Origin of the sequence: Shouchella sp. JSM 1781072 (assembly GCF_041949915.1) — a bacterium.
Classification (GTDB): Bacteria; Bacillota; Bacilli; order Bacillales; family Bacillaceae_D; genus Shouchella.
The window spans coordinates 626,480-684,150 of sequence record NZ_JBHFQE010000002.1; the positions used below are offsets into that span (position 1 = coordinate 626,480).

Here is a 57,671-nt window from a genome sequence, read left to right on the forward strand (position 1 = left end):
ATGAATCAGTACCACGCCTCCTATCCAGACGTGACTTTTTCAATAAGAGAAGGCGATACTTATGCGGTTGGCGAGCTTGTAAAGTCAAAAGAAGTCGATATCGGACTTGTACGCTTACCCATTGACCTCCATTTATTCAATACCGTTCATTTAACACGAGAACCGTTTGTTGTCGCCATGTCTGAATCCTTTGCTATTGGCAAAGACAAATCGATTACGTTGGATGAGCTTTCCTCTATCCCTTTGTTGCTGCTACACCGCATTAGCGGAGCAGGACAGTATGAGTTGGTGCTTCAAGCATTTAAAGAAAAAGAAATTCAACCAACCATCTTATGCGAATGTCCTGATGTGACCATTCTTCTTTCTCTCGTTTCAAATGGGATGGGCGCGACCATTGTTCCTGCGTCAACATTACACGCCTTTCACACCCCACATATTCGGACGTTTGACATTGATCAAACAGCGATTTTGGCAGAGTCTGCTCTTATCTGGCTTAAAGATCGCTATCTTTCCAAAGCCGCTATGCACTTTATTGAATTGTTCGCAACTTCTAAACCCGAGAAAGTAATTTAGTAGTTGCGCTCAAAATCATATATGATATCATATACCAAATGATTCGATTAAAGGAGGAGATAAACTTGTCTATACAATCAGCAAGACAGCGGGGTATTGAACTTTACCCAATCCCTAAAGAAATTGCGCCAAATCAAGCTTACGACAATCCCATTACTGGTTCAATTTACGGCATTTTATTAAATGAACGAACATCCTTCGAACAACAAGTGGAAACATTCCATTCAAAGCCGTATGATTCACCACCAGAGGCGCCGATTCTTTATATAAAACCGGAGAATACAAAAGCTGGTCACCTTGAATCTGTCTATTTACCTGAAAGTGAAAAGCATGTCCAAGTAGGCGGTACACTGGGAGTCATAATTGGAAAAACCGCTACTAACGTATCAGCAGAGCACACGCTTGAATATGTAAGCGGATACACAATCGTGAACGATCTCTCCCTACCTCACGATTCTTTTTTTAGACCAGCAGTAAAGTATCGCGCTTTAGATCGATTTAATCCAGCAGGACCGTGGATTGTTTCAAAACAAACCATCCCGAACCCAAACAGTGTGACGATTGTTACAAAAATTAACGATACCGTTGTCGATGAGTGGCATACAAGCAGCCTAATACGTTCAGTTGAGACATTGATTCAAGATGTGACGGATTTTATGACCCTGTCAGAAGGAGACTGTTTACTCGTCGGTACCAAAATCGATCTTCCGCAAGCATCTGTAGACGATACAGTTTCTATTATGATCGAAGAAATCGGTACGCTCACGACAACAATTGCGCGAGAAACGGAGGAAGCATAATGAAAACTGCACGTGTTGCTGCAAATGGTGTCGTCCAAGAAGCGATTGTAAAAAACGGAAAGCTTCACCTTCATAACGGGCAAATCGTTCATGAACAAGATGTCCAATTCCTTCCCCCTGTTGAGCCTGGCACGGTTTTTGTTCTTGGCTTAAATTACGCAGATCATGCAGGAGAGCTATCGTTCAAAGCGCCTGAAGAACCACTTGTGTTTTTAAAAGGACCACATACGTTTGTTGGCCATAATGCACTCACCTATCGTCCTGATTCAGCAGACCATATGCACTATGAATGTGAACTAGCTGTTGTGCTTGGCAAAACAGGCAAACACATTAAACAAGAAGATGCGTACGATTACGTAAAGGGATACACCGTTGCAAACGATTACGCGATTCGAGACTATTTGGAAAACTACTACCGTCCTAATTTAAGAGTGAAAAATCGGGATATGTGCACCCCTATTGGTCCATATTTAGTGGATAAAGATGATGTTAAGAACCCCATGAACTTAACGCTAAAAACTTTTGTAAATGGTCAACTTACTCAAGAAGGTCATACTAAAGATATGATTTTTGATATCCCATTTTTAATTGAGTATTTAAGTTCTTTTATGACACTTCGGGAAAATGACATCATCCTGACCGGGACACCAAAAGGACTTGCGAAGGTATACGCAGGTGATGAAGTTGTAACAGAAGTCGAACAGATTGGTAGACTTGTGAACACAATTGCCGGAGATAAAACTTTTCATCGAAATGAGGCGACAACACATGCCACATCTCATCGTTGAATACACGGCTAATTTAGCGGAGGTCATCGACACAGACATCTTGCTGCCTAAACTTCATGACGTCCTTTTGGCAAAACCTACTCTTTTTCCGATTGGTGGTATCCGCTCTAGAGCGATTCCGTTGCACGCTTATTATGTGGCCGACGGTTCCGAAACGAGTGACGCTTTCGTCCACCTTACATTTAAAATTGGAGCTGGCCGTTCCCAGGAAGAGAAAGAAACAACTTGCCAAGAACTCTTTACGGTATTAACCGATCATTTCGCCAGTGAGTGGAGTAAGCGTGGCATTGCTCTTTCCCTTGAACTAGCGGAATTTGGCGAAGCGGGCACATTAAAGAAAAACAACATTCATGCCCGTTTTAAATAAGAACCAATCCCATAGGGAGGACTTTTTATGAAAAAAAGCTGGTTTGTTCTATCCTCTGCTTCCTTGCTATTCATTGGTGGGTGCGCCACATTCACAGCGAGCGACGAGGTGGAAACCTATTTAATGTTTTCGCATTTCTTCCCTCCTAATCACGAACAAGAAACCGTTGTTGTACAATCCTTTATTGAAGATATCGCTGAGCAAACAGATGGCGACATTCGCATTCGCTCGTTTCCCGGAGGATCTCTTGCGGCACCTGACACCCAATACGATGCGACAGCTACAGGCGCTGTCGACCTTGGTTTAAGTGTTCACAGCTATACACCAGGTCAGTTTCCCCTTTCATCCGTAATGGAACTACCGTTTATGAGTGAAAGTGGATCAGAAGGATCACGGATTCTTTGGCAGTTGTACGAGGAATTCCCTGAAATTCAAGCTGAATATGGAGAAGTGATTCCGCTTTGGCTTTATACATCAGAACCTGGACAGATTTATACAGTTGGTCAACCAATTGAAAGGATGGAAGATTTAGAAGGGTTGCGGATACGCTCTCCCTCTCCAGAAGTGAACGCGTGGTTATCCGCTCTTGGCGCCACACCAGTATCCATGTCGATGAATGAATCCTATGAAGCACTTGATCGGGGCGTCGTGGATGGCATTGTTGGCCCTTGGCACACTTTACTTGACTACAGTCTTTATGAAGTCATCGACTACGCAACCGTTGGCGATTTTTATATGAGCACTTTTTACACCGTTATGAGCGAAAATAGCTGGTCGTCATTAAATGAAGACCAGCAGAATATTTTTAACGAGACCACTGGAGAGCGGATGTCTCTTACTGCTGGTGAGAATTTTGACAAACGTGCACAAGAAGCACAGGTAGCCGCGCAAGATGCGGATGTGATCATTTACGAATTGCCTGAAGATGAGTTAACCCGCTGGCGAACACATATTGACCCAGTCTTTGATCAATGGATCGATCGCATGGAACATCAGGGCCTTCCTGGTCGTCAAGTTTATGAACGCGCGCTTGAGCTGAGTGATGAGGAGGAGATAGACTCGTGAACTTCTTTCGTACAATCGATACCTACCTTCATAAACTCGTTCGGATTCTTCACGGAATTTCTAATATAGCAGTCTGCGTTATGATTCTATGTATCACGATTGATGTGGTCGGTCGATTCTTTTTTAATCAACCACTGGTTGGTGCTTTCGAAATGACTGAGCTCGGGCTCGCCATCGTTGTGTTCTTTTCTTTATCGATGACACATCTCTATGATGAGCACATTTCCATTGATTTTGCAGTCGTTCGGTTACCTGAAAAACTTCAACATATGCTAAAAGCCTTTGTAGAAAGTGCCCTCTTTTTTGTTCTTGTGCTCATGATCTATCAAACTCTATCTTATGGGATGAGACTCTATGAACGAGGTACGACAACAAGTGACTTACTGCTACCAATCTATCCTTTTCTATATTGTATTGCCTTTGCCGCATTGATTTTCTCCCTACTGGTTCTTTCTAACATATGCAAATCAATTCGACAGGCGGTGAGGTCATCATGAGTCCAGAATTAATCGGGCTACTTGCGATGATTGCGTTATTAATTCTGTTTTTACTCCTTATGCCTGTAGCTGTTGCCTTGCTCGTTGTAGGCGTATTTGGCATTGCCGCTATACGGGATTGGAATGCATCTTTTGCTCAGCTAGCAATCTCGCCATTTAATACAGCCACATCCTTTTCCCTTAGCGTCATTCCATTGTTTATCTTTATGGGGATGATTTTATCAAACAGTGGGTTTGGACAAGACCTTTATCGTGCAGTCGATGCTTGGATCGGAAAAATGCGTGGTGGATTAGCGATGACTACTATTGGGACAAGCGCACTATTCTCCTGTATCTCCGGATCGGTTAACGCAACAACGGCGACAATGGCACGCATCTGTTTACCAGAAATGCGTAAATACAACTATGACCCTGGTTTATCAACCGCATGCGTTGCGGCAGGGGGAACTCTCGGAATTCTAATTCCACCTAGTGTCATTTTAATTTTATATGGAGTTTTAACAATGGAAACCGTTGGGAGCCTCCTGATTGCCGGCATCGTACCCGGCATCTTACAAATCTTTTTGTTCATGGCGACCGTGTATCTATTGGTTCGGAGAAACCCAGCATTAGCACCTATTGGAGAAGCAAAGCCTTTTTCTGTAAAACTCCGTTCATTGGGAATGGTCTGGCCCTTTGCAGCATTGTTTTTACTGAGCATTGGCGGCATCTACATCGGAATCTTTACGCCGACTGAAGCAGGGGCCATTGGAGCCTTTGGCGCATTTGTCATTGCGTTGTTTACAAAACGATTAAGCTGGTCCCATTTCACATCGGCTTTAAGTGATACGACTAGACTCACCGCGATGATTTTCTTTATTTTAATTGGCGCGGATGTGTTCAGCAAAATGCTTGCCATGAGCGGTATTCCCACTGCGCTCACATCCTATGTAGGTGGATTAGACCTCTCCCCATACGTCATTTTGATTTTTATCTTAATCGCTTATTTTATTCTAGGTTTATTTTTAGAAGGAATCGCTATTTTCGTTTTGACCTTACCTGTCACCTACCCATTGATTATTGAACTCGGATTTGACGGTGTTTGGTTTGGTGTTATTATGATTCTCGTTATGAATATTGGCCTTGTTACACCACCTCTTGGGATTAGTGTTTACATTATTAGTGGTGTGGCAAAAGACATTCCCATTCAAAAAATTTTTCGTGCGATGGTTCCTATGATTATTGCAATGCTCGTATGTGTTGTGCTTCTCGTTATGTTCCCGCAACTTGCTACGTGGTTGCCAGAACTCATGCGTGGTTCATAGAATTGAAGTGGAACATCCCCCTCTCCAATAACGACTGACATCGTGCAAACGTTTGGAGGGGGTTTTAAATTATCCCTATGCACCCTCCTCCTTATTGAGAAAACCATTATACATTTGAAAAGAACTTGCTCTCTTCAGTTCATTTGCTTTCACGTCAAGAATCTATTCATCATCTCTCCTCCACCCCTTTATTATCAATCTTCATTTACATTAGAGATTACACTACTCATCTATCCTTCTACCAATCTCATTTAAAAACAACCATTCTCAATTAAAAAGAAAGCGCTTACCACATGATCAAGACTGCACCTTGTAAAAACAAACAAAATTCTGTTAAATTTTTATCGAAAAATCCTAAATATAAACAATCTGTGACGTTTAATAAATCTAGTAGAAAGGCATTGACAAAAACAGTTCTTTATTCGATAATCAATACATAATTAGAATTAATATAATTTAAGCATTCACGCTTAAGTTGATTAATAGGAGGAATTGTTCATGTCACTTATCGGTAAACAAGTACAACCATTCACTGCACAAGCATACAAAAACGGAGAATTCGTAGAAGTAACAGACGAATCAATGAAAGGTCAATGGAGCGTTGTTTGTTTCTATCCAGCTGACTTCAGCTTCGTATGCCCAACAGAATTAGAAGATCTTCAAAACCAATACGAAGAATTAAAATCTCTAGGTACAGAAGTATACTCGGTTTCTACAGATACACACTTCGTACACAAAGGTTGGCACGATAGCTCTGAAAAAATTGGTAAAATCACGTACACAATGATCGGTGATCCATCACAAGCGATCTCTCGTGATTTCCAAGTATTAAACGAAGCTTCTGGTCTTGCAGATCGTGGAACATTTATTCTAGATCCAGATGGCGTAATTCAAGCGGTTGAAATCAACGCTGACGGAATTGGCCGTGACGCGAGCACACTTGTAAACAAAATTAAAGCAGCACAATATGTACGTAACAACCCAGGCGAAGTATGTCCAGCTAAATGGGAAGAAGGTACAGAAACACTTACACCAAGCCTTGATCTAGTAGGTAAAATCTAAGGAGTGTTAGAAAGATGGCTCTTGCAGCAGAGATTAAGACACAATTAAACCAGTACATGGCGTTACTGGAAAATGACATTGTTATTAAAGTACATGCTGGCGACGATGATGTTTCAAAAGAAATGATCGAGCTTCTCGATGAATTGTCAGCCATGTCTACAAAAATTACGCTTGAAAAAGCAGCTCTGCCAAGAACGCCAAGCTTTAGTGTAAACCGTGTTGGAGAGGACACCGGCGTCGTATTCGCCGGTGTTCCTTTAGGTCATGAGTTTACATCGCTTGTTTTGGCGTTGCTTCAGGTGAGCGGCAGACCCCCTAAAGTCGATCAATCAGTTATTGATCAGATCAAAGGGATTGAAGGCGAGCATCATTTCGAATCATACATTAGCTTGTCTTGTCACAACTGTCCAGATGTTGTCCAAGCGCTAAATATGATGAGTGTGCTGAACCCGAACATTACGCACACGATGATCGATGGTGCCGCATTTAAACAAGAAGTAGAAGAGAAAGAAATCATGGCTGTTCCAACCGTTTTCATGAACGGTCAACCATTTGGTAGCGGCCGTATGACAACAGAAGAAATGATTGCAAAAATGGGCGTAAGCGTTGATGCAGATGAGCTAACAAGCAAAGACCCATTTGATGTTCTTGTTGTCGGTGGTGGTCCTGCTGGTTCTAGTGCGGCGATTTACGCAGCTCGTAAAGGCATTCGTACCGGTGTTGTAGCAGAACGCTTTGGCGGACAAGTGCTCGACACATTAAGCATCGAAAACTTTATTAGTGTGCCATCTACGGAAGGTCCAAAGCTCGCGGCTAGTTTAGAAGAACACGTAAAAACCTATGATGTTGATGTCATGAATCTTCAAACGGCGAAACGCCTAGAAAAGAAAGATTTGTTTGAAGTGACGCTTGAAAACGATGCGATTTTAAAGGCAAAGACCGTGATTCTATCAACAGGTGCTCGTTGGAGAAACGTGAACGTACCTGGTGAACAAGAATACAAAAACAAAGGTGTGGCGTACTGCCCTCACTGTGATGGTCCTCTTTTTGAAGGAAAAGACGTTGCGGTTATCGGTGGAGGAAACTCCGGGATCGAAGCAGCCATTGACCTAGCAGGGATTGTGAATCACGTGACGGTACTTGAGTTTGCTTCTGAATTGAAAGCAGACAATGTGTTACAAGACCGCGCAAATAGCTTGCCAAACGTAACAATTATTACAAATGCTCAAACAACAGAAATTACAGGTGACTCTCATGTAAACGGCATTTCATACAAAAACCGTGAAACGGAAGACATCCACCATGTTGCTCTACAAGGTGTATTCGTGCAAATTGGTCTCGTGCCTAACACAGAGTGGTTAGACGAAACCGTTGAACGTACTCGCATGGGCGAAATTGTTGTCGATAAGCACGGATCTACCAATATCCCTGGACTGTTTGCGGCAGGAGACTGCACAGACAGCGCGTACAACCAAATCATTATTTCCATGGGCTCAGGCGCAACTGCATCACTTGGTGCGTTTGACTATATGATCCGAAATTAATAAAAAGAGCGACATCCTTTATCATTCTGGATGTCGCTTTTCTATTATAACGTCAAACTTTCTTTGAATGCGCGATTATGGATGAGAAAATCTCTTACACTTTGAGCTTTCTCATATAATTTCTCATCGCCTGTAAGCTGTGCTGCTTCGACAAGCCAGTCGTAGCCTGCCCGGATCGGAATCTGTTGCTCAAAATGAATTTTTGATAAAAGAAACAACACATCTCGAAACGTGTAGTCTGTCAAAATAGTAGCAAATGTTGCTGGCAATTCCTTCTCTAGTTCTACATCAGGCGTCGACAATGTCAATTGATTGATCATTTGCGAAGGCTGGTACTCTTCTTCATTTCGAAAAATGTCTTTTGGATGAAATGGACCATCAAAAGAAAAGTCTAAACATAAGAAAATTCTCGAGTTATTTGAAAAATTTGCAGCTGCATGAATGAGTGCTGCATCGAGATGCCATACTTCCCCTTTCCTCATATTGAACACTTTTTCTTGATCTGAATGTAAGGCATCCTCGTTTGTTTCGAGCGGTACAAATACACGGTAGTACTGTTCAACAGGCTTATCCAGTTCTACAAAGTCACGATGCGGAATGACCATACCATCTATAAGGTTCCGTGTGCGCACCATGATTAGGTTATCAAAACGAAAATGTGTGCTCACAAGTTCTTGAATATACGATAAAGCGTTCCCATACTCTGTAAGTTTTACGTCAGTGCCATGGTCTTGAAACAACGTATCTCCCTTGTCTTCAGATGCATTCCACAAAGAGCAATTTTGCCATATTCCTGAACTAAAGACATCATACTCCTCTTTCATCAACGGAAATGCCTTGTGAATATCTAAATCTTTTCTTAGCCGGTCTTCATTTAGCTGAATTGAACCAATAATCGTCGACGCCATTCTTCATCCTCCTCTTTAAATTGTTGATCCCCCATCAATCACTAATGCATGTCCCGTTATACTTTGCGTGCTTTTAGAAGCTAAATAAAAAGCAACATCAGCAATTTCTTCAGGTTGAATCATGCGCTTCTGTGGAATGGATGGATAAATAACTTTTTCGAGTACCGCCGATTTCTCCACCTTGTTCTGTGTAGCAATATCTTCTAATTGATTCCGCAACAATGGGGTATCGACAACTCCCGGAGCAATACTATTGACCGTTATACCGTTTTCCGCCACTTCTAGAGCGACCGTTTTTGTTAAGCCAACAATGCCATGTTTAGCGGAAACATAGCCTGCTTTCCAAGGGACTCCTTGCAACCCGTTCATCGAAGCTACATTAATAATTCGACCGCTGGACTGCTCTTTCATAATAGGTACAGCATGTTTCATTGTCGTAAAAGGTGCTAAGACCATAACATCTAGCATCTCTCTAAAGATATGCGTAGGAAATTCTTCAATGGAATGAACTTGTTGGAAGCCAGCATTGTTAATAAGAACATCTAATTGATGGTGATTTGTGATTATCTCATCGAACATTGTTTTTACATCTTGCTCATTTGTCACGTCAAGAGCAAACGAATAAACAAGAGTCTCTAATTCATTGACTAAGCGTTCTAGCATGTCTGGCTGTTTATCTACTAAAAGTAATGTATCTCCATCTTGCGCAAAACGTTTTGCCATCGCCTTCCCGATTCCGCTTGCAGCTCCTGTTATCATGATTGTCCGATTCATTCTAAACCTCCTTTAAATCGTTGTGTTTCTATACCCTTAAAGGCAGCTTTTTTTAAAAATTTGCTTATGATGAGACGTTACATGCTTTTCAGGGCAAGATACGTGCTTCAAGATATCAAGCCACTAAAACGGACGAATTTTTGATATAATGTGAGAAGAACGATCAATTACACCATTGGAATGAGTTGATTCATCTATGACACTTCTCATCATTATCTTTTTTGCAGTTTTTATTGGGGCTTTTATACAAGGGGCCACTGGTCTAGGACTAGGTCTCGTGATTACTGCCATTCTTCCCTTTTTCCTTACCGTAAAAGAAACCACGTTGCTCGTCTTATCTCTCTTAATCATTTCCGGCTTAACCGTTACGATTAAATACTACAAACACTTAAAATGGAAAGACATTCTTGGTTTTTTAGCAGTTGTCCTTATTGGTCGCTTCGCTGCATTTTTTATTCTATCTGCATATGGAGACATGGATTTTCTGAAAATATGGCTCGGTGTCGTTCTTTTACTAATTGTCGTTTACCAGCTCGTAAGCGCTAAAAAAATGAAGTCTCTCGGTGAATTAACTCAAAGAAAAAAGCGTATGCTGCAAGTTAGTTTAGGATTTTCTTCTGGATTAATTGGCGGCGTTTTCGGATTAGGAGGACCTTTTCTCGTCATTTATTTCTTACTCTTCTACCCAACGCATAAATTCGCTTATATTGTTAGCGTTCAAGCCGTCACAACTGTTGCCAGTCTTTTTTCTATATCTGTTCATGCACTAAATGGAGATTTCTATCCCACCTTTCTTACATATTTCCTCGTTGGAGTTGCCGCTGTAGTGTTAGGAACAAATTTAGGCTTGCGTTTGTTTGAAAACATTAATGTCAAACTCGTTAAACGAGTTACCATTGTCCTTATTACACTGTCCGCTATTAATATCATCTTGTTTGCTTAGCTAAAAAAAACACTTACGAGAAAGCTCGGTGTTGAGCTCTTCGTAAGTGTTTTGTTTATTTTTTCGTTGCACCACTTTTATTCGCCATGTCATTTAACACGTCACGATCCCACTCTGTTAAATCATATTCGGAAATGATTCGCATGATGTGGTCGACATAAACAGGATCTGTTGCATACCCTCCATCCATTAGCGCTCGTATAAATGCTTCCGGGTCCGTACGACCAAATGCATCGTCATAAAAGTCCACTTCATGTAAGAAATCGCCATAACCACTAACAGATTCTTGCCATGTTTGGAAAACTCGGAACGGTTCATTGGCACGAACCGCTTCCTCTCCATCCCAGTATTCATGGGTAGAAAAACAGCGAACCTCACCAGTCCAAACCGGATCATTGATGGCAACAGGTGTGGAACCTTCTTTTGGGCATTCGGAGTTTCTTGCTTTTAATCCAAAGAAGTTATTTGCTTCATTTGCAATTTGCGAGCGTCCATTATCACTCTCATGCGCCGCTTGCGCTGCAGCAACCGATGGTAAAATCCTATGACTTTCCCACAGTTTGATGATCTCACCTTTGATCATTTCTAAAAAAGCTTCTCTCGTGTCAGACAATGTTTTCTCCTCCTCATTGTATGAATGCTAAATTCCTTCTCCATTCGTTTTCAAGGGGGATGCTTGAGCTACGTCATCGTTCTATAAACCCTTACCTTTTTCCCTTATTTATGAAACAAAAAATAACCTCCAAAAATGGAGGTTATTCGACATTAGGTTGTTTCATCCCATATAGGTGCAAGCTCACTCGCAGACTGAATCGCCACGACCATACTTTTTTCATCGGCAATGTTCTTTCCAGCAATATCAAAAGCAGTACCGTGATCAACAGACGTACGAATGATGCCGCCTTTTAACCCAACGGTAATATTGACACCTTCTTCAATTCCCATTACTTTAATCGGCGCATGACCTTGATCGTGGTAACACGCAACAACGATATCAAAATCGCCGCGTCCTGCTCGGAAGAAAAGCGTGTCGGCTGGATATGGACCTTCAACATGGATACCTTCTGCTTGCGCTCGTTGGATACCAGGAAGTAACTTTTCTTCTTCTTCCCCATTTCCAAACAGGCCATTTTCCCCCGCATGAGGGTTAATGCCGCAAACCGCTACTCTCGGGCTTTCAATGCCAGCGTTTTTCAACGTCTCATGGGCCAATTTCACAACGGTATAAGTCCGCTCTGGTGTGATACTTTCAATCGCTTTAATTAATCCAACGTGAGTGGTTAAGTGAATCACACGCAAATTTGGCGTTGTGAGCATCATCGAGTAATCTTCTGTGTTTGTTAACGTAGCAAGAATCTCCGTATGACCCGGATAAAGGTGCCCGCCTTTGTGGAGTGCTTCTTTATTAAGTGGAGCTGTACATATCGAATTGATTTTGTGCTCTTGCGCAAGTGAAACAGCTTTTGCAAGATACTGATACGCCGCATCTCCAACGACAGCTGCCACTTCTCCGAATGCTGTGTCTTCTGGCAATAAATTTAGATCAATGATGTCAATTGTGCCAGGACTGAACTCAGCTTGCTCAGGTTCACTCACGATCTTTAGCCTAGCAGAAACACCTGTAATGCGAATCGCTTTTTCAATGATTTTCGCATCCCCGATTACAAGAGGACGGCATTCCTCGTACACAGCGCTACGACTAAGTGCTTTGACAATAATTTCTGGTCCAATTCCTGCTGCATCACCCATTGTAATCCCAACGATTGGCTTTACGTTATTCATTTTTTCTCACCCTTTAACTTATCAATTGAATCAATTAAAACATGCTCTTTTCCAAATCCACCTGCTTTTGTTATGGCGAACAGGCCTTTTACACCTATAAACGTGGAGATTGGTACGCCTACTTCAAGCTCATCGTATAGTTGGAATCCCGTCACTCGCCAGTGCTCACAAATTTTCTTCGCGGTATCTCCGCCGGTCATGACCACGCCTTGAAAGAGTTTTGCTTTTAGTAGTCTTGCTGAAATCTCGCCCATCATGTGAACAATTTCGCTACTCGTTTCCGAATACGTGTATCCATGCAAGTTGCCGACCCGACGCGCATGTTCAATATCGCTTTTCTCTCCTGCTGAGTAAAGAACAACGTCATGGCCTTCAAACGCTAACTTTTTCGCTGTACAGTAAACACGTTCAATTTCGGTTTGTCGAGTCTTATCATCCGAAACTGCTTTATAAGATGCGACTTCAATCGCTTCTATTTTTTTATTCTCTAGCAGTTGATGTAGCTGCTTTCGCGATTGAACATTCACGCTACCTACTACCGTTAAAATCGCTTTTTTTCGATCTGTGATTTGGAAATCAATTGCTTTTTTTTCTAAGCCATAATGTGCTGGTAAATGATTCGCTAATCCAGCCGAGCCAACGAGTCCCACTTTAAAAGGCGTACGTTTTACTTCTTTTAATAGAAGTTGAAGGTCTTTATCCGTTTCTGAATCTATCACAATATAAACCGTTTGATCTTCCTTAAACTGATTTAATTTGTCGTGAAACAAACTGGAATCACGTAATTCTGATGTTGTGATGAGACCAACTTCTGTACGTAGTTGTTCGCCTAATAGTGTTGGCAAATGAGATTCTAACACCGGAGTAACTGGGTCATTCGCAATTTCTGTTTCGGATAATTTTCTTCCGTTTAAATAATGGTGTCCGTCAACCACCGTTCGCCCATTTGTTGGATAGCCCGGAGCGACAATAATAAAGTCCTGCTTGTACTCTTTTTGAAGACCAAGTAATTCAGCACCCACATTGCCACGCATGGTCGAATCAATTTTTTTGTATATGGTTGTGACCCCTTGTTTCAATAAAAATTTCGTCACGCTCGACACAGCTGCTTCTGCTTCATGCGAACGAATGGCGCGACTATCTGTATCAAACACAACTGCATCGTTATCCCCAAGATAACGCTTATCTTCTTTAAAAAAGACCGCTGTCTTTAAGCCATACTTCGCTAATTGAACGCCGCTATCGTTAGCTCCTGTTAAGTCGTCAGCGATGATTGCTAAATTCATAGTTCCTCTCCTTCAACGATCCCCTACATGGTTGCGTTTATTTCATTTATAGGCTTACCTGTTTTCTTTTCCAGTCGCCGTGCTAAAATCCCAATAAAGATCGGGAGTAATATAGCGGTGGTCACGACACTTGCCGCAACTTGCACCGTAGCAATTTCAGCCATTGGCATAAAAGATGCATTCGCTGTTGCAATCGCCATTGGTGTGCCAACTGCATTTCCTGCTGTAGATCCTTCTGCTGATCCGACAATTGGATTCCAGCCGATCCATTTAAACACAAAATAGCCAATTCCACCAGTAAGTAAGACTGTTAATACACCTAATAAGATTCCACTAATGCCACCTTGAATAATGGCTGTAAAGTTAATACCCATACCGAGTGAAAACGCAAAGAACGGTACAAGCTTGTCGCTACCTTTATATAAAAAGTCACCCATATCTTTATCAATGTTTCCAATTGCAATTCCAATTAATAACGGAAGCAATACAGCGACAAAGTCAATTGGTGAGAACATCCCTTGCGCGAAACCCATCGTCCCAAAGATTGCTAACGCTACCATTGTTAAAAATGGACCATCACTTAATGCCAAAAATGGATAGGCCGCTTTATCGTCTTCTTTTCCATACTGACCTGCCAAAGCTATATAAAGTCCGCCATTCGAATTCGTCATTGCGGCAATAATTGCAATAGGCGCTAATCCTAGAAATAAACCATTTGAATCTGCAAGAATAATCGCAAGTAACCCAACTCCTGCGCCAATCCCCCATTTAAATGAAAGCAACGTTAATCCTTTTTTCACTGATGTTCCAGCTGTTTTAAAGGTAATTTGCGTTCCTGCTATTAATAAAAATAAGGCAATAAGCGCACTTGAACTGTTTACGAATAAAGCCTCCGTGAAGCCCCCAATTCTTAATGCATTCGGAAAAAATGTATTGATTGTTGCTGCTAACAGTAGTGGCACAACCATCATGCCCCCTGGCACTCGGTCCAAAAAAGCTTTGATTTTCATAATGTTTCTCCCCCTCATATTGAAACGCTTTCACTTATAAGTTACTTGAATCATAAAAGATAACGATCAATAATGCAACACTTTTTATTCAATAAATCTACAATAATAATAAATTGTTTAATAATGCAACACATTAGATAGAAAGAAAAACCTAAAGACCTTACTCTTTAAGTTTTCTCCATAATGTGGCCCGATTAATCCCTAATCGCTTTGCTGCCTGGGTTTGATTTTGGTTTTCTTCTTTTAACACTTGTTCAATAATCGCTTTCTCCATCTCTTTTAACGTTCCTTGAATGGGGAAATCATTCTTTTCATCATGCGTCCGTTCAGTAGCTTGGACGAGCGCTTCTTTACTTAATAAATAGTCTCTTTCATCTAATGTCGCTTTTTTTACAAGCTGACGTAAACTCTTAATGTGATGTTTGTACGAAATCCCTTCTAAATAATGAAGGGCATCTTCAGCGATTCTCACTGGTCTTGTCCCATATTTTTGATGATAGTCTGATAAAAAATATGTAGCTAAATCGCTAATATCTTCCACTCGATCTGCTAATCTCGGTAAGTGGACATGTCTCATCTTTAATTCTTCCAGTCGCTCTTCGTCCCATTTTTCCTCGCTATGCACAATTAAACGGTTTCCATGTTGTTCGCTTTTTGATACACAGACGGATACGAGATCTTCATGTTTAGCAGGATGAACATTTTCTACTACAATCGTTTTCGGGTCGACTGTCCAAATGCGATCGATCTCTGCTAATTCAAACACTTCAGCATCAATGATGAGGTATAAGTCATCCCTATTTTCAAGAACATGAAGTTGCTTAGACAAAAAGCTTTTCCCTGTGCCTTTTTCACCAGTTAACAAAAGATGCGAGTTTTCCCGAAAAAGATGTTGCAACATCCGAAATCGATTTGCTGAAGAAACCGTTGAAAGCGCAATAGGCTCCTTATTTAAGACTGATTTTTCAATGACCCCTGTTATATTTAGCCCGTGCTTTAACCAGTTGAATGTATAAACTTTGTAATGGCCATCAATCAGTTGACCTTTTACTTGAATTCGTCCTATGTCTTTTGTGTACGTTTCTTTTACTTCTTTTTTTATTGCTAAACTTGTATGAAGCAACGCCCACTCAGAAGAGTCTAATGGGTCGTGAAAATCTTCAAAGTGTTTATAAATAAATGCATCATCTTCATCAAACATAACAATATTTCGATATTCATCAATTAGTAACGTTTTCATCACTTTATTGATCGTTGTTTGCTGGGAAATGGTGCGCAACAAATGAATGGCTTCTTCTATGGATCGCGCAACGGATTCTTTTCCAGATTGCAGCAACATTCCTTTTAATCCTACTTCTTGAGATGTATTCACTGTAATAACATCCCCTAAGACGTGATTATAACCCGCTTGTTTTAGCTTTATTAACAAAGGCGCTACTTCACTAGCTGCGTTTACTGTATAGACGTTAATTGGTAAATTTAATAATTTTATGATGGATGAAGCGCCAGCTGTAATATTTTGAAAGCCTACTACGGCTGTCTTTTCATTTAATTTGCTTGCCAGTGTTAGTGACCGTGTCAAGTCGTAGCCAGAAAGCTGAATATCAATGACCGGTACAGATACAGCTTTCTTAATTAACTTCGCCGTCCCGCCTCGACTAATGATAAGATCGACACCTTCCCCTTCTTTTGTCAGTGCCGTTTCAACACCCTTCTTTAAATCTCCAACCGAATGCGTAATGGCAACGGATGGAAAAAGCGGGATACAGTCGCTAAGAACTGGTACCATCGCAGAATAAGGTGCAACAATATGAATATGGAACAAGGTCAATCCGCTCCTTAATCTGTATCAATTTTTATTACTATTGAATCACACTCACTTTAGAATTGATAGGTCACATCTCTCCAAAAAGCGATTTACGATAACTTATGCAGGTTTTTTAAGGATAAACGTAACAAAACGTACAAAATCTAAAAACAATGTTGAATCTAGACGAACATTCGTATATATTAAGAAATTGGTGAATCAACGCACATTTTAGTTGAACTATAGAATTGAGGTTTGTTTTATATGAAACAAGTTTCTGAATTAAGGTCTTATTCTTTAATCATTCTAGGCACATTTATTGTTGCACTAGCTTTTAACCTATTTATGCTTCCAGCTAGCCTAGCTGCTGGTGGGGTAAGCGGGATTAGCATTATTTTAAACGATATGTACGGATTTACGCCTGCAATCGTCCAATTAGTTATTAACGTACCGCTGTTTTTTGTCGGTTACGCTATTCTTGGAAAAAGTTTTAGCGCCAAAACATTAGTTGGCACGTTTATTTTACCTGTGTTTATTTGGTTAACGTCTTTTAAAACGTTTTCTGTTACAGATCCTTTCCTTGCATCCGTTTACGGTGGCATTCTTTTCGGCGTTGGTCTTGGACTCGTATTTAAAGGGAATGGTTCTACTGGCGGAACAACGATTATTAGTCAAATCATGAGAAAGTACTTTAACGTTTCAAGTGGATTTGCGCAGCTCATCATTGATGGGGTTATTGTTGTAGCAGCTATGATTGTGTTTAATTTAGAACTCGCACTTTATGCAATGGTCGCACTATTCATCGGCAGTAAAGTCATTGATTTTGTCCTATTACGGTCGACCAATTCAAAACTTGTCTTAATCATTACAGAACATGACCAGTTTGTAACCGATATGATCTATAACGAAATTGATCGAGGCGTAACAAAAGTTTGGTCTGAAGGAGGCTATTCAAAAACGAGAAAATCGTTATTGTTTACCGTCGTCGACCAAGCAGAAGCCGTCTATTTAAAAGAATTAATCCAAGCGCAAGATGCGAATTCTTTCGTCGTCTTTCTAAGTGCATCTGAAATTATCGGGAAAGGCTTCTCCTTGCCAAAAAGTTAACTCCTACACACCTTTTTCCACAATGGACAAAGGTGTTTTTGTTAGTGGAGAGAATGTATCTAGTAATAATCCTTTTTCACTTCCATAAGATGGGGTATTACAGTTCTTAAACACTGAAAAGGAGGGCTAGCATGATGTCTAAATTTAAAGACTCACTTGTTCCTGTTACAGCTTTTGTGATGTTTGCAACTTTTTTTGACCCAACACCTACTTCAGCTGCAGAAGATTTCACACATAATCATTCGTTTGTCTCTCCATCTCACCAAGAGCTCATAGAAGTACGAGCCTATCACGAGCATTACAATCAAGTAGAAGCTCAAGCTATGATTGACCGAATCGGAAAAATGGATCAACGCTTGATTGAGCCTGCACTACATGCTGGTGTCTCGCTCATTTTAATGGATTTCCCATTAACAGATTTACCTGAATGGGCACATTTAAGAGGTGTTGTCCCGCGCGGATGGGAAAACACCGGATTAACGTGGGATGACGTTCCTGGAGTAGGAGGGCTTCATTCTGCTGCTCGTATTGGCTACAGCAACGCTGGAATGGGTCACTCAACGATTAATTTAGAACTTCACGAGTTTAGCCATGCGATTGACTTTTATGCCGCTGATGAGCAAATCAGTTTAACGGAAACGTTTTTATCTATTCACGAAAAAGAATATGCGGCCCTTTTTCATGACCATAACACCTTTTACTATTTTGCTTATCCCGAGGAGTACCTTGCTGAAGCGATGGCTTACTATTATCTAAGTGATGAAATGCAAACATTCCTTCGTAACCGTGCACCACAAACGTATCAGTTTATTGAAACATTGCCTCAATACATTGACAGCCTGAATGAAAACACCTTCTCCCTCTCTCACTAAGCCTAAAGGTAAATTACACTTTAGGCTTTTTTATTTAGGAAACTAATCGACGTACTGCTTATCTTTTTCACATGCAATGTTCATCCAACCAGTTATGAAAGTTGACAGGATCGTTTAAACTAGAGATAGTTATGGAAACGCAGCACCCCATTTGGAGGTAGCATACATGCAAAATGAGCTTTCAGTAAGCGAAACGGAAGAGATTTTAAATCGATTGGAAGAACGCTTTCATGATAATAAGAACCGGCATGAAGGAATAGAATGGGAAGGCGTGCAATCGACATTACGTTCCCAACCAAGTAAGTTATGGTCAGTAAATGAAATGGAGAAAACAGGAGGAGAACCTGATATCGTGCTTGTAGACCCTGAACAAAACAAGTACATGTTTATTGATTGCTCAAAGGAAACCCCAGCCGGTCGCAGGAGCACTTGTTATGATTTAGAAGCACTAGAATCACGTAAAAAGAATAAGCCCTCACACAATGCCGTGGAAATGGCGGCAGCTATGGGGGTTACACTACTCACTGAACAGCAGTATCGTACATTGCAACAGTACGGAGAATTTGATTTAAAAACATCAAGCTGGATTCAAACCCCCATGGCCATTCGCGAACGTGGAGGTACGCTTTTTTGCGATTATCGATATGGACATACCTTCGTTTATCATAACGGCGCATCCTCTTATTATAGCGCGAGAGGATTTCGTGCCGCACTGACGATAGAAGTATAGAGGAGTTGAAAACAATGAAAGACGTTACACCTTTTTTAATGTTTCAAAACGGCGATGCTGAAGAGGCAATGAACTTCTACACATCCCTCATTGAGGATTCTGAGATTAAAGAGATTGCTCGGTATGATGAAAATGGACCAGGAAAAGAAGGAACCGTCATTCAAGCGCGTTTTTCTTTAAATGGACAAGAATTCATGTGTATCGATAGTCACGTTCGCCATGCGTTTGAATTTACGCCTTCCCTTTCAATTTTTCTCACCTGTGAGACAGAGAAAGAAATTGATCATCTTTACCAAGCTTTGTTGAAAGACGGGGAGGCACTCATGCCGATTGACAACTATGGTTTTAGCAAGAAATTCGGTTGGGTCAATGATAAATACGGGGTGTCTTGGCAATTAAGTTTGCCAGAATAGGCACACCAGAAAAGATAGGATTTGTTTACAAATCCTATCGGAGCATCATGTTTATTCATGCCAACCATCACCTTGTGGCATTTCATTTTTCACGACTAGCGTGATGGCGTTTGTCGTAAGTCGCACCTCTTTTTGTTCTTGTAAAATGTTAAACGAAAGTGGTTTTACGGTTTGAGTAAGAACATTCCAGTTCCTATAGGTTTTGTTGAGAAGGTTCTCCATGTTCTTTGTCGGTAGGTTAACTTCGATGGACGCTTCTATGCGCTGATTTGTTTCAACGCATCGTTCTTCTACGTTTGAATTCACAATTAAACTATGAACGCCGCCCTTCTTAGTGGCTCGCTTCATCTTTTCTAAAACCCCCGTCAACGCTTGAACGGAAGAAACATGTTCTAGCGCAGATATTGCCACGATCCATTGGAAATGGTTTTCCGGAAACGAGTACGCTGCAATGTCTGATTTTACAGGTTGTATGGCGTGTTCAATCCCGTATGTTCGGCTATACCGTTCCAGTTTCGTTAAAGCTGAATCAAGCAAATCGACACAAACAACTTTCCCATGATTCTTTTGAATCTCAGATGCAATTGGAATACTATTTCTTCCAACGCCGCACCCTAAATCTAGAACACGCACATTCGGAATGTCTAAAAAAGAAGTGAGTGTGCCTTTAATCATGCTGACCGGCTTATGTAACCAACTCCCTTCTTCAAATAGAACGTGATGATCGTATACGTAATCATGATAAACCTTCTCAGATTTTCTAATTTGTTCAACCCTATTCAACATTCATCCCCCAAGACATATTTCTGGAAAAATTGCTTCGTCTCATCATGAGCTAAGTAATCCATTAGTTCGTCTGGCCAAACGGCTTTCAGCTTACTAATTTCCTTATCTTTAGGTGTCAAATCTTCTAGGTCACCTGTAAACTCCACCAAAAAAACTGTTGTTTCTTGTGTTTCAAATCCGATTCTCTTTTTGACCTCTGGTGGAAAGGCAAAGGTTAGCTTTTCACGAAACAGGTCTCTTAGAATAAATGCTTTCGAACCCGTCTCTTCATAAAGCTCACGCAAAACAGCCGCTTCCAACGATTCATCCTCATTTTCAACGCCACCTTTGACGATATCCCATTCGTCTTCAATACGTTCTTTTCCATCCTTCGTATTTTGCCAAGACTTGCATACTAATACATACGCGTCCTTCGTTACGACGATGGCACCAACTGCTTGTCTAATCAATTTTGTAACGCTTCCGCAAAGTCTGCTCTTAAGCGATTTATATGAGCTTGATGGTATCTACTATGGTCAGACATATGCCACAAACCCCATCGAATGGTGGCCTTTTCGCCATTTTCATAAGGAACAACACGCTCTAGTTCTTTATCCGTAAACCGCTCACATTCTTTTTTTAACATCGTTATAATCATTCTATAATCTTCAAGCAAGTCACGTTTCGGTACCTTTTGTACGTTTGGTAATTTACCGTTTAAATCTGTCATTGGTCCAAGCCTTTGTTCGTATTCTGCCGGAATAGGTTGGCCCTTTAGTCGAAAAACCCAACATAAGTCAACGTATGCTAGATGTCGAATGAGCTGAGCTATACTATTTTCCTTATTTCCAAGACCTTTGAAATCCATTTCATCTTGTACAATAGTATGTAGACTTGCTTGTAAACGTAAGAAATTCTCTTCCACCATTGAATAAAACAACTGAACCGTTGCACTCATTTCCCCGCCCGTATGTAAGTCGTTTATCGTTTTTGACATTTCTACACCTCTAATACAGTCGTTTCGCGTAGCTTTCCTCCAGTGATCGTTCAATGTCCTGCTCCGTCTTTTTATCAAATTCTGTATGCGCTTTAATCATTTTTGCAACGGATGGACGTTCTTCCTGGTCAATCCAAGATTCTGGTTTCCACAAGCCCGAGCGCAAGAATGCCTTTGCGCAGTGGATATAACATTCCTTCACTTCAACCAGAACGCCAAAAAGAGGCCGTTTCCCTTTCGCCATACATGCGTCAAGTAATTCTGAATCACGACAGATGTGAGCTTTTCCATTTATTCTTAGCGTTTCACCAAGTCCAGGAATAAAAAAGAGTAGCCCTACATGTGGATTTGATAAGATGTTATGCGCTGAATCCATTCGTTTGTTTCCTGGTCGTTCAGGAATAAATAGAAAGTTTTCATCAATGACGTGAACAAAACCAGGATCATCCCCTCTTGGTGTTACGTCACACGCTCCGTCCTTATTAGCTGAAGCCATAGTCAGAAACGGAGATTTTTTGATAAACGCTTCACAGTGCGCATCGATTGAAGAAATAACTTTGTTCGCTGCCAGCTCACTCGGCTTTCCTACTTCTTCACAGAAGGCTTCAAACGCTTCATCACTTGTTATGATATTCGTAAATTTCATAAGAGACTCTCTCCCTTTATAAGGTAAACGTTCGCTTAATTTCTGTAGCAACATCGCTAGGTGTACGATTTGTATTGTTTATTCGTAAATAATAGGGTTTGTTTAATTCACCAACTTCTGAATTTAAGCGGTAGGTTTGGGCACTCTCTTTTAATTCTTTCTCTGAAAAATCGACATCTCGTTTCGTCGGCTTTTGCTGTAACCGATGTGTGCTTTTATTTCGAGCGAGTCGCTCATCAAATGCAGCCTCTAGCTCGACAAAGTAGACCGAACCACCGTTTTCTTCAAATATGCTTGTGACGTTGTCGATATAATCCCAATCTTCTTGACGATCAAACGCCCAAACGTATGTAAAAATTAATCCGTCTAAATCACTTTTTGCCACTGATTGAAACATTTCTTTTCTGAATAAATCGACTAAACGCCACGTCTCGTCTTGGAATCCGAAAATCGGTGCGACCATATCAATAGACATATGGTTATGAAAAAGTTTTAGGTTGGTTTGCGCCGCTAACGACTCCCCTACCGTCATTTTCCCTACTGCTTGCGGCCCAAAAAGAATAACGAGCTTGGCCATCTTCACACCTTCTTTATGCTAGATTCAATTCATAATGATAGAATTGCTCGTCCCGCTCATACCCAAGTTTTTCATACAATCGTTGTGCAGGAAGATTATCCGGGGCAGTACTCAAGGCAATACTTACTGCTTCAGTCTCCAAAGCAAATGCTTTCGCTCGATTCAAGAGTGATTCAGCGACACCTTTTCCTCGTGCCTCTTCATGTACATATAAATCATTGAGAATCCAAGCCTTTTCATTGAGATTGATGAAAATGTCGGATACAGCTGCGTAAAGCCTAAATAGGTGTCTCCTTCTTTCATAACAAAAATGATTGAATCCTCTTGTTGCAATCGTTCTCTTATATACGATTCTGCACCACTTATGTCCTCCACTTGATTATAGAACATTCTGTATTGATTAAAGAGAATAGACACGCCTGTTAAGTTATCTTTTGTCGCTCGTAGTAGTTTCAACTCTACTCCCCCTTTTTTCATATTATACAGAATTCACACAATAAAAGGGGACTGAATTGTTTCTACTAGAAAAAGCGCTCAAAGTGAGCGCTTTTATCCTTTTTTATAGCTGCATCGAGATATATTTTACTTCCAAGTACTCTTCTATGCCCCAGTGTCCACCTTCACGCCCTAAGCCACTTTCTTTCATTCCCCCAAACGGCGCTTGAGCAACCGATGGCAGTCCATCATTTAACCCAACAATCCCGTACTCTAACGCTTCCGAAATCATAAATGCTTCCGTCAGATCATTTGAATACACATAAGCAGCTAAACCAAATGGTGTTTGATTGGCTCGCTCGATCACATCTTCAATCGTTTCATAACTAGCAATTGGTGCAAGTGGACCAAATGTTTCTTCATTCATACATAACATCTCATCCGTTGCATTCGTTACGACAACAGGCGTTTGATAATAGCCACCTGTCTCTTGTGGTTCCTGTCCGTAAACAAGGGTTCCTCCTTTTGCTTCCGCATCACGGAGGTGTTTGTCTACTTTCTCTACAGCACTCTGATTGACAAGGGGACCAATATCGGAATCAGCGGAAAGGCCATTACCGGTCTTCAAAGCGCTCATTTCTTCAATAAACGCTTTAGTGAACGATTTTTTAATTGATTCATGTACGTAAACACGGTTCGCGCAAACACACGTCTGACCGCCATTCCGGTACTTCGAGCCCATTAATCCCTTTACGGCTTTAGCGATGTCCGCATGTTCGGTCACGATAAACGGTGCATGCCCACCCAATTCTAACGAAAGTTTTTTTACAGTATCTGCTGCTTGTCGCATCAACAATTTCCCAACTGCGGTTGATCCAGTAAACGAAACTTTCCGAACTCGCTCATCTTCCATCCAAGCCTTCCCAATTGCGGATGCGTCACCAGTAACCACATTGATGACTCCTTTTGGAATTCCTGCTTCCAACGCAAGTTCCGCGAGTCGATAAGCGGTAAAAGGTGTAAGCTCTGACGGCTTCACGACAGCTGTGCATCCTGCCGCTAGCGCTGGACCTAGTTTTCGCGTTACCATCGCAGCCGGAAAATTCCACGGGGTAATCGCCGCAATGACACCGATCGCTTGTTTCTGTACAATAATTCGCTTGTTCGGCGCGCTTGCTGGAACTGTCTCTCCATAAACTCGCTTCCCTTCCTCTGCATACCACGAGAGAAAACTGTTCGCATAACGAATTTCCCCAACTGCTTCTGCTAGAGGTTTCCCTTGTTCAAGGGTCATTCCTTCTCCAAGAGCCTCTTCTTCTTCTGTTATACGTGCGTGCCATGCCATCAAGTATTCACTGCGCTCAGCTGCCGTCTTGCTTTTCCAAGCTTGTAAAGCGTCGGCAGCCGCATCTACAGCAGCCCTCGCTTCTTTCGCTCCTGCTTTCGCAACAGTCCCAATGATTTCCTTAGTGGCTGGATTTTCCACCTCCATGACATCGTCTGTCCAAACCACTTCATTATTAATAAACAACCCTTTTTTCATCATTACGCACCTCTCTTTTCTTCCTCTTGATCTTTTACGAATGTCTCATCAGTTTCGCCTTTAAAAAATTGCTTGCCGTAGATTAATAGACAGAGGATGACTCCTGCCGCAAATGCCCATGCGGCACCCTTTACCGCTAAAATGGCAGCAATAATCCCCGCTATCCCTAAGTCTCTCTGACTCTTCGCTTCTAGTATCCCGATTCGCACACTCACATAACCTTGAATTAATAGAGTGAGCGCCATCGCTACTCCAAGAATCGGCTCAACTAAACTCACAATTGGCAGCAGCAATAACCCCGTGTTTGTCCCAAACCGAAACGATCCCATTCCTCCAAAAATGGAGTGCATGGATTTTTTTCCTTCTTTAAAGCGCTCGGCAATGACTACTTGCATCGCCGCCCAAGTCGGGCCTGCCATGGTGACATCCGGACCGATGATACTCATGATGCCATTTCGACCGCCGAAAATAAGATGAGCACGGTTCGGGTTGTAATCAACTTTTTCATCTTGACGAACTACATCGGCTTCTTTAATAATTGCTTTTGCTTGCAAAATGTCACCAAACAACACAAGGTAAGCAGCAAAAACCGTCGGCAAACAGGTTAAAAACATCATAAGTGGCGGAAAACCTACCCCAAACAACGTATACTCACTCCAAAGTGTAATAAAATCCGGTTTCGAAAATCCCCATTCGATGTTTGGCCATGGGGCTTCCCCAACTAAAGGTGCTACAAAGACAGCAAGAAGAATAATTGGTAAAATACCTAATTTACCAACCAAACCATAGAGTCCACCCCTCGCTTTCAACTTTTGAAAGTGTTTAGAAAACAACAAGTAGAAGCCAATTCCAATCGCAATCGATATCGTCCACGGGAATGATTCAAACCGACCTCCCACTTCAAAAATGGTGATGACTGCAATAATCCCTGCCCCTAAAATGACACCTGATTTAATCGCACTTGGCACAAAACGTACAACTTTACTTGCTAACCCTGTCGCCCCTAGAAAAATGGATAGTAGACCAAGGGTTAACTGAAAGGCAATCAATGCATGGACCCGCTCATCTTCTGGGAAAGAAGACACATAAATCATGATTAAAGGAATCGCTGGCGTAATCCAACCTGGCACAACCGGATCCCCTAATAAATGGTGCGTTAAATAGAGCAGACCATTTAAAATCACAACAGCCAGAGCTGCTTCAAACGGCATACCAAGCAATTCCATTAAGAGTGGTATGGCAGCTAGATCAACAGCACACATGAGCAAACCTTGGACATAGTCCGGCCATTCAAATCGATAATGGTAAAACGGCACGCGAATTTTAAAAGGACCTAATGGGTGATACGGCGTTTCTTGACCAAACTGTCGCTGCTTCCATTTCATTGCTGTGCCCGTCCTACATATGCAGCCTGATAAATCTCGTAAATTTCAGCTTTCGTTAGCTGACGAGGGTTATTTTTTAATAGACGTTCAATTTTAGACGCATCTTCTGTCATTTCTTTTAGATCACTTTCTTTAATATCAAACTCTTTTAAACTAGCTGGAATCTTCACTTGCGCACATAAACGCGTCATGCCCATAATCGCTCGATCTGCTGCTTCATTTAGACTTAAGCCCGATGTTTGCTCGCCTAGCGCATCGGCAATGTCTTTTAGCCGTTCTAAGCAAGCTGGTTTATTCACTTCCATGACAAACGGTAGGAGCAGAGCGTTGCTGACGCCATGTGCCATTTGGAAGCGTCCCCCTAGAGGGTAAGCCAAGGCATGTACCGCACCAACACCTGCATTGCCAAACGCCATTCCTGCCATTAAACTTGCTGTTGCCATTTCTTCTCTCGCTGCTAACTGGTGCGAATTCGAATAAGCCTTTGGTAGACTACGCGCGATCATCGTGATCGATTGAAGCGCCAAGGCATCCGTTATCGGTGATGCATTTACTGATAAATATGCTTCAATACCATGTACCATCGCATCAATTCCACTTGCTGCGGTCACATGCTGTGGAGCGGTCCGCGTCATTTCCGGCGCCACAATTGCGACATCAGGCAAAAGATAATCACTGGCAATCCCTTTTTTTAATTGTGCATCTTTGTCTGATAAAATGGCGATATTCGTCACTTCAGACCCTGTACCAGCTGTGGTCGGGATCGCAATAAGTGGTGCTCCTTTTTGCGGCACCAAATCCGTACCAACAAAATCATGCAAAGAGCCTTCGTAAGACGCATAGACAGACGCTGCTTTTGCCGTATCAATGGCACTACCTCCACCAATAGCAATAAATCCATCATGGCCACCAGCCAGAAACACTTTTTTACATGCTTCAATGACTGAAAATGCCGGTTCAGGTTCAACGTCCAAAAACGTTCCGAACGAAGCCTCATCTAACGAGGCGCACACTTCGTCGAGCAAGCCTATTTGTTTTATAATGGCATCACTCACAATTAGCGGATTGTTCATTTGAAGTCGTGCCACTTCATGTTTTAATTGTGCCGTTGCGCCAGCACCTGTCCAAATTTTGTAAGCGCTTTTAAAAAGTTGTTGATTCATTTTCATTTCCCCCTATTCGTATAAAGAGTGAGAAGCAAAAATCGTGCCAACTGTATTGGCGCTTGTTTATAGGGGAAAACGAAAGAAATTGATCTATTTTCTAATCGTTTGATTTTATTTTTGATCAAGATTTCGGTAGCTTTGACGCTTCGTAACGAGTGCCGCTTGGCTAATCTTTAACGCGTTTGCTGCTGCTCGTGTTGTTTTGTGTTTCACGATCGCTTCTTCAATCATCTGCTTCTCAACAGCCTGGAGCACATCCTTTAATGTACGACCATCCTCTTCGTCTAGCCCTTCTTCCCATAACGGCTTCGGCAAGGACTCTTTTCCGGCAACCCCAACAGGCGTTGTCGCGACGACATAATCAATCGCGTTCTTTAATTCTCGAATATTCCCTGGCCAATGCCATTGTTGTATAGCATGCAGCGCTTCGTCGCCCAATGTAACGTGTCGATTATAACGATTGTTGTACTCACTTAAAAATAAACGAGTCAGTCGAAGGATTTCTTTAGGCCGATGTCGTAACGGATTAATAAAAAGCGGAACGACCGCCATTCGATAATAAAAATCTTCGCGCATTTGTCCCCTTTTTACTAATTCATTCAAATCACGGTTGGTTGCAGCGATTACTCGAATATCGACACGCTTTCCTTCTGTTGATCCTACCGGCGTAAAGTGGAAATCATCAAGCACTTTTAACAGCTTGACTTGAGTTGCGTGTGGAAGCTCTCCTACTTCATCAAGAAACAAAGTGCCACCGTGAGCGACTTCAATGAGTCCTTTTTTTCCTTTTGTTAAAGCACCGGTGAATGCCCCTGGTGCATAGCCAAATAATTCAGCTTCAATTAGCGTTTCGCTCAGTGCACCGCAGTTCACAACAACAAACGGTTTGTCTTTCCGTTGTGAATGTTCATGAATATATGTAGCTACTTTTGTCTTGCCGACACCACTCTCACCTAATAAACAGACAGTAGCCGTCGTCTCTGCCACACGTCGCGCTTTCGTCAAAAATGAAATCGTTTGTTCATCTTCTGCCACAATCGGTGTTACATCTTGGTTTGTGACATAATGTGCTCGTTCCGCTTGCCATTCTTTTAAATCCTCAAGCTCTGCCTGCATACGAAGAAGGTCCGTCATATCTCGAACCGTACTGACGACATATTCGATTTCACCAGCGTCATTAAAAGAAGGCGTGCCCGACACCAACGCCTTTCTGCCGCTTGCTAAGCGTTGCATCCGCGTTACAACTTTTTTCTGCTTTAACACTTCAAGAGAGATGGAGTTTGAAATATAGCCTGCTTTCTCCATATCTCTCATGTGCATACCAATAATGGTCTGTGCAGGGATGCCCGTAATTCGTTCATATGCTTGATTAACTTTTAACGTCACACCGGTCCCATCGGTTACGTACACACCGTCGTATAAAGAATCCATTAGAATCGCAAACATTTCGCTTTTTAACATCGATTCAAATTGATTAGATGAGGCAGTCTCCGGCCGATTTTGCAAAAGCGTGATGGCAGAGTCGCGCTCTCGACCGGATTGAATGGCTTGTCGAACATCGGATAAAACCAATTCGCCTAAGCTGCGTCCGTTCTCGTCCTTCACATTCATGGAAATATGGTTCCCTTTAATCATCTTCACCACGACCGCAGAAAGAGACTCACTCGCTTTTACGACAGCATCATTCTTTCCCATCTTTTACGCCGTCCAACCAGGCTCATACGTATAAATGACCGACCCTCGATGTTGTGCATTGCCTCGAAAATCTTTTTTGTCTGCTTGATTAACAAGCACTTCACGGAAATTTGTAAACTCATCTTTGGAAATAACGACTTCTTCCTTTTCCCCATTTCTTAATTGCTCGATAAGTTGTTCTGCTGCTTCATGATCCATTTGTAAACGCCCCTTCTCTTTTTCATCTTTCTATTATGCCAAAAATAAACCAAGCAAGGAAGAATCCTTTACTTGGTTTATTTATCCTTATTTCAGCATGCCATGTGGATCAATGACAAATTTCTTCGCAACACCACTATCAAAATCAGCATAACCATCTGGCGCTTCATCTAAAGAAATAACGGTTGCATTAACGGCTTTTGCAATATCCGCTTTGCCTGACATAATTAGCTTCATTAGCTTTCGATTGTACTGCATCGCAGGGGTTTGACCCGTAACAAACGTATGCGCTTTTGCCCAACCTTGTCCGAAACGAACTTTTAATGAACCTGTTTTCGCATCTTCATCTGCCGCTCCTGGATCTTCCGTCACGTAAAGTCCTGGAATGCCAAGCTTTCCGCCCGCTTGGGTCACATCCATAATCGCATTAAGTACCGCAGCTGGTTGTTCACCTGCATTTTCACCGTGACCCGTTGCTTCAAAGCCAACCGCGTCCACCGCAGCATCCACTTCTGCTACACCTAAGATGTTCTCAATTTGCTCTCCGAGTCGGTCGTGCTTAGATAAATCGACTGTTTCGCACCCAAAGCTGCGTGCTTGCGCCAAGCGCTCTTCATTCATGTCACCAACGATGACGCTCGATGCGCCTAGAAGTTGTGCAGAATGAGCCGCCGCTAAACCAACAGGACCTGCTCCTGCCACATAAACCGTTGAACCAATTCCAACTCCAGCTGTGTAGGCGCCGTGGAAACCTGTCGGAAAAATGTCGGTCAACATCGTAAGATCAAGAATTTTCTCCATTGCCTTTTCTTTATTCGGAAATTTAAGTAATTGGAAATCAGCGTACGGGACCATCACATATTCCGATTGGCCACCAACCCAGCCACCCATATCTACATAGCCATAGGCTGAACCAGGTCGTTCTGGATTCACATTCAAACAAATATGGGTTTTTTGTTCCTGACACATGACACAACGTCCACAAGCAATGTTAAACGGGACCGAAACAATATCCCCTTTTTCGATGAACTCCACATCTCGTCCGATTTCAACGACTTCACCAGTAATTTCATGACCTAGAACAAGCCCTTCTGGTGCAGTTGTCCGTCCTCGCACCATGTGCTGGTCACTTCCGCAAATATTCGTGACGATGACTTTTAGAATTACACCGTGCTCACATTTTCGACCGACATTCGCTTTCGGAACACCAGGGCCATCTTTTAAAACAAGTTCAGGGTATTCGATATCTTGAATTTCAACGCCTTTTTTACCCATATATACAACACCGCGATTGTTCGCCATCTTCATCCTCCTAGAGCTTCATTATCGTTACATGCCTGCTTTTTCTAAGTGGTCATCAAATCGATAGACTCCTGCTTCTGCAACGGTTACGTCATCCTCTACTGAACTACCGCTTACGCCAATGGCACCGACAATCGTTTCTCCGTGCTTTAACGGAATGCCTCCTCCGAACAAAACAATGCGGCCATCGTTCGTTGTATTCAATCCATATAATTCTGCATTTGGAACCGTTGCTTCAGCTAAATCAGCTGTTTTCGTTTTTAATGCGACAGAGGTCCAAGCTTTCTTTTGGGCAATATCGACACTTGCAAGCCAAGCATCATCCATGCGATGAACGGCAATCATGTTTCCACCGTCATCCACAACGGAAATTACCATTTTCACGTTAAGCTGTTTCGCTTTTTCTTCCGCTGCTGCGATCACTTCTTGTGCATCTTGTAACGTCAACTTCATTTCACTCGCTCCTTTCCAAATTTTCGCAAAAAATTGTTCTCTACTCTATTAACCTTATTAAATGATTTCAAACACTTATCATTTAAAAAATTTCGTTTTTTATAATTCTTAACATTTCAAACATAAAAAAAGAAAGGATAATCGCACCACCTGAAAGATCCTTTCTTTTTTTATGTTGTGATACAATTCCACTCCTAAACCATCAGTCCGTTTCTCCGAAAAACACTTATGAAACTTTCAACAGAGTTAGCGATCGGCCGATATAGCCTAAGATAGAAGATGTTGCTATATTCGCTCCAATTACATCACCCTCGACTAAATCTGCTTGTATGATGAATGAAGAGGATGACCGATTTTTTATATAGAAAGCAGACGTCGCATCCCCAAAAGCGGGTCCTCCATTTATAGTAATAACTGCGGACAGATATGGTTCAGAAGGATCTGGTGATAGAGATAATTCCGGACTAATCGATAGAGTTATTTGATAAACCCCGCTTTCTAACACAATGAATTCATTCCCCGAGGAACTTGGCGTAATTCCACCAGAAACGGTACCTACCTCATTAAAAATAACACTACTTTCAATTTCTGATGGGTTCTCGATGGTGCTCCCTCTTAATGAACCAAAACTTTTAACTTCTGTTGGTCCCGGCGGTCCTGGCGGTCCCGGAGGCCCGGAATTTAAAGAACTTCCACCATTTGACGAAGTGCGTTTGTAACGCGATACATTGTTACACTTATTAAAACTGAACATGAATATAGCCTCCTGTCTATATAAAACGTTTGAAATTATGGTATGGATAAAATTAAAAATGGGTTACACTTTAGATTTGCAATTCTTCAAAACCTAAGTCTACTGTAGATACTTACGATTAATCTTACATGTACATTTATCGCTTCAACATTACATTCTCCTATCATGAACGAAAAAAAGACCCTACTAATCACCATCATAGCAGGGCCCTTTTTTCTATCCTACATCACTCAAACAACTCCGGCTCTTCCAACCTCAATAACTCCACTTCTAATCGTTTCCGAAACGCTAGTTTGTTAAATCCGAAGTAGACAGCTAGAAAAGACTGTTCATCGTGCCAATGTCGATCGATAAACGCTTTCTTCGCTTCGCCAACGAGCCCTTTCTGCGATAATTTCTCTGCTAGTTTTGTAACATCCACCGCTTCACGATTTTTAAACCGTCTCAGCATTGGCTTTTTCTTCGTTTCCTTTACATATTGATAAATCGCTAATAGATCGTTTCGATCATAGCCAAAGGTATGTCTTTTTTCTTTAAAATATCTTCTTTCTGCATGATTAATTTGTGTCGTTTTTTCCTCAACAGAACCAATGTCAAGCGCCTTCATCCATGCTTCAAACGCATCAACCAAATGTTCATAAACAAGGATGTCGACCGTTTGCTCCGTTTTCGGGTCTAGAAAGGAGTACACGCCAATGGGAATCGTTTCTGTAAAACGGTACTGCTCTGTGTCTCTATGGATGATTTTCTCAAATAAATGCTGCACGAGATGGAACGAAATTGATTCAACTGGGGGTTTTCGTTCAAGTAGGTGCGGTTGCTTTAATCTTGAAAGATCATCTCGATACAATTCATTCGGCGTGATCCATGAAATCGTTTCTGGCCAGTCGTCTTGAAAATGGACAATCCTTGCTGTTTCCGTTCCACCTGCTTCAATTCCCCTCATTGCTCGACCAATCATTTGCGTCATTAAGATGGCGGAGGTTGTGGGCCTCGTTAAGAAAACGGTCTGCACATCGGGTAAGTCGGTCCCTTCCGTTAACATATTGACATTCACAAGCACATCAAGCGTTCCATCTTTAAACTGTTCCAGTGCTGTCTGCTTCTTTTCTTCCCCCGAAATAAAAAAATCAGCACGAATGCCTTGGGCGCTAAATTGGTTCGTTAACTGTACCGCATGGTTTCGATTCAGCGCGAACACCAAGGTTTTTTTATAGACATGAGCACCATTGACATATTCACCAACAATCGCCTTATTGCGAGACTGATGAACCGCTAAATACTGTTCAATCTTTGGCGGTAATACATCCGCTGTATGAATTTGCTGCACGTCCTTCATCGACAAGGTCGGAAGCTTCTTCACGCCTGTTTTCATTTCTTTGAAAATCGGTTCAGCCAAAATTCCCCGAGCTATGAGCGTAGAGATATCAAGTTTATACAAAATATCAGTGGAAAACCGTTTTTTTAACAAGCCTTTCTCCTCTTCGACCGTTCGAAAAGGAGTTGCCGTTAGTCCAAGAATCGTTGGCTTAACCTGATGACTTAATGTCGTTAAAATGTGCTCGTACGTCTCAGAAACAGCGTGATGGGCTTCATCCACGATGATGAGCAGCTCTTCCTGAGGCGTAAGCCAGTTTTTCAGCAAAAGCGTTAGTTGTCCGACAAGACTACCGTTTGTGGCGATAACCACTTGATCCATAGCCTGTATGTCTTTAATCGATTCATGCGTCTCATCACTAGAGATCAGTCGACAAATGAACGACTGCCCTTCTGTTAAGAGGGCGTCGGTTGCGTGCTTTTGAATCGTTTCGTAAGCTTGGTCAAGCAGATCATGTCGGTGGGTTAGCCACAACACTTTGCGCCCTTTTTCTACGCCTTCTTTGAGAAGCCAGTGAACCGCTACGACTGTTTTCCCTCCACCTGTAGGAATAGACAAAATTCCTGAAAAAGGTTGCTTTATTCGTTCCAGCTTATGTAGCGCTTCTTGTTGATGCAAATAAAGCCGAAACGGGCGAGCCTGCTTTTGAACCTTGATTATGTGGCGTGGCGGGTCTTGCAACTGTTTCGAAAACGTGACCCACTCGTCCATTTTTAAATGTTGCCATTGTGTCCCTGTTGGTGAATAAGCGCGCATCCCCATTTCGCCGAGTCGTTTATTGACTTGCTCCACAAGTTGATTCGTGCGTCTTTTCTGTCCAATGCGAGCCATAAAGGAACGCATCTTGATTGTCATGCGCTGGTGCTTTCGTTGCTGCATTTCTTTTTTTATTTCATATAAGCCGCTATGAATGGTCACTTTCATCATTCTCTCCTTATTCTGCTTATCGATTATACGCCAAGTCGACTCTGCACGAAACAGGAAAAAAGCAGGAGCCCGTACTCCTGCTTAAAACATCGAAAGTGAATATTGCCGTGACATCATTTCAAGTAAGCGAATGCCTGCAATGGAATTGCCTTTATCATCTAATGAAGGTCCGCAAATACCAATTCCACATTTTTTCGGGATAGAACCCATAATTCCTCCTGCAACACCACTTTTTGCAGGGATACCCACATTGATTGCGAATTCTCCCGACGCGTTGTACATGCCGCATGTCACCATAAAGGTCTTACAAATGCGTGCAACATCTACAGGAATCACTTGTTCATCGTTTTCTGGGTCACGTCCATCCATTGCAAGTACACAGCCAATGCGCGCTAAGTCTTTACAATTCATCTCAATGGCACACTGTTTTGTATATAAATCAATTAAGCCTTCAATGTCTTCGGTTATGACATCGTGCTGTTTCATAAAAAAGGCCAAAGCTCGGTTTAAGTCTGCTGTTTCATATTCTGACTTTGCTACCTCTTCATTATAAGCAACCGTCTCATTATTTGATAAGCAACGAATAAATTGTAGTAACCGTTCAAGACGGTGATTAACCGATTCTCCCTTAATCATATGCGTCACAGCAAGTGCGCCTGCATTAATCATAGGGTTTAATGGTTTAGATGGCTTATTCGTTTCTAATTTCGCAATGGAGTTAAACGGATCACCTGTTGGCTCTTTTCCCACACGGTCAAACACATAGTCTTCTCCATTATCAATTAAGGCAAGCGCAAGCGCTAAAACTTTTGAAATACTTTGTAGCGTAAAGTTTTCGTTTGTATCTCCTGCAGAATAAAAGCGGCCATCAGGATAAAACAACGCAATCGAAACTTTATCTTTATCGGCTTTAGCTAATGCAGGTATGTAATCAGCCACTTTCCCATCTTCAATCACATCTCTCGCTTGGTTCACTAATAATTGTAGTTCGTCATCTGATTGGCAAAGCATATGAAATCCCCTATCCATTTTTTTGACATTCTAATTGGTATCCCACAACTTGTTTCATTTTAAACATCTGCTACCAATTCTCCGTTACTTTTCACTCTGTTAAGAGACTTTTACGTATTCTTTAGCAGATCTTAAGTAGTTATGGTGACCATATGGTTATACACTAGGAGAAAGAATCCTCATAGGAGTGAAGAAGATGTACACAGCTGAAGATTTACGTGCTGTTGAAGAACGCGCGCAAAAATTCTTGCCGACCGCAACGAGTGAATTGTCTGCTTACCTTCGCGCAATTGAAGATTATGTTCGCAACAAACGCCGTGTCTTGCCGTTTGAGCAAGCTGAGCATTTAGAAATACAGCTACTTGTTCATTATGGACTTGAATAATTAAGCTGTTTTACATAGATATGCATGCCACGTCTCCCTACACTTCATTCTCAACTTAACGTTCTATCACCTTCGCTTTCATGCTAAACTAGATATGAACAATTGAAAAAGGGGGATGATGACAATGCCCATGATTCATGCAGAAGGCTATCATACCTTTCGAGCTGAACAAGGCGTAAAACTTGTGCTCGCATTAGAAGACAATGGCGTTGATATCCTACACCGTTGTGGTGGTAAAGCACGCTGCACGACTTGCCTGTGCGAGATCGTGGATGGCGACGCTGGTCCGATCGGCGAATTAGAAGCAGCAGCCCGTGAGAAAAAAGGGATTACTGCTGATAATCTACGTCTTTCTTGCCAAATCCGTATTGATAAAGATTTAAAAGTAAAACCGTTACGAACAGCAACAAGTGAACAAATGGACCCTGGTACTCGACCAGAGGAATGAAAAGAAAAGAAGAGGTGCCGCATAAAGCGCACCTCTTCTTTTTATTTTATTCGCAGCGTCGCACCTTCGTTATCTTGCTTAAAATGGACAACGTTTGCTTGAAAACTCGCCGTTGATGTCGCTCGTATGCGAAATTGCATGGCTTTTTGGTTCGTTAATGCCTGCACAACGTTTGCAGGTAACGTAAATTCCACATAAGAATCGCCGTTTTTAACTGTTGCTTGACTAATGGCAACATAATCTCCTGGTGCAGCAAAATCAGCTCGTTCTAGCTGCATGCTGTTCCCAAAATAATTGTTTTTTGCATCAAGAACGAGCCCTGACACATTGCCCTCTACTTCTGATATAGGTACTCTTAGCATCGCATTACTGGCTTGTGAAACATCCGCAGTTGAAAAAGAGAGAATCGAACGAAATGTATCAGTATTAAACATCCCTTTGTCGCCAGCCTTCAGTTGTGAGCCGATACCATCAGCCGCCAATCTCCCGACAAACCCCGAATTTGCCGCTTCTACTTGAATCACGATCTCTTCAATAGGGTCTCCATCGTCTTGAATTTGATAAACTTCCTTTAGGATTGTGCCGGCCGTGCCCTCATCTGTCACACCAATACAAGATAAAGTTGTCGTTTTTTCAAACAGAAATGGTTCTGTGTATAGAGGAGACGCACTGGTGGCTTCACGACCGTCAGTCTGACATCGAATCTCCTTCGCCGTCTCACTCGACACCGCCACCGTCACAGGTTCACGAAACACACCTCCAGCGGGATTTGCCACAACCGTTGGCCGATCAGGCTGTTCATTATCATCCTCACCTAGATCCGAAAAGAAAGCCCACATCATTTCACTGGCATTTGGCCCACTCGGATCTGTATAACTACCGGCCGTACTCCCACCAGACCACGCATGGCCCATTCCGTTCACAAGTACTTTTTTTAACAGAAGCTCCTTTGTTTCTCCATGTCGATAGAGTTCCTCTGAATAGCTACGTCCACCTGGTACTTGCTGATTCATCTTTTCATCCGCTTGATCGGTAAGAAGGCTTCGTCCACCAAGTACTAAATCATTCGTTTTTGCCCATTGGCTTAGCACTTGGTTCCCATTGATCACATTGACAGTGTAATCAGCTGTTCCATGAAACACAATGGTTGGCACAACTTCTGCGTGCGACCCCATTGCTTGGAACGCTAACTGGCCTTGCCGAGCTGGGTCTGGCCCTCCATTTGACATAGCCATTATCCCTTCTAGCTGGGTCGTTCCTGCCTTGTATTCAAGTCCAGAAGCGACACCAATTCCAGAAAATAAATCTGGGTAGGTGGCACCCATAATCCCTGCCATTGCCCCACCTGCTGAAAGTCCCGTCACATAAACCTTTTCTCTATCTACTTCTTTCTGGTTTATCACCTGTTGTACTAAACCTGCAAGTGTTGCCGGCTCTCCTCTGCCTCTTGCTTGATGAGCAGCTTCAAACCATTTCCAACATTTTTGCATATCTGCTGCGGCACTTTGTTCAGGGTATAGTACGTAAAATCCCTCTCGATCCGCAACTGCATTCATTTGTGTACCCGCTGCAAACTGATTGGCATCTTGAGTACACCCGTGTAACATGACGACCAGCGGTACATCGCCTGAATCTTGAACCGAGTCTGGGTGATATAGTTTGTAATTCTTGCCACCATAGGAACCAGATTCGGTTGTTCCAGCTTCAACCATTTGCGGACTAAGCACGAAGATTAACAATAAGACGGCGCTCCAAACCATTTGTCGCATGTATGCACTCCCTTATCCTAACTAGATTAAGCGTAGTTCGTTCCACATCCACTCGAATGATTTACTTGCAAAACTTATGCCAGCGAAGCTTCCCTTCAGAAACAACATTCAACATAAAAAAATGTAAGGAAAACCGAAAATAGATCCGATTAACCTTACATCTTTATTATTTCAAGAAATAGTCCCTCACATCTTGCCAATGATTGACCCGCGTGAATCGTTCCTCATGAACATTATGAGGAGCGGTATAAAGGATACCTTTTCCAGTAAAGCGCTCCAGCTGATACACATTGTCATCAATCAAATAATCTGCTTTAATGACGCTTTTATCGCCACAAAACACAAAATGCTGATCGTCTAAAAAAGGGAAGTGCTCCTGCAACCATTCATACTTCGCTGTAAAAGATGACGGAAAATGCATCGCGGCCGTCGCAATATACACTTCATACGATTCGTTTAATTCTTTAATCACTTCTTGGGCATCTTGAATTACTTCTAAATCGCGAAAATAGGAAGGATCTTTTAGGTATTCGCGAATTTCATTTACGAGGTTAGGGCGCAATTCCCGTAGTTTCTTTCCGTGCAAATCCTCCACTGTTAAGGCTTCACCATAATCTGCATTGAACAACGCAAGATGTTTCTTATTAAAATCTGCCATCACTTCATCCATATCAATCGCAATTCGCTTCATCACTCACCACTCCCTTTATCGTCTGTTCTCTCTTTTAAGAATAACATAGCTTTCCTCGCACGACCCCACCCAAGCCATTATTTACTATCACTCCGTAAGGGATCTTGCTCCTTCTTAGTTATAACGTGATGCCTTTTTCTTATTACGCTTCTTATTTTTCGCTCGCTGACTGACTTAAAGCAAGATACACTAAAAAACCATCAGAAGTAAGCCTGATGGTTTCTCACAATAGATTACGCCTTTATTCGCTTGATCGTTATACCGCTTTCTTGAATTTTTGCGTGAATCTCTTTTGCAAATGCAAGCGCATGGGCACCATCACCATGAATACAGATCGTGTCTGCTTCAATATCAATCTCTTTACCTTGTTGGGTCATGACTTTGCCTTCTTGTACCATACGTAATACTTGTTTACTCGCTTGGTTGGCGTCCACAATCATGGCGTCGGGCGAACGTCGCGACGTCAAACTTCCATCTAACTGGTACGTCCGATCGGCAAATACTTCACTTGCTGTCTGCAAACCAACTTCTCTGCCTGCATCAATGAGAGCACTGCCAGCAAGGCCATATAACACAAGGGATGCATCTAGTTTGTAGACGGCTTTTGCTACTGCTAGCGCAAGCTCTTTATTCTTGGCTGCCATATTATACAAAGCACCGTGAGGCTTCACATGATGGAGTTTCCCCCCTTCTGCTTGTGTCATACCTAATAGGGCGCCAATTTGATAGAGTACGAGATCATATCCTTCATCAGGAGTGATCTCCATTGGGCGTCTACCAAACCCCATTAAATCTTGCAAGCCAGGATGGGCACCAATCGCCACATTAGACGCTAATGCACGTTGAACCGTGGCGCGCATTGTTTTAGGATCGCCTGCATGAAAGCCACATGCTACGTTCGCAGATGAAATGTAGGTCATTAATTCACTGTCATTTCCCATTGTGTAGGCGCCAAAACTCTCACCCATATCACTATTTAAATCAACTGTTTTGTTCATTTCCTTCACTCCTCTAAAGTCATCCATTTCCATTCCATAAATTCACAATACCTTCAAGCGCAATATACCCTGCACCAATTGTAACAAGAACCGTTAAAACCCCAAACACAAGCAACCAAGTCGGATGATGATAATCGCCGACGATTGATTTTTTTCTAGAAGCAATTAAAATGGTGGTTAACACAATCGGCAAAATTAACCCATTTAAAGCACCTGCCAATATAAGCAGCTGTACAGGTTGTCCAATTGTTATGAAGATAACGGCAGATATAATAATGAATCCGGCAATAAACAAGTTATTTTGCTTCTCAAAAATTGGATGGAACGACCGTAAAAACGAGACACTCGTGTATGCACAGCCAATGACCGAACTAATCGCTGCCGCAAATAAAACGATACCGAAAAGATAATAGCCGACGTCTCCTAACCCTACTAAAAACACCGTTGCGGCTGGATTGTTTTCGTCGAGACTGTATCCAGCAGTCACAACGCCAAGTACAGCTAAAAATAAGAATACGCGCATTAAGCCTGTTGTTAGTATCCCTAAGTTTGCCGCTCTTCCAACAAATTTGACATTTTCTTTCCCTGTAATTCCCGCGTCTACAAGCCGATGGCCACCAGCAAAAGAAATGTACCCGCCGACAGTCCCACCAACGATCGTGACAATTGGCAACAAGAGCACCATATAGCTTTCAGGTACAAACGCTCTATAAGCCGCTTCCTGAACAGGAGGATTCGTGTTAAACATTACATACCCTACCATCAGTAGCATAATGACACCGCACACTTGCATGACCCGGTCCATTACAGGGCCAAACCGTTTAAATAAAAATAAACCAATTGTTAGAACGGCCGTAATGACTCCTCCGACTGCTAACGGTAAGTTAAACAAAACGTTCAGACCGAGAGCAGCTCCGCCAATATTGGCGATATTAAAGGCGAAACCACCAAATAAAATAAGTGCCGCAATCACGTACCCTAGACCCGGAAGAAGCGCATTCGCAATTTCTTGTCCACGTTTTCCAGAGACAGAAATGACTCGCCAAATGTTCATTTGCACGCCAATATCAATGATAAGTGAGAGTAAGATGGCAAACGCAAAACTTGCGAGAAATTGCTCCGTAAATCGAGCTGTTTGTGTTAAAAAAGCAGGTCCAATGGCAGAAGTCGCCATTAAAAATATCGCTCCAGTTAAAAATTTTCGACGATCTTTATCGCTAATCGGATGGTTCATCTATAAGACTCCTAATTGTTCATTTTTAATTTCCGTGATAAACATATGACCGGGTGCATGAGTAATCATTAACGCTGGTTTACTGGCCATCGCTACAGCTTGTGGGGTTACGCCACATGCCCAAAATACTGGAACTTCCCCTTCTTTTATCGTCACTTGATCGCCAAAATCTGGCTTATGTATGTTTGTAATTCCAATGGCAGCTGGATTTCCTATATGGATAGGCGCACCATGAACGGACGGAAAACGAGCCGTTACAAGCGATGCTCGGACCGCTTGCTCTTCTGATACAGGTCGCATACTCACAACAACATTCCCATAGAATATTCCTGCAGCCTCGCATGGGATCGAGGTTTCATACATCGGTACATTCACCTTCTCTTGTTGATGACGAATTGGGATGTTGTTTGCTATTAATGCATCTTCAAACGTAAAGCTACAACCGATAAGAAACCCTACCATATCGTCCTCCCAGAGACTGTTTATATCGGTCCGCTCTTCGGTTAACACCCCATAACGGTAGACACGGTAGCGAGGAAGATCTGTTCGGATATCAGCATTTGCTCCAATTATTTTCGGCACCGCAGACCCTACGTCCGTGACATCTAAGAGCGGACAAGCTTGTTTGTTCCGCTGACAAAATAAGAGAAAATCATACGCGTCTTTCTTAGGTAACACAACAAGGTTTGCCTGTGCATATCCATGCGCTAAGCCTGACGTAGGGCTAGTATAGATGCCTTTTCGAATTTGATTCATTTGTTCATCCCGTTCTGTCATGTTCCTCATTCCTCCTTTAATACGCTTGCTCCCACCTTAATAACAAGCCTCTTTTTCGTATCTTCAGCGCCTTTTCATACTCTCTATATAGCTTCTCTGCCTCCGCTAGCGTAATTTGTGAGAACGTAAACGATTGACCAGGACGAAGTTGCGCAAGTTTGCTTATATCAACAGAAGCAACTTGTAGTGCACGAGGATACCCTCCTGTTGTTTGTCGGTCCGCCATTAAGATAATCGGCTGCCCATCTGGGGGCGCTTGAACGGTACCAAGGGCAACAGCTTCCGATAAGAGGCTGAATGATTCTTTAAACGAAATAGATGACTCTGTCTGTAGACGATAACCCATACGATCTGATTGATTTTTCACAGTAAAAGACGATTGAAATAACTGCTGCTGACTCTCTTCGTTCAGACGGTCAAAATGCGTACCTGGTAAAGCTCGGATCACATGCCTGTTCGCTTCCATTGCCTCAGTAACAGGAAATTGAATATGCCAATTTGCTTTCCAACCTTTTTTTTCGTGCTTCATTTTTTCAATCATGGGGCGAACTAGTGGATGAGGTTGTCCAATTTTAAGACAATCCCCTTTACGCAAATTCCGCCCTTCATATCCACCTATTTCGGCTCGCATATAGGTGCTCCTACTGTTCATGACAACAGGGACGTCAATGCCGCCTGCAATCGCCAAATACGTACGCATCCCTGCTTTTTTCGCCTTAAATGTGAGCGAGGTTCCAGCGGGCACAATATAAGGGTAGCCAGTCGAGCACGGTGTGCCGTCAAGATATGGCGTCATTCCATCGCCTACCATACAAATGAGCATCGTTGTTTGAAATGCGACACTAGGACCAATAAGCGTCATTTCAAGGACTGCCGCGTTCTCTTCATTCGCAACTGCAAGATTAGCATTTCGGGCCGCAGCACGATCCATTGCACCACTTTCGACCACACCTTGGTGAAGATAACCTTTTCTACCTAAATCTTGGACGGTTGAGAATAGCCCACCTTCTTCGATATATAAACTCATTATTGGCCTTCTTTCATTTGCAAAAATTCCTCTTTTGATATCTTTTTAAATGTAACGCGATCTCCAGCTTGTAATAAGCTCGGGACCTCTCGACTTGCAGAAAAAAGAGAGAGCGGCGTTTGCCCAATAAGCTGCCAACCACCAGGTGTGGTAAACGGGTAAACCCCTGTTTGCCCTCCTGCAATTCCAACTGACCCCGCTGGAATTTCCGTTCTCGGCTGCGCATGCCTCGGGGTTGCAATCCGTTCATCCATCCCACCTAAAAACGGAAAACCAGGCGCAAATCCAATCATATAAACAAGATAATCACCAGATGTATGAATATGGATCACTTCTTCTCGGGTTAAGCCATTCCTTTTTGCAACATCGTCTAAGTCGAGCCCATAGTCAAGGTCGTAACAAACCGGGATCGTGACATGTTTTCCGTTAGAAGCGTTCATCTGATCCTTTATCTGTTTGACGCGTTCTTTTAAAATGGAGATGACTTCACTTGCGGCATCCTGCTCATTTGCAGCAATTTTCATAGGTTCATAGAAAACTGTTAGTCCAATATAACTTGGAACAGATTCTTGATACCCTTGAAAGGGATCGTTATCAAGATCCATAAGCAACTGCTGAACACGAGCTTGTACAGTTGGACTTACCACGCTACCTAGATTCACAGTAACGGCTGTTTCACTAAGTGAATAAAAAGAGGGCGTTTCTTCCATTCCAAGACCACCTTTGCATTTATTATGTAATTAAAATAGTCAGAAAATAGTTTTTCTCATCCTTTCTTTAATAATGTACCATTTTAGCATAACAATGTATGAATCACTATCGTACATACGCTTCATTCATCGAAAAAAAAGACCTCTGCTTCTTATAGCAAAGGTCTCCATACCTAGATATACGCTTTTACAATTTCTTTTACCCTATTAATACCAGCCCACATATCGTCTAGGCCATCGTACACAATGGTTAAAGGACCCTCGTAGTTCATTTCCTTCGCTACATCAAGATTCCCCTTGAGTTCAGCTTGATTAATCGTCCCATCCTCATTCTCTAGTGCTTTAACGTGGATAGATTTACTATGAGGAATGGTTTGTTGAATCGACTGTACTTTTGTCGCACCTGTAAAGTTTCCAAAGTCTGTAATGAGTCCGTCAATGCCAGTATGTTTTTTTAAATATACGCAGTTCTCCGCCGTTTCTGTTAACGATTTAAAGTTTTCAGTTAAAATCCCTACTCCTTTTTGCTTGGCATCATTTACTAAAGAAGCGAGTTGCGCCGTCGCCAGTTCTAGACCTTCTTGATCATCCGACCTTGCTTCTCCTCCTATAATTCGAACATACTTTGCGCCAACTGTTGCAGCGATACTCACCCACTCTTTTAAAAAAGCGTAATCGGCTGTTTGCCTCGCACGATCTCTCGTACTAATGTCTCCATAGTCGATTAAAATAGAATGAAGGCGGATATTCGCATTTTCAAAAGCTGTCCGTAATTCATGAAGGTAGTCTATATCTGTAGAGGGAAAGTGAGGATGGATAATCTCCATCGCATGAAAACCTTGATTCGCTAACAGTTGAGGCATTTCTATTAAAGAATATACTTGTGGTTGTTCTTCAACAACGGTAGTAATTGTTTGATTTACGTCGTCCCATTCGTTCCAATAAAGAGGCCCTAATAATCGATTCAAACTCCATGACGTTAAAGACAATTCTCTCATTTACTGAACACCCTTTCATTTTGTTTCTTCTATCTTAATGCATAGGGTGATAACTGTCTCGTTTCATAAAGAAGATGCACGTATCTTTGTTGCATTCGAATGGCTATCACCTTAAAACGGAACCTATTAATCTAACAATAAAAAAGGAAGTGGCATATGTTAGAATTTCACAGCTCTGTGGTCAATCATATTAATTGGACATCGTTCTTTATTGCTTCGGTACTGATGGCTTCCATCCCTGGCGCTAATCAGGTATTATCCCTTCGAAATGGGCTGCAACATGGCATCAAGAAAGCAATTCATGGAATGGTTGGAAGATTTTCAGCTTTTGCAATTATGATTATAGCTGTATCAATTGGTGTCGGGTTATTCATTTCAACTTCTCCCTATGTGCTAACTTTTATCAAATGGGCTGGTGTTCTTTATTTATCATGGATTGGAGTACGTACGCTTATCCGCGAAAAACATTCAGAAGGTAAGGAAGGCGAAGAAAAAGAGGAGGTAAACAAAACTTCCTTTCGACTATGCAAAGAAGAATTTACTGTTGCATGTTTAAATCCACAAGCATATCTGTTGTTTGCCGTTTTCCTGCCACAATTTATTCAAACCACTCAAGAAGGAATAGGAATCAATATTATTGTGATAGGCTTGATTTATATTGGAATTGAATTCTTTTTTGCTTGCCTGTATGCGTTTTCTGGAGACAAGTTAAAGAAATCTAAAATCACACCAAAAATTAAAAACAATTTGGATCGTGTAACTGGTTTGGCTATGATTATTCTTGCCGTATTTCTTAGTACGCAAAACTTCGGTTGAAGTGCATGACAAGTCAAAAAAGACAACTTTAATAGACTCTTAAAATTTGCACCAGCATATATAACCAACTTCCAAGCCATAGAGCTAGACCAGTTATAAACAAAGCAAGCTTTATCTGTTTCTTATTTTGAACCGTCTCTTCATAATAAGCAATGATGATAATTAACATCCAGTGAACGAAAGCACAGCGCGAACCTATGTCGCGCTTGCACCCTCATCAATCGTTTTAACTACCTCGATAGATTTGATACCCCCACGGCGATAGTAGCAGCGGAACGTGGTAGTGCTCGTTTCGGCTGGTTACAACAAATCGTACCGGTATATTCGAAAAAAATGTGGCTTTGTTTTCATGCTTAAAATAAGCACCTATAAAATAGACAAGCTCGTATTCTCCTGCTTCAAGCTCTTGCTCGGAAATAAGTGGAACGTCCACACGCCCGTCTCTATTCGTTTCCGCTTCACGAATGAATTGACGGTTATCATCCAGAATTCGATACAGTTTTATACGCACACCTTGGGCTGGTGCTCCCTTTGACAGATCTAATATATGTGTTGTAATTCCTTTCATATCGACTTTATCGCTTCTTTTCGCTTTAAATGGTTTTGTAAATCAGACTGGTTAACTGTAAACCGCTGAAAGCCAAATGGTAAGCGCGGTTCTGTATAGACTTTCCCTTCCGAACCAGGAATGTCTTCAACAACCGTATCCCATGTTCGATTCTGGGATTTGAAGGTCACTTCCTGTAATTGCGGAAACCGTTCTAAAACACGGCAGCCAATTTCGTAAATTAATCGTTGAATGGAGGGTGAAGATGTTTGGTGGAAGATTGTGCTTGCAAGATCACGCACTTGTTCAGAAGCAACATACGTATGCGGATGTAGCCCACTAGCATCTGCTTCTTGCTCATATTCCCAAGCAATATCCAAATAAACAAATAATGGACGATTCCCGTCTTCAGGAAGCGTCGTATATTCATCCCGAATAAAACCAACAAACGAATTATCTTTTACTTTTACAAATTGAAGATCAAGCACTTCACTATACTGACTTTTAATCTGGTAAGCCCCTTGGTCCCTCACAAGTTCTATGACACTTTGAGAACGTTCATTGCGCGATCGCTTAAAGACAAGGTTACTCAGATTAATTTCGCCGTCAATCGTCGTCAAAGCACTTTCAAATGGAAGTACTTCTCCAACTAGTTTCACCGTTTCAATGTGATCATAAGTATTGAGAAAAGACTCTGCCACGTACCGAACGAAATGTTCAACATTATTTCCTTCAAAAGTAGCCAAGTGACGCTGGATAAAATTTTTCATCGAATCGGTTGCTACGACCATTTGATTATCCCCTTCTGAAAAAGAAGGTAAGAAAGCGTCGCCTCCTACTTCAACCGTAACATTTAAACCGAAAATGGTATTGTCTCTTCCCGTAAACGTTGATTCTGGAATGGTTGTAACACCTACGAGTGGCGATAAATACGTTCGGTAAGCAAATACATTTCCTTTTCCATACGATATCAGTCGCTCATTGTTTTCCATTTCTACTTCATCCCTTCTATTCTGTTCTCATCTTTCACCCGATCATATAATCGAAAATAAGCAATTTTATAAATTTCATCTAAAGCTCGTTTGATCTCGTCTGTTTTCGAGGCTTGCAACCTCTCTTTGATGTCGCAATAAATGTCGGTTTTCGTTTTTCCTTTAACCGCAACAATAAAAGGAAACTGAAACGTGTTCATATACAAATTGTTTAATGCAATGAAGTCTTCATATTCCTTATTATCCAATTGGTTAAGGCCCACTTTCCTTTGTTCGTTCGTCGATAAATCACCCATTCTTTCTCGGCTTCCTAACTGCGGATGCGCTCGAATTAACCGTAGCTTTTTATCATTACTTGCTTGTTCAACAACATCCACCATGCTTTGATGTAGCTTCTCAACCGTTGAAAACGGTCGCTTGTTTGCTGTTTCTTCAGCAATCCAAATAGACTCTTCAAATATATCTGCTAATTCGGATGCAAACCGACTTTCTTTTACATGATTTAACTCTGACAATGTGACCTGTGTCATCCATACCTCCTATACTTCTGCAGCTGCTTTAACGGCTCGGATAATACCTGCGTAGCCCGTGCATCTACACACATTTCCTGACAATCCCTGAATAATTTCTTCGTCGGTTGGCTTTGGCTTTTCGATAAGTAACGCTTTTACTGCTAGAATCATCCCAGGTGTGCAGTAGCCACATTGAAAGCCACCTTCTTCTAAAAAAGCTTGTTGAACAGGATCCTGCCCATCATGACTGATTCCTTCAATCGTGATGATCTCTGCACCATCTGCTTGATACGCCATCACAAGACAAGCATTCACAAGTTGATCGTTCATTAATACAGAACATGCCCCACATCTTCCTATTCCACACGACACTTTTGTTCCCGTATGTGTCTCGCGAATAATATCCACTAACCGATCAGTGTAGGCGACTGTTCGCACTACGTCCTCACCGTTCAGCATTATGTTTAATTCAAATGTATGTGCTTCTATTGTACGGTCCATGGCTCTTTTCTCCTTTCCATCTCTTGCAAAAGAGCAAGAGGCGAAACTGGAAGTTGATTCACCCAGACTCCCGTCGCGTCATGTATCGCTTTCACAATAGAAGGAGCAACCGCAATCGTGCCAATTTCTCCAACTCCTCGTGGACCATGTTCGTCCCCCTCTGGTAACCGTTCGATCGGTTCAACTCCCATAGAGAACGGCACATCTGTAATCGTTGGAATCATATATTTATCAAGGTTTTCTTTTGTATAATAGCCTTCAACCATATGAGCATCTTCCATAACGGCATAGCCAAGCGCCATTACACCGCCGCCTTCAATTTGGCCCTTATACCCTCGTTCGTTTACAACAGGGCCAGCAGAAATCACTTGATCAAGACAAATGATTTTTATCTGACCTGTTAGAAGATCAACTTCTACTTCTGAAAATGTCATCGAAAATGTATAGAGGTAGTGCCCGCCGTCTACTGCATCTGGTGTTGTTGGAAAATTAAATGTTGTTGTTACAGTAGGCAGGGATTCCGCTTCGCCTAATTCAATGTACGAAATGATTCTTTCCCTTCCCTCATATACACCTCCTTTTCCTAAATATAATTTTTCTTCAGGCCTATTCGTACGTCTGGCTGCCAGGCTTATCATATCTTGGTTAAATGTACCTTTCATGCGTTTAACCGCGTGCCAAACCATACTTGTTCCCCTTGACGCAGTCGTTGAGCCAGACAGTGGCACCCGATCCGTATCTCCAATCACAACTTGAATATCTTCTTCTGAACACCCAATTTCCGTTGTTAAAATCTCTTCAATTACCGCAAGAATTCCTTGCCCGCACTCTTCAAATCCAAACGAGATTTCAATTTTCCCCTTGTTTGTCAGTGATAGCCTTCCTCCTGCGGTATCTAGGCGTCCATAACCTAAACCACCACCATGCATGGAAATGGCAATACCTTTCCCTCTTTTTGTGTGAGGAGAACTCGGTTCATCACGTTCTCTTAACAAATAATCTTCTGCTCTATTTAACACATCTAAAGCACCAGATGTCGGAACAATCCTCTGTCCTAGAGGGCCTTCATCGGTCGTCCCACGCACATTGAGTTTTCTAAAATCAATCGGACACATGTCTAGTAAATCAGCCAAGCGGTCCATTTGACCTTCTAGAGCAAACGTAATTTGATTTCCTCCAAATCCTCTAAACTCCCCTGCAACCGCATTGTTTGTATAGACCGAAAGCCCATCAACCGATACATGAGGAATCTTATAAGGTCCAGCAGCATGCTCAATCGAAAAATCTAAAACAGCTGGTCCTAAGGTAGCATACGGACCAGTGTCTGCCACAATTTTCACTTCATGAGCCATTAAGAATCCATCCCCATTCACACCTGTTTTCACTGTAATTTCCATTGGGTGACGTTTAATCCCTGAAACGAATGACTCTTGCCGCGTCTGGTGAAGCTTCACAGATCTTCCTGTTTTTAATGCTAATAAAGCAGCATACGGTTGAACATTTAATTCATCTTTTCCGCCAAACGAACCACCCATTGGACTAGAAACGATCCGGATCTTTTCCTCTTGAAGATCAAGTATTCTAGATAGCTGAAACCGGTCTTTGAACCCGTGTTGCGTTCCCATATATACCGTGATACATCCATCCGCTTCGGGAACGACGACTCCACCTTCTGTCTCCATATATGTGTGCATCTGCCTTGGCACTGAATAGGTTTCTTCAACAATCAAATCACAGTTTTCAAATGCTGCTTCTGCATCTCCTTTTTTATAGCCATTCCGATGAAGGATGTTGCCTTCTTTTCGTAGTTTCGGCGCAAGAGGATCAAGGCTTTTTTGAGGATGATCCAACACGTCTAATTGCTCGTATTCAACCTCAATCAATGCTATTGCAGCAGTCGCCACTTCAATGCTCTCCGCTGCTACAGCTGCAATGGCATCCCCAACATAAAGCACGCGCTTATCACATAACACCGGCTGATCAGGAAAGATGATTCCAAATCCATTTAAGCCTGGAATGTCTTGATGGGTAATCACTGCCTTTACGCCAGGTAGCTTTTCTGCACGATCTGTTGATAGTCGTATAATGTTGGCGTGTGGAAAAGCACTTCGTAATACTTTTCCATAAAGCATGTTTGGAAAAGTAAGATCCGTCATATATGTTAGCTGACCTGTTACTTTCGGAACGCCGTCAGGCCTTATACGTTGTTTTGTCATAACGGTTTTCCTCCTCAATGCTTGTTAAGTGCGCAGTGATGACGTTTGCCGCTACTCGCTGTTGGTAAGGAAACTCATCGTGTTTCAATAAAAACGTAGAAAACTCTTCGTTCACCTGTTTATCCATTTGCCTTACAACTTCTTGAGAGACTCGCTGACCTTGTAAGGTTTCTTCGCTTTGTTTTAAGCGCCGTGGGGGTAACATAGCGCCACTTACGGCAACGATGACTTCTTCAACGGTACCAGCTTTAGTTAAAGTTAAATTGAATGCTACTGTTAGAGCAGATAACGTAAACGATTGCCGATAACCAACTTTTTTATAAAAAGAGTGTTCTTGTTTTCCTTTTGGAATGGTGACGCCAATGATTAAACCTGCACTAGGACCATCTTCAATCCATGTTTCGTAAGAATGCTCCTGATACCCGCTATTCACATCAAACGTGACGACTTGTGCGTTCATAGAAAGGAATACGACATGCATGTCACCCATGGCATACGCCATATTCCCGCCAATGGTAGCGCGATTTCGAACAGCTGGGGCGGCAATCGTTTGCAGCGCTTCTACGAAAAGTGGCAAATCATCTTGAGCGATACTACTTGCGATACATTGTGAAAGTGTCATGCCTGCACCAATGAAAATATGCGTATCTCGTTCTTCAATTGTATGAATATCGTGAATCTTTTCGAGGCTAATTAAATGAGCGGATAACGGAATTCCTTGTTCTCGCTGTAGCTGCAAAAGCGTCCCGCCAGCAATATAGGTACTATCCTCTGTTTCCGCTTTTATCTTTACCGCATCCTCAATAGATATTGGGGTAAAGACAACAGTTGTTACTCCTTCTGCATTAGTCACGTATCATCTTCCTCTGCATCCACAACATAAAATCCCCTTCCTAATCGCTACAATAAGATCGATGAATCATACGTTTCTTTCTCGACTTTCTTGGATATCGCTATTAATTCGGACACAGCGCTAATGGCAATCTCTTCTGGACTCTCAGCTTGAATCTCTAGACCGATAGGTGAAGTAATGGCAGCGGGAACAACATCTGTACCAAGCAATCGTTTTGTTCGTTTTTGAGAACCTAACACCCCAATATACCGAAGTTCTATATCTAGCAAGCATGATAAAATTTCTTGGTCATACTGAAAATGGTGCGTCATCAGAATGACGGAATCGGTTTTATTGAAGGTCAGTGTCGGAAGGATCTCAGACGGAAAACCTGTTATGAACTTGGTTTCCTCGGGAAAGTGTTCTTTTGTACAAAGCCGTGGACGCCAATCGTATACCGTCACTTGAAAGCCAACGTTTACAGCAAACTGGACGAGCGGACGAGCATCAACATTTGCTCCAAATACATACAAGTGTTGGCGTGGTACATAGCGATGAAAGAATACAGAATGGACCATTTGACTCTTATTTGAAGTACGTTCAGGGAGACCCTTGTTCCAGTTCCCAAACGAATCTCCGTCTTCTGGCTGATAAGAGGCTAACACTCGATTCTCGTGAATTTTTTTTGTGATCCACACTTCTCGACCTAGCGCTAAACACTGTTTCACTTTCATTAAATCGTTATAGAGTTGTTCCGTAACAGGTTCAACTAAAACCGTAAGAATCCCATTACAACCACTATTATTTATGCCCCACGTAAAAGCGTCTGCTTCCCTCATGTCGTATTCATACATACGTGCACCGTTTTCCCACACATCATTAAACCGAGCTGAGATGTCAGGTTCCAAGCAACCAGCACTCAGGACACCTACTTCGAACCCATCTTCTTGAATCAAGATCGAGGTGCCTTCTTTCCGATAAGCAGACCCTTTTACGTCAACAATTGTCGCCATAATGGTTCGTTGTTTACATGCTGCAAGGTGTTTGACTAATAAATGGATCGTATCCACATAAAGGCTCCTCTCTAAACTTAATTTTTAAATAGTATAGAAAATACAGTCTTTTCTTTGTGGATTCGTGTCAGCATTTCTTTCATACGTTTTGAGTGATTGAATCATTCCGGTAAAAATTCATTGGTAAATACTTCTGTGGATTGAACGGGCTCGTCAATTAACTCTAATGAATAAAGCTGTTCAATTAATGTTTCCCACCTAGACTCATCCATATAGCCAAAACCATATGTTTCTGCATCGCCGCCAAAAATAAACGGTTCTTGTGTCTCAGCTTCAAATTCTAAATCATCTAAAGCAATTTCTCCGTTTGCTTCCATAATCACTTCATTAACGTCTTGATAGTTGTTTCGATAATACGTCCAACCCTCTGTAAAAGCGTCTACAAAATTTGCGACCACCTCTTCGTTTTTTTCTAGATACTCTTTCGTAGTGAACATCACAACGTTGTACGGATTATAACCAGACTCTGAGAGAAGCAATGTTTCGGTATTGATTCCTTCTTTCTCCATCCAATAAGGTTCTGATGTCTCATAAGCTTGACTAACGGCTTCCATTTCAGTGACGAAATTGACGTACTGACCAGAATACGAGACTTCGTTCACTTCATCTAACTGATAGTGGTTTGTTAAGTACTCCCAATATGGGATCCCTGACTCAATATAAGCAGTTCGTCCATTAAGATCTTCAAAATTTTCTAGCCCATGTCCTTCATGGGTCATGAGCACTTGTGGGCTATTCTGCATCGTTGCAGCAATCGCCACAAGTTCCATTCCTTCATTTCGAGCAAGTAGTAATTGATCCGCATGAGCAAGTCCAAAGTCCCCATCACCTGCGACCACTTGCTGAATAGCAGAAACTTCCGGTCCACCAGGTTGAATGTCTACTTCTAATCCATTCTCTTCGTAATATCCTTCCGTATCCGCAGCATAATACCCTCCCATCTGGCTTTTTGGAAACCAGTTAAGAATTAATTTAATCGATCCATCGTCTTCTGCGCCTTGACTATTTAAGGCACAACCTGAAATTAAAAACATCGACACAAATCCACCGAATATCATCAATCGTTTCATATCATCCCAACCTTCTATTCATGTTGTAACCCTTTGGAAACCTCACCAACTAATTTGCTAAATTCAGGTGTGCTTCTAAACGAATCATTTTTCTCGTAATCTGGTACATCAAGCACATCTGTCACACGCCCTGGACGTGCACTCATTACGGCTATTCGTGTGGACAAAAAAACAGATTCGAACACATTATGCGTAATAAATAACACCGTCATATTCGTCTTTTCCCAAATCTTTAACAACTCATAATGCATCGTCTGTCGCGTTATCTCATCTAGCGCTCCAAAGGGTTCGTCCATTAACAAGAGTTTTGGTTTTGCAATAAGCGCCCTGGCAATTGACACACGCATTTGCATGCCTCCTGATAATTGCCGTGGCAGCGAAGTCTCATAGTCGTTTAAGCCAACAAGGTTTAAGACAGCCTTTGCTTGCTTACGACGCTCACGCTTTCCTATCCCTTTTAACTCTAAAGGAAGCGCTACATTATCAATAACAGATCGCCAAGGTAAAAGCGTTGCATGTTGAAATACGAATCCAATATCCGATTGATCCAGTTTTTCCGTTGCTGAATGAGCTTGTAATTCAACAGTTCCGCTCGTTGGCTCGCTAAGGCCTGCGATGATTTTAAAAATCGTCGACTTCCCACAGCCAGAAGGACCAACGAACGAAACAAACTCCCCTTCTTTTATCGCTAAATGAACATTTTTTAATGCGGTTACACCGTTATCAAACACTTTGCTAACATTGGATAATTGTATAAGCGTATTCGTTTCTGATGACGTTTTGACTGCGACCATATCCATTCCCCCTTACGAACGAATTTCCGATTCATGCCAAGATTTTAGTAATAACCTAGAAAGTGTGCTAACCAGAATAAAGAATAGAACACCGAAAACTGCTGCAGATAGACCTAACGTAAATAAATACGGCGTTTGCAGTCTTGTTGAAGCAACCGTAATCGCATAACCTAGACCGCCTGCTCCACCGCCAACTCCAGCAATGTACTCACCAACAATCGCTCCTACTACGGCTAATGTACAAGAAATTTTCATACCTGCAATGATGTAAGGGAGAGCAGCCGGAAATCTTAATTTCCACATCATTTGCCAACTAGATGAATGGTATAAATGAAACATATCCTTCATATTTCGATCCGTTGCATTTAATCCAATTAAGGTGTTGGATACCATCGGAAAAAATGCGATCAGAAATGATATAATAACAATCGCGTTAAAACCAGATCCAAACCAAATTACAATAATAGGCGCAATGGCTACCACTGGGATTGTTTGCAAAATAACAGCATACGGGTAAACCCCTCGTTCAATCATTTTTGAACTCGCCATGAGCACCGCTGCCCCGATCCCAAACACTACACTGGCAATAAAGCCGATAATCGATGAAGTCACTGTCGATAATAAGGCTGTCGATAAACTTGTCCAGTTTTCAATTCCCGCCTCTACAACATGAACTGGAGTTGGCATAATATAGGGAGGAATGTCTAACAACATGACGCCAAACTGCCAAACCGCAAGACCGATAACAAATGCAAGTACTGGTGGCACGATTGTTTGAGAAAATCCACCAAGCATTTTAGTCGCTCGCTTTTCTCGAATATGCCTTTTTTTTGAAATCCCGGCTCCACCTGAACTGGTTAGGACACTTCTAGCCAACTCAATCACTCCGTTTCAAGGAAAGCTTCTTCCTTTTGTTTTTTTCATAATAGATGATTTTGAATCAAAACGTCATTGTACAAATTATCCAAAAAAACGAACTACTTTAAATGAATACTATAAAAATGTTGTGCTGAAAGAAGGATATGATCGTGCAAACACCTATTGATTTTGCATACCTTTACAGGATTACGGGTTTATCTCTTCGTTTGCGCGATGCTCGTTTGATGTGAGCTTTGTTCACAAAAAAACAACTGATTTTAACAAATCCGTTGATGACGCGATTCATTTTGAATGCATATGCCAATGAATTTACATAAAAAAGGCCACACCTAAGCGTGACCTGTAGAAAACATCGAATCGGTAAGACTAAAGCTTTCGCATGACGTATAAAATGTAAGGTGCACCGACCAGTGCAATGAGTAAGCCAGAAGGAATTTCTGTCGGATACATTATAAACCGACTAAGAAAATCCGCAAGAATTAAAAGCGTTCCGCCAATCATCATCGCGACTGGAATGACTCTTTGAAACGCCGAGCCTACTAAAGCTCGCGCTGCATGTGGCGCGAGAAGACCGATAAATCCAATTGCCCCTACAATCGATACGCAGATCGCTCCAATTAGAACGGCAATCCCAATGGACAATAGTCGATATAGCTTCACCTTTAATCCTAAAGAAATCGACACCTCATTTGAAAAAGCAAGTACATTTAAATGCTTGCATATTAGAAATGTGAGCGGAACAAGTATGAAAAGCATCAACAGCAACCAATAGACATGATTCCACGTTGAACTATACGTAGTACCTGCCAACCAAACGAGCGCTGGAGAGACACTTAAGCTTGCCTTCACTGTTAAGATTTGAATAACACCAGACGCCATCGCAGAAACTGCTACCCCCATCAACGCTAAAGAGATCGGTTCAAACCCTGATCGTCGCGTTGCAAGTACAACGATTAGCACAGCAACAATCGAACCTGTTAAAGCGCCTAATGGTAAAAAGAAAAAAGGGAGAGATGGGAATACTACCAAGATTAAAAGGGCTCCCGCTCCCCCTCCAGAAGTAATTCCGATGATGGATGGGTCTCCTAACGGATTTTTTAACACATTTTGAAGCAAGGCACCACATAACGCTAACAACGCTCCAACCAAAAAGGACACGAGCACTCTCGGCCACCGAAATTGGACCGTAACATGATCAAACATTTTACCTGAGACCATTTCTTGAATGCTTGTAAACTGACCACCTCCAAAAGAAATGGAGATAAAACCGACAATGGCTGAAAGACATAGAAGAACGGCCGTCACCAAGACAGGGCGAGCTGCTTTTTTTGCGCTATTTAACTTTTGCTTATCGCTCCTCATCTTCCTTGCTGCTTTGTAAGCCAAATACATTAACCAAGGACTGCCAATAAAAGCCGTCATCGCTCCAACCGGCAGTTCACTGTTAGGTGAAATCATTCTCGAGAGCACATCAGCCGCAATGAGAATGACTGCACCCCACAAAAAAGAATGGATGAATTGAAGACGATGACCACGAATGCCCATTAATCGAACAAGATGCGGTGCCATTAACCCGATAAAACCAATTGGTCCCACCACACTAACTGTCGCAGCGGCAAGAAGAATACCTAATGCCCACCCCCACGTTTTCACCAATCCTACCGGTACACCTAATCCTTTTGCAGCTTCATCTCCAAGGTGAACAAGATCGAACGATTTTCCTGTAAAAAACGCAAGCCCACCTAATACGAGAGCAAACGGCCAGATAAAAGTGACGCCTGACCAATCATTTTGCATAAGCGTACCCGCGCCCCATAAAAACAAGCCATTCGATTCTTGTTCATACATGAGTTGAAGACTACTCGTTAACGCACCAAACAATAAGGTGATAATCATACCGGTCAATACAACTCGGACTGGTGACATCGTTTTTCCTGCAAGCATAAACACGAGAAACGCGGCAAAACAAGCGCCTAAAAAAGAAAAAAGAAAAGACGTGTTCATTCCAGGAAAAAACAGCGCACCAATCACAACAAATAAATACGCACCTGCATTAATCCCTAACGTTCCTGCTGAAGCGAGCGGGTTTCTTGTCATTGTTTGTAGGACGAGCCCAGCCATTGCCAAACAGCCTCCTGCCAAAATTCCAATAATGACTCGCGGCAGGCGGACGCCCATAATGGCTTCGGTTCTTTGATCCCAGCTTGAAAGCAAATCAACCATGGTGACATCTGCTTGGCCCTGAGTAAGGTGGATGATTGATAAGATACAAAGAGCCAAACTACCAAGCAAAAAGGAAAGCAAAGACTTACTCTTATGAAGCGTACGTCCAGTCATCTTTACTGGTCTAACACTTCTAACGTGCGGTGTACAAGTTTTTCAGCTGATAAAGGACCACCGTAAGGCCATGTGTCTCCGCCTAATGCATAGACACGACCTTCCTTCGTAAACGTCAGATCATTCCAAACCGAGTTATCTTGTAACTGATTCTCAAACACATTGTCATCCCCTTGAACAATATGAAGAAGGTTGGCATCCTCTACTTTTGTGAACTCTTCTACCCCTACCGTTGAAAAGCCATACGGTTCAAACGTGCCCGTATCGTACACATTTTCTAACCCCATCCGTTCTAGTACTTCAACAGCAAGAGCATTAGGCGTTGAAATTCGAAAAGCTGGAGCTTGATTATCGCTATAAGCCATCGTAAGTGCAAACTCTCTTGTCTCTAAATCAATTTCAGATAAAGCTTGTTCCGCTTCTTCATATGTCGCTTCCAAATCAGCTAACACATCATTCGCTTCATCGGTCTTATCAAATAATTTCGCCATTTCTATGTATGTCTCTTCCATCTCGTCATACTGGGTTAACCCTAAATTTTCTTCTGGGTAAGGGTTGTAAACGAGAACCGGTGCAATTTTCTCTAACTCTTCCATCATCGCATCTGCTCGAAAATCAATCGCATAGATAACATCTGGTTCTAATTGCGCAATCGCTTCTAGATTCGGTTCAGAGCGAGAGCCAACATCTACCGTATCGCTTAACCCATCTGACCCGATATCAACCCATTCCTGATACGACTCAATTTCAGCCATTCCAGTTGGCTCAATTCCGAACGACAAAAGATTTTCCGCAAAAATCCAGTCAAGTACTACCGCTTTTTCAGGTACCGTTTCAAACGTTTGTTCACCATGTATGTCTGAAACCGTGATACCCTCTTCACCCGTTTGATTCGTTTCTTCTGAACTCGATTCACTGTCTCCACAAGCTGCCAATAACCCAATTGCTACCACCGATAGTAATGTACTTGCTGTCTTCACACTATTTCCCTCCAAGATCGATAATGATATTCATTATCAATTATACGCAAACGATTTATTTTAGCAATCCATAAAATGGTTTCTAGAACAAAAAAAGCAGCCGATACCTTAGAAAAAGGCGCCACTGCTTCATTTTCATACATTTTTAATTTTTTTATTTGAATAACTTCCCCTTCTTTCGATGAACAAGAGCATTGTTTTAAACATTCGGCTTATTGAAT

The 57,671-nt window shown here is 42.0% G+C and carries 58 protein-coding genes and 2 pseudogenes (1 of these 60 cut by a window edge); 17 read left to right on the top strand and 43 right to left on the bottom strand.

What is annotated here, in order from left to right; translation table 11 throughout:
- The 9 genes from ACE1TH_RS12755 to ahpF form a co-directional block, all read left to right on the top strand.
- Positions 1-573 carry the 3' portion of a LysR family transcriptional regulator gene (locus tag ACE1TH_RS12755; protein ID WP_255224481.1) on the top strand. 324 nt of this gene lie to the left of the window's left edge, so the window shows 573 of its 897 coding nt (coding positions 325-897); its start codon lies beyond the left edge, outside the window; the stop codon is at positions 571-573.
- Between the two features lie 65 nt (positions 574-638).
- Positions 639-1,373 carry a fumarylacetoacetate hydrolase family protein gene (locus tag ACE1TH_RS12760; protein WP_375079182.1) on the top strand — a complete coding sequence of 245 codons (735 nt, stop codon included), beginning with the start codon at positions 639-641 and terminating at the stop codon, positions 1,371-1,373.
- Positions 1,373-2,161 carry a fumarylacetoacetate hydrolase family protein gene (locus ACE1TH_RS12765; protein ID WP_375079183.1) on the top strand — a complete coding sequence of 263 codons (789 nt, stop codon included), beginning with the start codon at positions 1,373-1,375 and terminating at the stop codon, positions 2,159-2,161. Before ACE1TH_RS12760 ends, ACE1TH_RS12765 begins: the two co-directional genes overlap by 1 nt.
- The gene (locus tag ACE1TH_RS12770) at positions 2,142-2,528 is read left to right on the top strand and encodes a 5-carboxymethyl-2-hydroxymuconate Delta-isomerase (RefSeq protein ID WP_375079184.1); all 387 of its coding nucleotides are present in this window, start codon (positions 2,142-2,144) and stop codon (positions 2,526-2,528) included. The genes ACE1TH_RS12765 and ACE1TH_RS12770 overlap by 20 nt, the downstream gene beginning before the upstream one ends.
- Before the next feature lie 27 nt (positions 2,529-2,555).
- A complete protein-coding gene (locus ACE1TH_RS12775; protein ID WP_375079185.1) occupies positions 2,556-3,593 on the top strand; it encodes a TRAP transporter substrate-binding protein in 1,038 nt (345 codons plus the stop codon).
- Complete coding sequence (locus ACE1TH_RS12780) at positions 3,590-4,090, top strand: TRAP transporter small permease (RefSeq protein ID WP_099303135.1); 501 nt, start codon at positions 3,590-3,592, stop codon at positions 4,088-4,090. The genes ACE1TH_RS12775 and ACE1TH_RS12780 overlap by 4 nt, the downstream gene beginning before the upstream one ends.
- Positions 4,087-5,394, top strand: coding sequence for a TRAP transporter large permease (locus ACE1TH_RS12785; RefSeq protein WP_375079289.1), 1,308 nt, complete (start codon positions 4,087-4,089; stop codon positions 5,392-5,394). Before ACE1TH_RS12780 ends, ACE1TH_RS12785 begins: the two co-directional genes overlap by 4 nt.
- 498 nt (positions 5,395-5,892) lie before the next feature.
- Positions 5,893-6,456: an alkyl hydroperoxide reductase subunit C gene (ahpC, locus tag ACE1TH_RS12790; protein WP_099303139.1), complete on the top strand. Its 564-nt coding sequence runs from the start codon at positions 5,893-5,895 to the stop codon at positions 6,454-6,456.
- Positions 6,457-6,470: 14 nt separating this feature from the next.
- Entirely contained in the window at positions 6,471-8,000 is a 1,530-nt protein-coding gene (gene ahpF / locus ACE1TH_RS12795) for an alkyl hydroperoxide reductase subunit F (protein WP_099303141.1), read from the top strand.
- A 44-nt stretch (positions 8,001-8,044) separates the two neighbouring features.
- Here ahpF and ACE1TH_RS12800 read toward each other — a convergent pair whose 3' ends face one another.
- Both ACE1TH_RS12800 and ACE1TH_RS12805 read right to left on the bottom strand, forming a co-directional pair.
- Positions 8,045-8,908: an aspartyl/asparaginyl beta-hydroxylase domain-containing protein gene (locus ACE1TH_RS12800; RefSeq protein WP_375079186.1), complete on the bottom strand. Its 864-nt coding sequence runs from the start codon at positions 8,906-8,908 to the stop codon at positions 8,045-8,047.
- Positions 8,909-8,923: 15 nt separating this feature from the next.
- Positions 8,924-9,682, bottom strand: coding sequence for a 3-hydroxybutyrate dehydrogenase (locus tag ACE1TH_RS12805; RefSeq protein WP_375079187.1), 759 nt, complete (start codon positions 9,680-9,682; stop codon positions 8,924-8,926).
- Positions 9,683-9,878: 196 nt separating this feature from the next.
- On the opposite strand from ACE1TH_RS12805, the gene ACE1TH_RS12810 reads away from it, so the two are divergent.
- Positions 9,879-10,625, top strand: coding sequence for a sulfite exporter TauE/SafE family protein (locus ACE1TH_RS12810; protein ID WP_255224475.1), 747 nt, complete (start codon positions 9,879-9,881; stop codon positions 10,623-10,625).
- 55 nt (positions 10,626-10,680) lie between these two features.
- Here the strand turns inward: ACE1TH_RS12810 and ACE1TH_RS12815 are convergent, their stop codons facing one another.
- The 5 genes from ACE1TH_RS12815 to ACE1TH_RS12835 form a co-directional block, all read right to left on the bottom strand.
- Entirely contained in the window at positions 10,681-11,238 is a 558-nt protein-coding gene (locus ACE1TH_RS12815; RefSeq protein WP_375079188.1) for a glycoside hydrolase family 73 protein, read from the bottom strand.
- 152 nt (positions 11,239-11,390) lie between these two features.
- On the bottom strand, positions 11,391-12,407 hold the full coding sequence (gene pdxA, locus ACE1TH_RS12820; RefSeq protein WP_375079189.1) for a 4-hydroxythreonine-4-phosphate dehydrogenase PdxA: 1,017 nt from the start codon (positions 12,405-12,407) through the stop codon (positions 11,391-11,393).
- Positions 12,404-13,693 (bottom strand): four-carbon acid sugar kinase family protein, encoded by a 1,290-nt coding sequence (locus ACE1TH_RS12825; RefSeq protein ID WP_255224472.1) that lies wholly within the window; start codon positions 13,691-13,693, stop codon positions 12,404-12,406. The genes pdxA and ACE1TH_RS12825 overlap by 4 nt, the downstream gene beginning before the upstream one ends.
- A gap of 23 nt (positions 13,694-13,716) precedes the next feature.
- Positions 13,717-14,703, bottom strand: a complete 987-nt coding sequence (locus ACE1TH_RS12830) for a 2-keto-3-deoxygluconate permease (RefSeq protein ID WP_255224471.1) — start codon at positions 14,701-14,703, stop codon at positions 13,717-13,719.
- A gap of 160 nt (positions 14,704-14,863) precedes the next feature.
- Positions 14,864-16,528, bottom strand: coding sequence for a sigma-54-dependent transcriptional regulator (locus ACE1TH_RS12835; RefSeq protein ID WP_099303157.1), 1,665 nt, complete (start codon positions 16,526-16,528; stop codon positions 14,864-14,866).
- A 246-nt stretch (positions 16,529-16,774) separates the two neighbouring features.
- Between ACE1TH_RS12835 and ACE1TH_RS12840 the strand changes: the two genes are divergently transcribed.
- From ACE1TH_RS12840 to ACE1TH_RS12855, 4 genes are all read left to right on the top strand, one after another.
- Positions 16,775-17,617 (top strand): YitT family protein, encoded by an 843-nt coding sequence (locus tag ACE1TH_RS12840; protein WP_099303159.1) that lies wholly within the window; start codon positions 16,775-16,777, stop codon positions 17,615-17,617.
- Between the two features lie 131 nt (positions 17,618-17,748).
- Positions 17,749-18,489, top strand: a complete 741-nt coding sequence (locus tag ACE1TH_RS12845; protein WP_255224470.1) for an anthrax toxin lethal factor-related metalloendopeptidase — start codon at positions 17,749-17,751, stop codon at positions 18,487-18,489.
- A gap of 166 nt (positions 18,490-18,655) precedes the next feature.
- Positions 18,656-19,219: a DUF4256 domain-containing protein gene (locus ACE1TH_RS12850; RefSeq protein WP_375079190.1), complete on the top strand. Its 564-nt coding sequence runs from the start codon at positions 18,656-18,658 to the stop codon at positions 19,217-19,219.
- Between the two features lie 14 nt (positions 19,220-19,233).
- Entirely contained in the window at positions 19,234-19,632 is a 399-nt protein-coding gene (locus ACE1TH_RS12855; protein ID WP_255224468.1) for a VOC family protein, read from the top strand.
- Positions 19,633-19,683: 51 nt separating this feature from the next.
- On the opposite strand, the gene ACE1TH_RS12860 is transcribed toward ACE1TH_RS12855, so the two are convergent.
- The 16 genes and pseudogenes from ACE1TH_RS12860 to glsA form a co-directional block, all read right to left on the bottom strand.
- On the bottom strand, positions 19,684-20,418 hold the full coding sequence (locus tag ACE1TH_RS12860) for a class I SAM-dependent methyltransferase (RefSeq protein WP_375079191.1): 735 nt from the start codon (positions 20,416-20,418) through the stop codon (positions 19,684-19,686).
- Positions 20,412-20,867: an NUDIX domain-containing protein gene (locus ACE1TH_RS12865; protein ID WP_375079192.1), complete on the bottom strand. Its 456-nt coding sequence runs from the start codon at positions 20,865-20,867 to the stop codon at positions 20,412-20,414. The genes ACE1TH_RS12860 and ACE1TH_RS12865 overlap by 7 nt, the downstream gene beginning before the upstream one ends.
- On the bottom strand, positions 20,864-21,394 hold the full coding sequence (locus tag ACE1TH_RS12870) for a DinB family protein (protein ID WP_375079193.1): 531 nt from the start codon (positions 21,392-21,394) through the stop codon (positions 20,864-20,866). Before ACE1TH_RS12870 ends, ACE1TH_RS12865 begins: the two co-directional genes overlap by 4 nt.
- A 10-nt stretch (positions 21,395-21,404) precedes the next feature.
- On the bottom strand, positions 21,405-22,040 hold the full coding sequence (locus tag ACE1TH_RS12875) for a pyridoxamine 5'-phosphate oxidase family protein (protein ID WP_375079194.1): 636 nt from the start codon (positions 22,038-22,040) through the stop codon (positions 21,405-21,407).
- Between the two features lie 16 nt (positions 22,041-22,056).
- On the bottom strand, positions 22,057-22,617 hold the full coding sequence (locus ACE1TH_RS12880) for a DEAD/DEAH box helicase family protein (RefSeq protein ID WP_375079195.1): 561 nt from the start codon (positions 22,615-22,617) through the stop codon (positions 22,057-22,059).
- 13 nt (positions 22,618-22,630) lie between these two features.
- Positions 22,631-23,073 (bottom strand): annotated as a pseudogene (locus ACE1TH_RS12885) (GNAT family N-acetyltransferase).
- A 103-nt stretch (positions 23,074-23,176) separates the two neighbouring features.
- The gene (locus tag ACE1TH_RS12890; protein ID WP_375079196.1) at positions 23,177-24,598 is read right to left on the bottom strand and encodes an NAD-dependent succinate-semialdehyde dehydrogenase; all 1,422 of its coding nucleotides are present in this window, start codon (positions 24,596-24,598) and stop codon (positions 23,177-23,179) included.
- On the bottom strand, positions 24,598-25,980 hold the full coding sequence (locus ACE1TH_RS12895; RefSeq protein ID WP_375079197.1) for a permease family protein: 1,383 nt from the start codon (positions 25,978-25,980) through the stop codon (positions 24,598-24,600). The genes ACE1TH_RS12890 and ACE1TH_RS12895 overlap by 1 nt, the downstream gene beginning before the upstream one ends.
- The gene (locus ACE1TH_RS12900) at positions 25,977-27,143 is read right to left on the bottom strand and encodes an iron-containing alcohol dehydrogenase (protein WP_375079198.1); all 1,167 of its coding nucleotides are present in this window, start codon (positions 27,141-27,143) and stop codon (positions 25,977-25,979) included. The genes ACE1TH_RS12895 and ACE1TH_RS12900 overlap by 4 nt, the downstream gene beginning before the upstream one ends.
- Positions 27,144-27,257: 114 nt before the next feature.
- A complete protein-coding gene (locus tag ACE1TH_RS12905; RefSeq protein ID WP_375079199.1) occupies positions 27,258-28,841 on the bottom strand; it encodes a sigma-54 interaction domain-containing protein in 1,584 nt (527 codons plus the stop codon).
- A gap of 3 nt (positions 28,842-28,844) precedes the next feature.
- A complete protein-coding gene (locus ACE1TH_RS12910) occupies positions 28,845-29,039 on the bottom strand; it encodes a hypothetical protein (RefSeq protein WP_099303181.1) in 195 nt (64 codons plus the stop codon).
- Positions 29,040-29,126: 87 nt separating this feature from the next.
- Entirely contained in the window at positions 29,127-30,341 is a 1,215-nt protein-coding gene (gene fdhA, locus ACE1TH_RS12915) for a formaldehyde dehydrogenase, glutathione-independent (RefSeq protein ID WP_099303183.1), read from the bottom strand.
- Positions 30,342-30,368: 27 nt separating this feature from the next.
- Positions 30,369-30,794, bottom strand: coding sequence for a GlcG/HbpS family heme-binding protein (locus ACE1TH_RS12920; protein ID WP_375079200.1), 426 nt, complete (start codon positions 30,792-30,794; stop codon positions 30,369-30,371).
- Positions 30,795-31,020: 226 nt separating this feature from the next.
- Positions 31,021-31,548: a hypothetical protein gene (locus tag ACE1TH_RS12925; RefSeq protein ID WP_099303187.1), complete on the bottom strand. Its 528-nt coding sequence runs from the start codon at positions 31,546-31,548 to the stop codon at positions 31,021-31,023.
- Positions 31,549-31,774: 226 nt separating this feature from the next.
- Positions 31,775-33,853 carry a DEAD/DEAH box helicase gene (locus ACE1TH_RS12930; protein WP_375079201.1) on the bottom strand — a complete coding sequence of 693 codons (2,079 nt, stop codon included), beginning with the start codon at positions 33,851-33,853 and terminating at the stop codon, positions 31,775-31,777.
- 81 nt (positions 33,854-33,934) lie between these two features.
- Positions 33,935-34,864: a glutaminase A gene (glsA, locus tag ACE1TH_RS12935; RefSeq protein WP_255224457.1), complete on the bottom strand. Its 930-nt coding sequence runs from the start codon at positions 34,862-34,864 to the stop codon at positions 33,935-33,937.
- 196 nt (positions 34,865-35,060) lie between these two features.
- On the opposite strand from glsA, the gene ACE1TH_RS12940 reads away from it, so the two are divergent.
- Entirely contained in the window at positions 35,061-35,249 is a 189-nt protein-coding gene (locus tag ACE1TH_RS12940) for a hypothetical protein (RefSeq protein WP_099303193.1), read from the top strand.
- A 124-nt stretch (positions 35,250-35,373) separates the two neighbouring features.
- On the top strand, positions 35,374-35,697 hold the full coding sequence (locus ACE1TH_RS12945) for a 2Fe-2S iron-sulfur cluster-binding protein (RefSeq protein WP_141556802.1): 324 nt from the start codon (positions 35,374-35,376) through the stop codon (positions 35,695-35,697).
- A gap of 41 nt (positions 35,698-35,738) precedes the next feature.
- Here the strand turns inward: ACE1TH_RS12945 and ACE1TH_RS12950 are convergent, their stop codons facing one another.
- From ACE1TH_RS12950 to ACE1TH_RS12985, 8 genes are all read right to left on the bottom strand, one after another.
- A complete protein-coding gene (locus tag ACE1TH_RS12950; protein WP_255224456.1) occupies positions 35,739-37,466 on the bottom strand; it encodes an extracellular catalytic domain type 1 short-chain-length polyhydroxyalkanoate depolymerase in 1,728 nt (575 codons plus the stop codon).
- A 166-nt stretch (positions 37,467-37,632) separates the two neighbouring features.
- A complete protein-coding gene (locus tag ACE1TH_RS12955) occupies positions 37,633-38,157 on the bottom strand; it encodes a 5' nucleotidase, NT5C type (RefSeq protein WP_099303197.1) in 525 nt (174 codons plus the stop codon).
- Between the two features lie 233 nt (positions 38,158-38,390).
- A complete protein-coding gene (locus tag ACE1TH_RS12960; protein ID WP_099303199.1) occupies positions 38,391-39,155 on the bottom strand; it encodes a LamB/YcsF family protein in 765 nt (254 codons plus the stop codon).
- Between the two features lie 19 nt (positions 39,156-39,174).
- A complete protein-coding gene (locus ACE1TH_RS12965) occupies positions 39,175-40,389 on the bottom strand; it encodes an NRAMP family divalent metal transporter (RefSeq protein ID WP_099303201.1) in 1,215 nt (404 codons plus the stop codon).
- Complete coding sequence (locus ACE1TH_RS12970) at positions 40,390-41,175, bottom strand: putative hydro-lyase (protein WP_099303203.1); 786 nt, start codon at positions 41,173-41,175, stop codon at positions 40,390-40,392.
- A gap of 7 nt (positions 41,176-41,182) precedes the next feature.
- Positions 41,183-42,193 carry a 5-oxoprolinase subunit C family protein gene (locus ACE1TH_RS12975; RefSeq protein ID WP_255224454.1) on the bottom strand — a complete coding sequence of 337 codons (1,011 nt, stop codon included), beginning with the start codon at positions 42,191-42,193 and terminating at the stop codon, positions 41,183-41,185.
- The gene (pxpB, locus tag ACE1TH_RS12980; RefSeq protein WP_255224453.1) at positions 42,193-42,903 is read right to left on the bottom strand and encodes a 5-oxoprolinase subunit PxpB; all 711 of its coding nucleotides are present in this window, start codon (positions 42,901-42,903) and stop codon (positions 42,193-42,195) included. Before pxpB ends, ACE1TH_RS12975 begins: the two co-directional genes overlap by 1 nt.
- Positions 42,904-43,076: 173 nt before the next feature.
- Positions 43,077-43,901, bottom strand: coding sequence for a sugar phosphate isomerase/epimerase family protein (locus ACE1TH_RS12985; RefSeq protein ID WP_255224452.1), 825 nt, complete (start codon positions 43,899-43,901; stop codon positions 43,077-43,079).
- A gap of 156 nt (positions 43,902-44,057) precedes the next feature.
- On the opposite strand from ACE1TH_RS12985, the gene ACE1TH_RS12990 reads away from it, so the two are divergent.
- On the top strand, positions 44,058-44,717 hold the full coding sequence (locus tag ACE1TH_RS12990) for a LysE family translocator (RefSeq protein ID WP_255224451.1): 660 nt from the start codon (positions 44,058-44,060) through the stop codon (positions 44,715-44,717).
- 28 nt (positions 44,718-44,745) lie between these two features.
- On the opposite strand, the gene ACE1TH_RS12995 is transcribed toward ACE1TH_RS12990, so the two are convergent.
- The 12 genes and pseudogenes from ACE1TH_RS12995 to ACE1TH_RS13050 form a co-directional block, all read right to left on the bottom strand.
- Complete coding sequence (locus ACE1TH_RS12995; RefSeq protein ID WP_375079202.1) at positions 44,746-44,886, bottom strand: hypothetical protein; 141 nt, start codon at positions 44,884-44,886, stop codon at positions 44,746-44,748.
- A 57-nt stretch (positions 44,887-44,943) separates the two neighbouring features.
- Positions 44,944-45,285 carry a hydroxyisourate hydrolase gene (gene uraH, locus ACE1TH_RS13000; RefSeq protein ID WP_255224450.1) on the bottom strand — a complete coding sequence of 114 codons (342 nt, stop codon included), beginning with the start codon at positions 45,283-45,285 and terminating at the stop codon, positions 44,944-44,946.
- Positions 45,282-46,786, bottom strand: a pseudogene (gene pucL, locus ACE1TH_RS13005) (factor-independent urate hydroxylase). The gene uraH and the pseudogene pucL overlap by 4 nt, the downstream one beginning before the upstream one ends.
- Before the next feature lie 9 nt (positions 46,787-46,795).
- Positions 46,796-47,269 (bottom strand): (2Fe-2S)-binding protein, encoded by a 474-nt coding sequence (locus ACE1TH_RS13010; protein WP_255224447.1) that lies wholly within the window; start codon positions 47,267-47,269, stop codon positions 46,796-46,798.
- Entirely contained in the window at positions 47,254-49,485 is a 2,232-nt protein-coding gene (pucD, locus tag ACE1TH_RS13015; RefSeq protein ID WP_375079203.1) for a xanthine dehydrogenase subunit D, read from the bottom strand. Before pucD ends, ACE1TH_RS13010 begins: the two co-directional genes overlap by 16 nt.
- Positions 49,460-50,338, bottom strand: a complete 879-nt coding sequence (locus tag ACE1TH_RS13020; protein WP_255224445.1) for an FAD binding domain-containing protein — start codon at positions 50,336-50,338, stop codon at positions 49,460-49,462. The genes pucD and ACE1TH_RS13020 overlap by 26 nt, the downstream gene beginning before the upstream one ends.
- Positions 50,339-50,385: 47 nt before the next feature.
- Positions 50,386-51,387 carry an XdhC family protein gene (locus tag ACE1TH_RS13025; RefSeq protein WP_255224444.1) on the bottom strand — a complete coding sequence of 334 codons (1,002 nt, stop codon included), beginning with the start codon at positions 51,385-51,387 and terminating at the stop codon, positions 50,386-50,388.
- A gap of 104 nt (positions 51,388-51,491) precedes the next feature.
- Positions 51,492-52,460: an ABC transporter substrate-binding protein gene (locus tag ACE1TH_RS13030; RefSeq protein WP_255224443.1), complete on the bottom strand. Its 969-nt coding sequence runs from the start codon at positions 52,458-52,460 to the stop codon at positions 51,492-51,494.
- Positions 52,461-52,474: 14 nt separating this feature from the next.
- Positions 52,475-53,254, bottom strand: coding sequence for an ABC transporter ATP-binding protein (locus ACE1TH_RS13035; RefSeq protein ID WP_375079204.1), 780 nt, complete (start codon positions 53,252-53,254; stop codon positions 52,475-52,477).
- A gap of 12 nt (positions 53,255-53,266) precedes the next feature.
- Positions 53,267-54,049 carry an ABC transporter permease gene (locus tag ACE1TH_RS13040; protein ID WP_099303483.1) on the bottom strand — a complete coding sequence of 261 codons (783 nt, stop codon included), beginning with the start codon at positions 54,047-54,049 and terminating at the stop codon, positions 53,267-53,269.
- A 450-nt stretch (positions 54,050-54,499) separates the two neighbouring features.
- The gene (locus ACE1TH_RS13045; RefSeq protein WP_375079205.1) at positions 54,500-56,470 is read right to left on the bottom strand and encodes an iron ABC transporter permease; all 1,971 of its coding nucleotides are present in this window, start codon (positions 56,468-56,470) and stop codon (positions 54,500-54,502) included.
- Positions 56,471-56,472: 2 nt separating this feature from the next.
- Positions 56,473-57,450 (bottom strand): ABC transporter substrate-binding protein, encoded by a 978-nt coding sequence (locus tag ACE1TH_RS13050; protein WP_099303234.1) that lies wholly within the window; start codon positions 57,448-57,450, stop codon positions 56,473-56,475.
- Between the last annotated feature and the right edge of the window lie 221 nt (positions 57,451-57,671).

Bases quoted from the DNA above. Each gene is read 5' to 3' on its own strand.
- ACE1TH_RS12765 (WP_375079183.1), top strand. From the start codon at position 1,373: ATGAAAACTGCACGTGTTGCTGCAAATGGTGTCGTCCAAGAAGCGATT.
- ACE1TH_RS12770 (WP_375079184.1), top strand. From the start codon at position 2,142: ATGCCACATCTCATCGTTGAATACACGGCTAATTTAGCGGAGGTCATC.
- ACE1TH_RS12775 (WP_375079185.1), top strand. From the start codon at position 2,556: ATGAAAAAAAGCTGGTTTGTTCTATCCTCTGCTTCCTTGCTATTCATT.
- ACE1TH_RS12785 (WP_375079289.1), top strand. From the start codon at position 4,087: ATGAGTCCAGAATTAATCGGGCTACTTGCGATGATTGCGTTATTAATT.
- ahpC (WP_099303139.1), top strand. From the start codon at position 5,893: ATGTCACTTATCGGTAAACAAGTACAACCATTCACTGCACAAGCATAC.
- ahpF (WP_099303141.1), top strand. From the start codon at position 6,471: ATGGCTCTTGCAGCAGAGATTAAGACACAATTAAACCAGTACATGGCG.
- ACE1TH_RS12800 (WP_375079186.1), bottom strand. From the start codon at position 8,908: ATGGCGTCGACGATTATTGGTTCAATTCAGCTAAATGAAGACCGGCTA.
- ACE1TH_RS12805 (WP_375079187.1), bottom strand. From the start codon at position 9,682: ATGAATCGGACAATCATGATAACAGGAGCTGCAAGCGGAATCGGGAAG.
- ACE1TH_RS12810 (WP_255224475.1), top strand. From the start codon at position 9,879: ATGACACTTCTCATCATTATCTTTTTTGCAGTTTTTATTGGGGCTTTT.
- pdxA (WP_375079189.1), bottom strand. From the start codon at position 12,407: ATGAATAACGTAAAGCCAATCGTTGGGATTACAATGGGTGATGCAGCA.
- ACE1TH_RS12825 (WP_255224472.1), bottom strand. From the start codon at position 13,693: ATGAATTTAGCAATCATCGCTGACGACTTAACAGGAGCTAACGATAGC.
- ACE1TH_RS12830 (WP_255224471.1), bottom strand. From the start codon at position 14,703: ATGAAAATCAAAGCTTTTTTGGACCGAGTGCCAGGGGGCATGATGGTT.
- ACE1TH_RS12840 (WP_099303159.1), top strand. From the start codon at position 16,775: ATGAAACAAGTTTCTGAATTAAGGTCTTATTCTTTAATCATTCTAGGC.
- ACE1TH_RS12845 (WP_255224470.1), top strand. From the start codon at position 17,749: ATGATGTCTAAATTTAAAGACTCACTTGTTCCTGTTACAGCTTTTGTG.
- ACE1TH_RS12850 (WP_375079190.1), top strand. From the start codon at position 18,656: ATGCAAAATGAGCTTTCAGTAAGCGAAACGGAAGAGATTTTAAATCGA.
- ACE1TH_RS12855 (WP_255224468.1), top strand. From the start codon at position 19,234: ATGAAAGACGTTACACCTTTTTTAATGTTTCAAAACGGCGATGCTGAA.
- ACE1TH_RS12860 (WP_375079191.1), bottom strand. From the start codon at position 20,418: ATGTTGAATAGGGTTGAACAAATTAGAAAATCTGAGAAGGTTTATCAT.
- ACE1TH_RS12870 (WP_375079193.1), bottom strand. From the start codon at position 21,394: ATGTCAAAAACGATAAACGACTTACATACGGGCGGGGAAATGAGTGCA.
- ACE1TH_RS12875 (WP_375079194.1), bottom strand. From the start codon at position 22,040: ATGAAATTTACGAATATCATAACAAGTGATGAAGCGTTTGAAGCCTTC.
- ACE1TH_RS12880 (WP_375079195.1), bottom strand. From the start codon at position 22,617: ATGGCCAAGCTCGTTATTCTTTTTGGGCCGCAAGCAGTAGGGAAAATG.
- ACE1TH_RS12890 (WP_375079196.1), bottom strand. From the start codon at position 24,598: ATGATGAAAAAAGGGTTGTTTATTAATAATGAAGTGGTTTGGACAGAC.
- ACE1TH_RS12895 (WP_375079197.1), bottom strand. From the start codon at position 25,980: ATGAAATGGAAGCAGCGACAGTTTGGTCAAGAAACGCCGTATCACCCA.
- ACE1TH_RS12900 (WP_375079198.1), bottom strand. From the start codon at position 27,143: ATGAATCAACAACTTTTTAAAAGCGCTTACAAAATTTGGACAGGTGCT.
- ACE1TH_RS12905 (WP_375079199.1), bottom strand. From the start codon at position 28,841: ATGGGAAAGAATGATGCTGTCGTAAAAGCGAGTGAGTCTCTTTCTGCG.
- ACE1TH_RS12910 (WP_099303181.1), bottom strand. From the start codon at position 29,039: ATGGATCATGAAGCAGCAGAACAACTTATCGAGCAATTAAGAAATGGG.
- fdhA (WP_099303183.1), bottom strand. From the start codon at position 30,341: ATGGCGAACAATCGCGGTGTTGTATATATGGGTAAAAAAGGCGTTGAA.
- ACE1TH_RS12920 (WP_375079200.1), bottom strand. From the start codon at position 30,794: ATGAAGTTGACGTTACAAGATGCACAAGAAGTGATCGCAGCAGCGGAA.
- ACE1TH_RS12925 (WP_099303187.1), bottom strand. From the start codon at position 31,548: ATGTTCAGTTTTAATAAGTGTAACAATGTATCGCGTTACAAACGCACT.
- ACE1TH_RS12930 (WP_375079201.1), bottom strand. From the start codon at position 33,853: ATGATGAAAGTGACCATTCATAGCGGCTTATATGAAATAAAAAAAGAA.
- glsA (WP_255224457.1), bottom strand. From the start codon at position 34,864: ATGCTTTGCCAATCAGATGACGAACTACAATTATTAGTGAACCAAGCG.
- ACE1TH_RS12940 (WP_099303193.1), top strand. From the start codon at position 35,061: ATGTACACAGCTGAAGATTTACGTGCTGTTGAAGAACGCGCGCAAAAA.
- ACE1TH_RS12945 (WP_141556802.1), top strand. From the start codon at position 35,374: ATGCCCATGATTCATGCAGAAGGCTATCATACCTTTCGAGCTGAACAA.
- ACE1TH_RS12950 (WP_255224456.1), bottom strand. From the start codon at position 37,466: ATGCGACAAATGGTTTGGAGCGCCGTCTTATTGTTAATCTTCGTGCTT.
- ACE1TH_RS12955 (WP_099303197.1), bottom strand. From the start codon at position 38,157: ATGAAGCGAATTGCGATTGATATGGATGAAGTGATGGCAGATTTTAAT.
- ACE1TH_RS12960 (WP_099303199.1), bottom strand. From the start codon at position 39,155: ATGAACAAAACAGTTGATTTAAATAGTGATATGGGTGAGAGTTTTGGC.
- ACE1TH_RS12965 (WP_099303201.1), bottom strand. From the start codon at position 40,389: ATGAACCATCCGATTAGCGATAAAGATCGTCGAAAATTTTTAACTGGA.
- ACE1TH_RS12970 (WP_099303203.1), bottom strand. From the start codon at position 41,175: ATGAGGAACATGACAGAACGGGATGAACAAATGAATCAAATTCGAAAA.
- ACE1TH_RS12975 (WP_255224454.1), bottom strand. From the start codon at position 42,193: ATGAGTTTATATATCGAAGAAGGTGGGCTATTCTCAACCGTCCAAGAT.
- pxpB (WP_255224453.1), bottom strand. From the start codon at position 42,903: ATGGAAGAAACGCCCTCTTTTTATTCACTTAGTGAAACAGCCGTTACT.
- ACE1TH_RS12985 (WP_255224452.1), bottom strand. From the start codon at position 43,901: ATGAGAGAATTGTCTTTAACGTCATGGAGTTTGAATCGATTATTAGGG.
- ACE1TH_RS12990 (WP_255224451.1), top strand. From the start codon at position 44,058: ATGTTAGAATTTCACAGCTCTGTGGTCAATCATATTAATTGGACATCG.
- ACE1TH_RS12995 (WP_375079202.1), bottom strand. From the start codon at position 44,886: ATGTTAATTATCATCATTGCTTATTATGAAGAGACGGTTCAAAATAAG.
- uraH (WP_255224450.1), bottom strand. From the start codon at position 45,285: ATGAAAGGAATTACAACACATATATTAGATCTGTCAAAGGGAGCACCA.
- ACE1TH_RS13010 (WP_255224447.1), bottom strand. From the start codon at position 47,269: ATGGACCGTACAATAGAAGCACATACATTTGAATTAAACATAATGCTG.
- pucD (WP_375079203.1), bottom strand. From the start codon at position 49,485: ATGACAAAACAACGTATAAGGCCTGACGGCGTTCCGAAAGTAACAGGT.
- ACE1TH_RS13030 (WP_255224443.1), bottom strand. From the start codon at position 52,460: ATGAAACGATTGATGATATTCGGTGGATTTGTGTCGATGTTTTTAATT.
- ACE1TH_RS13035 (WP_375079204.1), bottom strand. From the start codon at position 53,254: ATGGTCGCAGTCAAAACGTCATCAGAAACGAATACGCTTATACAATTA.
- ACE1TH_RS13040 (WP_099303483.1), bottom strand. From the start codon at position 54,049: ATGCTTGGTGGATTTTCTCAAACAATCGTGCCACCAGTACTTGCATTT.
- ACE1TH_RS13045 (WP_375079205.1), bottom strand. From the start codon at position 56,470: ATGACTGGACGTACGCTTCATAAGAGTAAGTCTTTGCTTTCCTTTTTG.